Here is a 54,922-nt window from a genome sequence, read left to right as displayed (position 1 = left end):
CCATGAGCTCAACCAGACCCGTGACCGCGGCCTGTACCAGGAAGTCGGCAAGCTGACCCGTGAGCTGCATAGCGCGATCGTCAATTTTCAGATCGACCCGCACATGCCGCAGGCCGAGGAAGTGTCGCAGATCACGGATGCCACCGAGCGCCTGTCCTATGTGGTCAAGCTGACCGAGGCCGCTGCCAACCGCACCATGGATCTGGTCGAGAGCAGCACACCGCTGGTCAATGCCCTCGGCACCGATGCCCAGGCCTTGAGCGCGGACTGGGGGCGCTTCATGCGTCGCGAAATCGGGGCCGAAGAGTTCCGCGAACTGGCCCGGCGCGTCGACGGTTTCCTGACGCGCAGCGCCGAGCAGACCCAGGTCGTATCAGGCCACCTCAATGACATTCTGCTGGCCCAGGATTACCAGGACCTCACCGGTCAGGTGATCAAGCGTGTGACGCAACTGGTCACGGAAGTCGAAAGCAATCTGCTCAAGCTCGTGCTGATGGCCAGTCAGGTCGACCGCTTTGCGGGCATCGAACATGACCGCGAATCGATCCTGGCTGAAAAAGATCCGAAAAAACATCTGGCTAAGGGTGAAGGTCCGCAGATTCATGCCGATAAACGTGATGACGTGATGTCCGGTCAGGACGATGTGGACGATTTGCTTTCCAGTCTTGGTTTTTAGGTCACAGGTCGTGAAGACGGTGAATGCCGGTCCGGCATTGACCGTCATCAGGACTTACCATTAGGAGCACCCATTAATGAGCTTCGGCGCCGATGAAGAGATCCTTCAGGATTTCCTGGTTGAGGCCGGCGAGATTCTAGAGCAACTGTCCGAGCAACTGGTCGAGCTGGAAAGCCGACCGGATGATGCGGATTTGCTCAATGCAATTTTTCGCGGTTTTCACACTGTAAAAGGGGGCGCCGGCTTCCTCCAGCTCAACGAGCTGGTGGAATGCTGTCACATCGCCGAGAACGTGTTCGACATCCTGCGCAAGGGTGAGCGTCGCGTCGACTCAGAGCTGATGGACGTGGTTCTCGAAGCGCTGGACGCCGTCAATGGCATGTTCGGCGAAGTCCGTGAGCGGGCGCCGATCACGGCGGCCACCCCGCAACTGCTGGCGGCATTGGCGCGCCTGGCCGAACCGCAGTCGGCCGATGAAGTCGCGCCATTGGTAGAAGCGGTGGCCGAGCCTGAAGCGCAAAGCGACTCGGGCGACATTACCGACAATGAATTCGAACAGTTGCTCGACTCGCTGAACGCCGTCAAGGCGCAAGCCGAGGCACCCGTTGCGCCAGCGCCAGTGGTGGCTGCCGGCAACGATGAGATAACCGATGCCGAGTTCGAGTCGTTGCTCGATCAGTTGCACGGTAAAGGCCAGTTCGCCGTCGATGCACTCGCGGCGCCGGCCGAGCCTGTTGCGCCTGTCGCAGCGGCCGAGAACACCGATATTACCGATGACGAATTCGAAGCACTGCTCGATCAGTTGCACGGCAAGGGCAACTTTGCCGTCGAAGCGCTGGAGTCGGCCATTGCCTCTGTTCCGGCAGCGGCCGTGCCCGCCGCAGTGGCTGTTGGCAGCGATCTGATCTCCGATCACGAGTTCGAATCCTTGCTCGATGAGTTGCACGGCAAGGGCAAGTTCAGCCAAGACGTCGGCAGTGCCGGGTCTACGGTTACTCCCGCGGCTCCGGTTGCCGTGCCTGTGGCACAGCCGGTTGTCAAGCCAGCGCCAGCGCCCGCCAAGGCTCAAGCGTCCAAGCCAGTCGCCGCGCCGACCCGTGCACCAACGCCAGCGCCTGCCGAGAAGCCGGTCAGTGAAGCCGAGACCACGGTCCGTGTGGACACCGCGCGCCTGGACGAAATCATGAACATGGTCGGCGAACTGGTGCTGGTGCGTAACCGTCTGGTTCGCCTGGGGCTCAACAGTGGCGACGAAGCCATGTCCAAGGCTGTGTCGAACCTCGATGTGGTGACGGCTGACTTGCAGACGGCCGTCATGAAGACCCGGATGCAGCCGATCAAGAAAGTCTTCGGGCGCTTCCCGCGCCTGGTTCGCGACCTGGCGCGTCAGCTCAAGAAAGAGATCAACCTGGAACTGGTCGGTGAAGAAACCGACCTGGACAAGAACCTCGTCGAGGCGCTGGCCGATCCGTTGGTCCACTTGGTGCGCAACGCGGTCGACCACGGTATCGAATCGCCGGAAGAACGCGAGGCCTCGGGCAAGGCCCGTGGTGGCAAGGTGGTGCTGGCGGCCGAGCAGGAGGGTGATCACATCCTGCTGTCGATCTCCGATGACGGCAAAGGCATGGACCCGAACGTCCTGCGCGCGATCGCGGTAAAACGCGGCGTGATGGACAAGGATGCCGCCGACCGACTGAGCGACACCGAATGCTACAACCTGATTTTTGCCCCGGGGTTCTCGACCAAGACCGAGATCTCCGATGTGTCCGGGCGCGGCGTGGGCATGGACGTGGTGAAAACCAAGATTTCCCAGCTCAACGGTTCGATCAACATCTACTCGACCAAGGGCCAGGGTTCGAAGATCGTCATCAAGGTCCCGCTGACCCTGGCGATCATGCCCACGCTGATGGTCATGCTCGGCAACCAGGCGTTCGCCTTCCCGCTGGTCAACGTCAACGAGATCTTCCACCTCGACCTGTCGCGCACCAACGTGGTCGATGGTCAGGAGGTGGTGATCGTGCGCGACAAGGCGCTGCCACTGTTCTACCTCAAGCGCTGGCTGGTCAGTTCCGCCGCTCATGAAGAGCAGCGCGAAGGCCATGTGGTGATCCTTTCGGTGGGCACCCAGCGAATCGGCTTTGTCGTCGATCAACTGGTGGGCCAGGAAGAAGTGGTCATCAAGCCATTGGGCAAAATGCTCCAGGGAACCCCGGGGATGTCCGGCGCCACCATTACCGGTGACGGCCGCATTGCCCTGATTCTCGATGTTCCGAGCATGCTCAAGCGTTACGCCGCACGGCGTATTTGATTCTGATGGGGCGGGGCGACTGAGCCTCGCTCCGTCTAATGGAGTGTTTATGGCAGTCAAGGTCCTGGTGGTGGATGATTCGGGTTTTTTCCGCCGCCGCGTCTCGGAAATTCTTTCGGCCGATCCGAATATCCAGGTGGTCGGGACGGCCACCAACGGTAAAGAGGCGATCGATCAGGCCCTGGCCCTCAAGCCGGACGTGATCACCATGGACTACGAGATGCCGATGATGGATGGCATCACGGCAGTGCGGCACATCATGCAGCGCTGTCCGACCCCGGTGTTGATGTTCTCCTCGCTGACCCATGAAGGCGCCCGGGTGACCCTCGATGCGCTGGACGCCGGCGCGGTGGATTTCCTGCCGAAGAATTTCGAAGACATCTCGCGCAACCCCGAGAAGGTCAAGCAACTGTTGTGCGAGAAGGTTCACAGCCTTTCACGCAGCAACCGTCGCATGAGCGGCTACAGTGCTCCGGCACCGGTTGCCGCGCCGACAGCGCCGGCACCTGCCAGTGTCAGCAGCTACGGCAGCAGCGCGTCAGTACGCCCGGCCCCGCTGCCCGTGCCGAGCCGTGCTGCGGTCGCCAGCCCGTCGTCGCCGGCCCCCAAGCGCAAATCCTACAAGCTGGTGGCCATCGGTACGTCCACTGGCGGGCCCGTGGCCTTGCAGCGTGTGCTGACGCAGTTGCCCGCCCACTTCCCGGCCCCGATCGTGCTGGTTCAGCACATGCCGGCGGCCTTCACCAAGGCTTTCGCCGAGCGTCTGGACAAGCTGTGCCGGATCAGCGTCAAGGAAGCCGAGGACGGTGACATCCTGCGTCCGGGCCTGGCCCTGCTCGCACCGGGCGGCAAACAAATGATGGTCGATGGCCGTGGCGCGGTGAAAATCCTCCCGGGCGATGAGCGTTTGAACTACAAGCCGTGCGTGGACATCACCTTCGGCTCGGCGGCCAAGTCCTATGGCGACAAAGTTCTGGCGGTGGTGCTCACCGGTATGGGCGCCGACGGTCGCGAAGGTGCGCGCCTGCTCAAGCAGGGCGGCAGTTCGATCTGGGCCCAGGATGAAGCCAGCTGCGTGATCTACGGCATGCCGATGGCGATCGTCAAAGCCAACCTGGCGGACGCGATCTACGACCTGGACGCGATCGGCAAGCACCTGGTCGAGGCGTGCCTCTGATGGATGTGTTAAGCCTCATCGGGATCATCATGGCGTTTGTCGCCATCATTGGCGGCAACTACCTGGAAGGTGGGCACCTGGGGGCCCTGGCCAACGGCCCGGCGGCGCTGATTGTGCTGGGCGGCACCATTGGCGCGGCGTTGTTGCAATCGCCGATGAGTGCCTTCAAGCGGGCCATGCAGATCCTCGCGTGGATCCTGTTCCCGCCCCGTATCGATCTGGCCGGCGGCATCGACCGTGTCGTCAACTGGAGCCTCACCGCGCGCAAGGAGGGCCTGCTCGGCCTGGAAGGCGTGGCGGACACCGAACCGGACAGCTATTCGCGCAAGGGCCTGCAATTGCTGGTCGATGGCGTCGAGCCGGAAGCGATCCGCAGCATCCTGGAGGTGGATTTCTATACCCAGGAAAGCCGCGATATCGAAGCGGCCAAGGTGTTTGAAAGCATGGGCGGCTATGCGCCGACCATCGGCATCATTGGTGCGGTGATGGGCCTGATTCATGTCATGGGCAACCTGGCCGATCCGTCGCAACTGGGCAGCGGCATTGCCGTGGCGTTCGTCGCGACTATCTACGGGGTGGCCAGTGCCAACCTGGTGCTGCTGCCGATTGCCGCCAAGCTCAAGGCGATTGCCTTGCGCCAGTCCCGGTACCGGGAGATGTTGCTCGAAGGCCTGCTGTCGATCGCCGAAGGTGAAAACCCTCGTTCCATTGAGTTGAAGCTTCAGGGCTTCATGGACTAAGGGATTGACCATGGCACGTCGTCGCCACACTGAAGAGCATGTCAACCATGAGCGCTGGCTGGTTTCCTATGCTGACTTCATTACGTTGCTGTTCGCCTTTTTCGTGGTGATGTATTCCATCTCTTCGATCAACGAAGGCAAGTACAAGGTGATCTCCGAAGCCTTGATCGGCGTCTTCACCGATTCGGATCGCGCCCTCAAGCCGATCCCCATTGGTGACGAGCGCCCGCGCACCGTGACCCCAGCCCAGCCGCTGGTCAAGGATGCCGAGCAGATCGACGCGGGGCTCGCCCAGGCCAGCAACGACCCGCTCAAGAGCATTGCCGACGACATCAGCGCGGCGTTTGGTGACTTGATCAGCTCCAACCAGATGACCGTGCGCGGTAACGAGTTGTGGGTCGAGATCGAACTGAACTCCAGCTTGCTGTTCGGCAGCGGCGACGCCATGCCCAGCGATATCGCGTTCAGTATCATCGACAAGGTCGCGGCGATTCTGAAACCGTTCGACAACCCGATTCACGTTGAAGGGTTCACGGACGATCAACCGATCCGCACCGCGCAGTACCCGACCAACTGGGAACTGTCCTCGGCCCGTTCGGCGAGCATCGTGCGCATGCTGGCCATGCAGGGAGTCAACCCTGGGAGGCTGGCCTCGGTGGGTTACGGTGAGTTTCAGCCGGTGGCCAACAACGCCACCGCCGAAGGCCGCGCACGCAACCGTCGGGTGGTGCTGGTGGTGTCGCGCAATCTCGATGTGCGGCGCAGCCTGACCGCCACCGGAGCCGCCCATGCGCAACCGGACGCCGCCTTGAAGCGTGCTGGCACACAAACTGCACCGACGCCTGTCAAGTCGCCGGGCAACGCGAGTGCCGTCAATTCTCCGTCACCCGGCTTAACACGTTGAGCTATTTCTCGGTTGCCCCTGTACGACCGGGAGGAACGAACTGAATGAGAGTCTGGGCAGTTGCCAATCAAAAGGGTGGTGTTGGTAAAACCACGTCCTCCATCGCTTTAGCCGGATTACTGGCCGAGGCGGGCAAGCGTGTGGTCGTGGTCGACCTGGACCCCCACGGCTCCATGACCAGCTACTTCGGCTACGACCCCGATAGCCTGGAGCACAGCAGCTACGACCTGTTCTTGCACAAGGGCAGCGTGCCCCAGGGGTTGCCCGGGCAGTTGCTGTTGCCGACCAGCGATGAACACATTTCCCTGTTGCCCTCCAGCACCGCGCTGGCCACCCTTGAGCGCCAGTCGCCGGGGCAGAGTGGCCTGGGCCTGGTCATCGCCAAGAGTCTGGCGCAGCTGTGGCAAGACTTCGATTACGCACTGATCGACAGCCCGCCGTTGCTCGGTGTGCTGATGGTCAATGCCTTGGCGGCCAGCCAGCAACTGGTGATCCCGGTTCAGACCGAGCACTTGGCGGTCAAAGGGCTGGAGCGCATGGTCAATACCCTGGCGATGATCAACCGCTCACGCAAGCAGGCGTTGCCGTTTACCATCGTGCCGACCCTGTTCGACCGTCGCACCCAGGCCTCGCTTGGCACCTTGAGGGTGTTGCGCGACCTGTACCCGGATGACATCTGGCAAGGCTATATCCCGGTCGATACCCGGCTGCGCGACGCCAGCCGGGCGGGGCTGACACCTTCGCAGTTCGACGGCAAGAGCCGTGGCGTGCTGGCCTATCGTTCGTTGCTCAAGCACTTGCTGGCCCAGCAACTTGTCGCGCAGGTGGCTTGAGATGAATCGGCCGGTACAGATCGCATCTCGCCCGCAATTGGCATTGCAGTCCTATCTGGATGGGTTGCTGCAAGAGGCGACCGAAGAGCTGGCACCCGAAGTGGTCCAGGTCATTGAAGTCCTCGAGGTGATCGAGGTTGAAGACGCGCTGGACGAGTTCCAGGCCGCGGTACTCGAAGAACAGGCGCGTGACGCGCAGGCCCCCGTGGTGGTGGCCGAGCCGCTCACCCCGGCGATGACCAGTGAACCTGTCGTGGTGCCGGTGCTGGAGGCCCCTGCACTGGAAGCCCCTGCACCGATTCTGGCACCTGTGTCTTTGGTTGCTCCTTTACAGCAGGCACTGGTTGAGCCCGTGGCTGAAGTGCACTTGCCGCCCAGCCAGACACCACCTCCGCTCAAGGGCGATGGCCGGCCGAGCTGGGCCGCGGAGCCGTTCGAATGCCTGCTGTTCGACGTCGCCGGTTTGACCCTGGCCGTGCCGCTGGTGTGCCTGGGTTCGATCTATCCGCTGGCCGGGCACGAGCTGACACCGTTGTTCGGGCAGCCGGAGTGGTTCCTCGGGATTTTGCCGAGCCAGGCCGGCAACCTGAAGGTGCTGGATACCGCGCGCTGGGTCATGCCCGATCGCTATCGCGACGATTTTCGCCAGGGCCTGCAATACGTGATCTCGGTTCAGGGTTATGAGTGGGGGCTGGCGGTGCATCAGGTCAGCCGCTCGTTGCGCCTGGATCCGAACGAAATCAAATGGCGCAGCCACCGTGGTCAACGACCCTGGTTGGCAGGCACCGTGATTGAACACATGTGTGCGTTGCTGGACGTCTCGGAACTGGCGGAGTTGATCGCCAGTGGTGGCGCCAGGCACATGGGCAATTTGAAACCGGTCAATTGACCGACATAACAGACAGCGGGTCGCATGCACCGTGCGGCCAGGCAGAACACACACCGCCATGGGCGGTTTTTCGAGGGGTCAGGGTATGAATGATAAGGCGTCGTCTGCAAAGGGTTCCGAAGATCCGATCCTGCAATGGGTAACCTTCAAGCTGGACAATGAAACCTACGGCATCAATGTGATGCGCGTTCAGGAAGTCCTGCGTTACACCGAGATCGCTCCGGTTCCGGGTGCGCCAAGCTATGTGCTGGGCATCATCAACCTGCGCGGCAACGTGGTCACGGTGATCGACACTCGCCAGCGCTTCGGCCTGGGGACGGTGGAAGTCAGCGACAACACCCGGATCGTGATCATCGAGGCCGACAAGCAAGTGGTCGGGATCATGGTCGACAGCGTGGCTGAAGTGGTTTACCTGCGTCAGTCGGAAATCGAGACCGCGCCGAATGTCGGTAACGACGAGTCGGCCAAGTTCATTCAGGGCGTGTGCAACAAGAACAACGAATTGCTGATCCTGGTCGAGCTGGACAAGATGATGAGCGAAGAAGAGTGGTCGGAACTGGAGAGTATCTGATTGATTCTCGAGGTTGCTGTCATTGTGCTGGGGTTGCTCTGGATCGGCACCCTGGCGATGTGTCTGGCCTACACCCGCAAGCAGCGCGAGCTGGCGGTGGAGCAGGCCAAGGCGGATGCGTTGCGCGATCAACGCCTCAAGGACCTGGCCAGACGCGTCGACAACTACCAGGACGGTAACGTGCGCATGGGCGAAGACCTGCATGAGTTGCGTGCGGTGGTCGGGCCCTTGCCGGACAAACTGGCGCAGCTCGAGCAGCGCGACCCGACGAGCCTGTCGTTCGCCCAGGCGGCGCGGCTGGTGGGGATGGGCGCCAGCGTCGATGAACTCACTCAGTCCTGCGGCCTGACCCAGGCCGAGGCGGAGTTGATGCGCAAGATGCATAAGGGCAGCTAGAGGTTTCTAGCCGCAAGCTGCAAGTGAAAGCAACGTGCTATGGCTTGCAGCTTAAAGCTCACAACTGCCCCTAACAGTCACATCCCTCTCTTCCATCGCTGTCTGTGAATGCTGCTCGGCGGGAAACTTGCCCTTGAGTTTCCAGGCGAACGCAATGATCTCGGCAATCGTTCGATACAACTCCTCCGGAATGCTGTCCCCCAATTCCATCCGCGCCAGCAGTCTCACCAGTTCGGCGCTTTCATAGATCGGCACTTCACAGTCGCGGGCGATTTTCAGGATGGCTTCGGCCAGCGCTTCGTCACCCTTGGCGGTCAGAGTGGGGGCGTGGCTGCCGTCGTACTTGAGGGCGATGGCCTGGCGGGGCGGGTTGGGGTTTTTCATGCGGTATCGTCGACCCAGCGTTGTTCGAGACGGGTTTGCGAGCCCTGGGGTGGTTTGCCGAGGTGGCAATCCAGCTCGCCGACGTTCAGCCCAGCGGCCAGCAGTTGCGCACGCAGGCTGCCCAGGTGCTGTTCGATCAGGCTCGCGGTGTAGGGCTGCTCGGCCCAGAGCTGGCTGGACAGGCTGCCGCGTACCAGTTGCGCCTGGACTTGCAGCGGCCCCAGCGGCTCCAGGTCGAAGGCCAGGTCAACCCGCCACAGCGGTTGCCGGATTTCGCGTTCGGCGGGTTGATCCTTGTGCTCCCGGGGTGGGGGATCTTCACGCTGGAGTTTGACCTGCAACGGCATAATGTCTTGCCCATTGCGCATGGGGATTTCCAATTGCCAGGTGGTTTGCAGCCGACCCTCCTCGGTCATGCCGGTTTGCTCCAGACCCGCCAGCTGATGGCTTTGCAGGCGAGAGATGGCAGCTGCCGCCAGGCGCAACAAGTGCTCCAGGTCGCCTTCGCCGTCCTGGCTCTGCAGTAAGCGCGAGGGCAAGGGAAAGCTGCCGGGGTGCGGTTTGGCACTGACCTGGCCCAGGGTCCCGAGGGCGTTGCGCACGAAGCTTGGCAGGGCCTGGGCCAAGGTGTTGGCCGCAATGGCGGCATTGAAACTGGTATTGGCCGGCAACCCCGGTGCCAGCTGTGCCACCAGGCGCAGCAGGTTGCCTTTCAGGTCTTGAGCCAGCTCGGGAGGTGCTCCGGCGAGCAGCTTGTTTTCCAGAAACAGACCGCTATTGGCCAACGCCTGCGCCAGCCCTTTGCTGGAGCTCAATTGTTGCGCGTCGGGCAGGCTTGCCAGCAGTTGCTCGACGGTGGCGCGCACCTGCGCAGGCTGGGTGCCGGCGGGCAGGTTTTGCAAGGCCTTGAGCAAGCCTTCCAGCGAGCCTTGACGGTGTTGCTGGTGGATCAGCTGTTGGGCAATCGCCAGTTGATCCTGGCGGTTGGCGAGCGGCACGAAACTCAGGGTCTGCGAATCCTGGACCAGGGCGCTGAGCAGGGTGCCGATGCGCAGCGGTTGCGTGCTGTCGATACTCAGGGTACTGCCGCTGAGCGCGGTGTTGAGCAGGCTCACCATGGAGCGGTACACCGCCGGTTGCCCCGGGGGTTGGGGTAACGCCTGCTGGGTCAGTACTTTACCCTGCAACAGTGTGCCGACCGGCAGTTGCGAGGTGTCCAGGCGGGTGAGGGCGGCAATGTTCGCGGCCTGGGCCTGTTGCACCGTGATTGCCAGGTTGCTGGCCGAGGGTTGAGTGAGGGTCAGGTTTGTACCCTGGGTCAGCGGAAGATTGCTGGTGGCCTGCACCGTGGTCTGGCGGCCGCTGTCGAGCGTGACCTTGAGCAGGAGCTGGAAGGTCTGGTCGTTCTGCTTGAGCGACAGGACTTGCGCGTCGGCACTTTTGCCGGCCGCGATCAGACCGTCCATGGGCGTGAGCAGCTTGAGCAACTCGCCACTGACCTGCTGGCGCGACGGAACCGCCGCGGTGGGGGGCAGTGGAAGAATGTTGATCTCACCGGTCATCAGGTCACACCCTGTCGAAATTGCCCTCTTTAGAGTAGGACATCGCATGTATAATGCGGCCCGTCTTCGGAGACCTTGCGAAAACATCGCAATTGTTTGACCCAGCTCTCTGGAACAGGCCGTCAATGCCTCTATGCTGCACCACTTTAACGGCCGATCCACTGCCGACTTGAACCGTAAAGGCCCGCGATCTTTTGACCATCCCTCGACTACAAGCCGTAGCGCTCGCCTGCGAGCGAGACTTGCGAATGCTCTTCGAGCACCTCGAATTGCAGCTGGGCAGCGGTGACATGTTGCAGATCAGCGGCCCCAACGGCAGTGGCAAGACCAGCCTGCTGCGCCTGCTCGCCGGGTTGATGCAGCCCACCAGCGGCCAGGTGTTGCTCAATGGCCAGCCACTCAATCAGCAGCGCACGGAGCTGGCCCACAACCTGCTGTGGATCGGCCATGCCGCCGGCATCAAGGACTTGCTGACCCCTGAGGAGAACCTCAGCTGGTTGTGCGCCTTGCATCGACCGGCCACCCATGAGGCCATCTGGCGGGCGCTGGAAGCGGTAGGACTGCGTGGTTTTGAAGATGTTCCCTGCCACACCCTGTCCGCCGGGCAGCAACGCCGGGTCGCCCTGGCGCGGTTGTACCTGGACAGCCCGAAGCTGTGGATTCTCGACGAGCCGTTTACCGCGCTCGACAAACAAGGTGTCGCCCAGCTGGAAGAACACCTGGCCGCACACTGCGAGCAGGGTGGCATGGTGGTCTTGACCACTCACCACACCCTGACCCGGATGCCGGCCGGTTACCGCGACATTGATCTGGGGCGGTGGGCCGTATGAGTGTCTTTGCGCTGTTGGTCGCCCGTGAGGCGCGCTTGTTGTGTCGTCGTCCGGCAGAGCTGGCCAACCCTCTCGTATTCTTCGCCATCGTCGTTGCATTGTTCCCGCTGGCGGTCGGACCTGAGACACAATTGTTGCAAACCTTGTCACCGGGCCTGGTCTGGGTAGCGGCCCTTTTGTCGGTTTTGCTCTCGCTGGACGGGCTTTTCCGCAGTGATTTCGAGGACGGATCCCTTGAGCAGTGGGTCCTTTCGTCGCACCCCCTGCCTCTTCTGGTTTTGGCAAAAGTACTGGCACACTGGGTGTTTTCCGGCCTGGCACTGGTATTGCTTGCGCCGTTACTGGCGTTGATGCTCGGTTTGCCTGCCGCCTGTCTGCCGGTTTTGCTCTTGTCGCTGTTGCTGGGTACACCGGTACTGAGCTTGCTCGGTGCGGTCGGCGCGGCACTGACAGTGGGTCTCAAGCGTGGTGGCTTGCTGCTGGCGCTGTTGATTTTGCCGTTGTATATCCCGGTGTTGATCCTGGGCAGTGGTGCCTTGCAGGCGGCGCTCCAGGGTATGCCGACAACCGGTTATCTGCTGTGGCTGGGTAGCCTGGCCGCCCTGGCGATAACCCTGACACCCTTTGCAATAGCCGCTGGCCTGAAGATCAGCGTCGGCGAATAATGAGGCCTGGTTATTTTTTAATCAGTAAAGGCCCTGGCTTTTCGTGACAACGAAAAACAACCGTGATGGAAACAGTAATGAACTGGACCTGGTTTCATAAACTCGGCTCACCCAAGTGGTTTTACGGCATCAGCGGTAGAATGCTGCCCTGGCTGAGTATCGCCGCGTTGCTGCTGATCGGCATCGGTGCCGTCTGGGGCCTGGCCTTCGCGCCGCAGGACTACCAGCAAGGCAACAGCTTCCGGATCATCTACATTCATGTGCCGGCCGCCATGCTGGCCCAGTCCATCTATGTGATGCTGGCGGTCTGCGGCATTGTGGGACTGGTGTGGAAGATGAAACTGGCGGACGTGGCCCTGCAATGCGCCGCGCCGATCGGTGCCTGGATGACTGCCGTGGCGCTGGTGACCGGGGCGATCTGGGGCAAGCCGACCTGGGGCTCGTGGTGGGTCTGGGATGCCCGGCTGACGTCGATGCTGATCCTGCTGTTCCTGTACTTCGGTCTCATTGCCTTGGGCAACGCCATCAGCAATCGCGACAGCGCGGCCAAGGCCTGCGCGGTGCTGGCGATTGTCGGCGTGATCAACATCCCGATCATCAAGTACTCGGTGGAGTGGTGGAACACCCTGCACCAGGGCGCCACCTTCACCCTTACCGAAAAACCGGCGATGCCGGCGGAAATGTGGCTGCCGTTGTTGCTCACGGTGCTGGGCTTCTACTGTTTCTTCGGCGCCGTGCTATTGCTGCGCATGCGCCTTGAAGTGCTCAAGCGCGAAGCGCGTGCCAGCTGGGTGAAAGCCGAAGTGCAAAACAGCCTGGAGGCCGCGTCATGAGTTTCGCTTCATTTGGCGACTTCCTCGCCATGGGCCATCACGGTCTTTATGTCTGGTCGGCCTATGGCATCTGCCTGGCGGTACTGGCCCTCAACGTGGCCGCGCCGATCCTGGCCCGCAAGCGTTATCTGCAACAAGAGGCGCGTCGTCTGCGCCGGGAGAACAGCCAGTGAATCCGCTGCGTAAAAAGCGTCTTGTCATCATTCTCGCGATCCTGGTCGGTGTCGGCGCTGCCGTCGGCCTGGCCTTGAGCGCCCTGCAGCAGAACATCAACCTGTTCTACACGCCGACCCAGATCGCCAACGGCGAAGCCCCGCAAGACACGCGCATCCGCGCGGGCGGCATGGTGGAAGCCGGGTCCCTGCAACGTTCCGGCGATTCGCTGGACGTGAGGTTCGTGGTGACTGACTTCAACAAGTCGGTGACCATCACCTACCGCGGCATCCTTCCAGACCTGTTCCGCGAAGGACAGGGCATCGTTGCGCTGGGCAAGCTGAACGCCGATGGCGTGGTAGTGGCGGACGAAGTGTTGGCCAAGCACGACGAGAAGTACATGCCGCCCGAAGTGACCAAGGCGCTCAAAGACAGTGGTCAATCCGCTCCCACACCCGCGAAGGAGGGTTGATCCATGACTTCCGGTCTCTTTATGCCCGAGCTTGGCCACCTGGCGATGATTCTCGCCCTGTGCTTTGCCGTCGTGCAGGCCATTGTGCCGTTGCTCGGCGCCTGGCGCGGCGATCGCCTGTGGATGGGCCTGGCCCAGCCAGCGGCGTGGGGGCAGTTCACCTTTCTGGCGTTCGCCTTCGGGTGCCTGACCTATGCCTTCATGGCCGATGACTTCTCGGTCGCCTATGTGGCCAACAACTCCAACAGTGCCTTGCCCTGGTACTACAAGTTCAGCGCCGTGTGGGGCGCCCACGAAGGTTCCCTGTTGTTGTGGGCGCTGATTCTCGGTGGCTGGACCTTCGCGGTGTCGGTGTTCTCCCGGCAACTGCCGCAGGTCATGCTGGCCCGGGTACTGGCGGTGATGGGCATGATCAGCACCGGTTTCCTGCTGTTCCTGATCGCTACCTCGAACCCCTTCGAGCGCATCCTGCCGCAAATGCCGACGGATGGCGCCGACCTCAATCCGTTGCTGCAAGACATCGGCCTGATCGTTCACCCGCCGATGCTCTACATGGGCTACGTCGGCTTCTCGGTGGCCTTCGCCTTCGCCATTGCCGCGCTGATGGGCGGTCGCCTGGATGCGGCGTGGGCCCGCTGGTCCCGTCCCTGGACCATTGTTGCCTGGGCTTTCCTGGGTATCGGCATCACCCTCGGCTCGTGGTGGGCCTACTACGAACTCGGCTGGGGTGGCTGGTGGTTCTGGGACCCGGTGGAAAACGCCTCGTTCATGCCATGGCTGGTCGGTACTGCGCTGATCCACTCGCTGGCGGTGACTGAAAAGCGGGGTGTGTTCAAGAGCTGGACCGTGTTGCTGGCCATCGCCGCATTTTCCCTGAGCCTGCTGGGCACCTTCCTGGTCCGTTCCGGCGTCCTGACGTCGGTGCACGCATTCGCCTCGGACCCTGAGCGTGGCGTGTTCATCCTGATCTTCCTGCTGTTCGTGGTGGGCGGTTCACTGACGCTGTTTGCCTTGCGCGCGCCGGTGGTCAAGAGTCACGTGGGCTTCAACCTGTGGTCCCGGGAAACCCTGCTGCTGGGCAATAACCTGGTGCTGGTGGTGGCGGCCTCGATGATTCTGCTGGGCACCCTGTACCCGCTGGTGCTGGACGCCCTGACCGGCGCCAAGCTGTCGGTGGGCCCGCCGTACTTCAATGCCCTGTTCATTCCCTTGATGGCATTGCTGATGGTGGTGATGGCGGTGGGCGTGCTGGTGCGCTGGAAAGACACCCCGGTGAAATGGTTGCTGGGCATGCTGACCCCGGTGCTCCTGGGCAGCGCCGCGCTGGCGGTGGTGGCCGGGATCGCTTACGGCGATTTCAACTGGGCGGTGCTGGCGACCTTCATGCTCGCGGCCTGGGTGTTGCTGGCCGGTGTGCGTGACATCTTCGACAAAACCCGTCACAAGGGCCTGATCAAGGGCCTGCCGACCCTGACCCGCAGCTACTGGGGCATGCAGATTGCGCATTTGGGCATTGCCGTGTGCGCGCTGGGCGTGGTGCTGTCGAGCCAGAACAGTGCCGAGCGCGATTTGCGCCTGGACCCGGGCGAGTCGATGGAGCTGGCCGGTTATCACTTCGTGTTCGAAGGGGCCAAGCACTTCGAAGGCCCGAACTTCACCTCCGACAAGGGCACCGTGCGGGTGATCCGCGATGGCAAGGAAGTCAGTGTCCTGCACCCGGAAAAACGCCTGTATACCGTGCAGAACTCGGTCATGACCGAGGCCGGGATCGATGCCGGTTTCACCCGTGACATCTATGTGGCCCTGGGTGAATCCCTGGGCGATGGCGCCTGGGCCGTGCGCGTGCACGTCAAGCCGTTCGTGCGCTGGATCTGGTTCGGCGGCCTGCTCACCGGTTTTGGCGGTTTGCTGGCGGCAATGGACCGGCGTTATCGGGTCAAGGTGAAAAGCCGTGTGCGTGAAGCACTGGGCATGACGGGAGCGACTGCATGAAACGTTGGTTGATGGTGTTGCCACTGGCGCTGTTCCTGGTGGTCGCCGTGTTTCTTTATCGCGGGTTGTACCTGAACCCGGCCGAGTTGCCTTCGGCGATGATCGGCAAGCCGTTCCCGGAGTTCACCCTGCCCACGGTGCAGGGTGACAAGACCCTGACCCGCGCCGACCTGCTGGGCAAGCCGGCACTGGTCAACGTCTGGGGGACCTGGTGCATTTCCTGCCGGGTCGAACACCCGGTGCTGAACAAGCTGGCCGAGCAGGGCGTAGTGATCTACGGCGTCAACTACAAGGACGTCAATGCCGATGCCCTGAAGTGGCTGGCCGAGTTTCACAACCCGTACTTGCTGGACATCCGTGACGAGGAGGGCACCCTGGGCCTGAACCTGGGTGTCTACGGTGCCCCGGAAACCTTCTTCATCGACGCCAAGGGCATTATTCGCGACAAATACGTCGGGGTGATCGACGAAGTGGTCTGGCGTGAGCAACTGGCGCCCAAGTACCAGGCGCTGGTCGACGAGGCCAAGCCATGAAGCGCTGGATTGTTGCCGCCGTACTGGGCTTGAGCATCGCGGGTGTGGCCCACGCGGCCATCGACACCTACGAGTTCGCCAAGGAAGGCGATCGCGAGCGGTTTCGCGAGCTGACCAAAGAGCTGCGTTGCCCCAAGTGCCAGAACCAGGACATTGCCGACTCCAACGCGCCGATTGCCGCTGACCTGCGCAAAGAGATTTTCCGCATGCTCGGCGAGGGCAAGGACAACCAGCAGATCATCGACTTCATGGTCGATCGCTACGGCGACTTCGTGCGCTACAAGCCGGCCCTGACCGGCAAGACCGCGCTGCTGTGGTTTGGCCCGGCCGGGCTGTTGCTCGGGGGTGTGGTGGTGATTGCCCTGATCGTCCGTCGTCGGCGCGTCGAGCGTGCCGCTGGCAAGGACACGCTTACTGACGAGGAGCGCAAGCGCCTCGACCAACTGTTGGATAAAAACCAAGAATGATTGATTTCTGGCTCGCTGCAGGTCTGCTTCTACTGGTTGCCCTGAGTTTTCTGTTGATCCCGGTGCTGCGGGGCCGTCGCGCCCAGCGCGAAGAGGATCGTACCGCGCTGAACGTGGCGCTTTACCAAGAGCGCGTGGCCGAGTTGCAGTCGCAGCAGGCCGAAGGCGTGCTCGATGCGACGCAGATGAGCGCCGGTCGTGACGAAGCCGCCCGTGAGCTGTTGGCCGACACCGAAGGTGCCGATACCGGTCGGGTTTCCCGCCTGGGCAAGCCGCTGCCGTTGCTGGCCGCGATCCTGGTGCCGGTGTTGGGGCTGGGGTTGTACCTGCATTTTGGTGCCAGCGACAAGGTCGAATTGACCCGCGAGTTCGCCCAGGCGCCGCAGACCATGGAAGAGATGACCCTGCGCCTGGAGCGTGCCGTTGCCGCTCAGCCGGACTCTGCCGAAGGCCTGTACTTCCTGGGGCGTACCTATATGGCCCAGGACCGTCCGGCGGACGCCGCGAAGATGTTCGAACGCACCGTGGCCATTGCCGGCCGTCAGCCCGAGTTGCTCGGCCAGTGGGCCCAGGCCCAGTACTTTGCCGACAACAAGAAGTGGTCGGACAAGGTCCAGGCGTTGACCGACGAAGCGCTCAAGGCTGATCCGAAAGAAGTCACCAGCCTCGGCCTGCTGGGCATCGCGGCCTTCGAAGGCGAGCGTTACCAGGAGGCCATCGACTACTGGAATCGCCTGCTGGCGCAACTGCCCGCCGAGGACAATTCGCGCAGCGCCCTGCAAGGCGGCATTCAACGGGCGAGCGAAAAACTGCAGGAGAGCGGCGGTGCCGTGGCCAAGGCTCCGGTCGCCGCGGCCAAGCCCGCGGCGCTGTTGAAGGTGACCGTCGACCTGGCGGCTGACCTGAAGGCCAAGGTCCTGCCGGGTGACAGCGTGTTCATCTTTGCGCGCGCCACGTCCGGCCCGCCGGCCCCCCTGGCAGCCAAGCGCCTGACCGTTGCCGACCTGCCCGTGACCGTTGAGCTGGGTGATGCCGACGCAATGATGCCGCAGTTGAAACTGTCCAACTTTCCTGAAGTCCAACTGGTTGCGCGCGTGTCCCGTGCCGGTCAACCGACTGCCGGCGAATGGATCGGTCGCAGCCAGCCTTTGGCCAGCAGCACCACCGCGCCGCAAAAACTGACCATCGACAGTCCGGACAAATAACCAGGAAACACCGCAATGACCGTATTCGCCCGTATCACTCTGCTCAGTCTGGTTTTGGGGTTGAGCGCCTGTGCGGTCCAGGAGCCATTACCGGATACCCGGCCATTGCCGCCGAGCCCGCCATCGGGCCCGACGACCAAGCCTGGACCCTCCACCGCGCCCAGCAAGCCGGTGACCCCGAACAAACCGGGCAAGCCCCTGCCGCGCACCTCGGCAAGCTTCGCCCCGCCTCCTGGCGGTAACAGCCACTGGGACGCCAAGTTGGGCGTCTATGTTCTCGACGACCAGACCAACGTCTTCTACCGCCAGCGCACCTATTACCGCTGGAACAACGGTTGGAGCCGCAGCATCAGCCCGCAGGGGCCATGGGAGGATACCGATATCCATGGCGTGCCGTCGGGGTTGGGCCGGCAGTACGGGCAGTAATGAAAACGGCGCCTTGGGGCGCCGTTTCAGCATTCAGAGAATGGCTCGGTAGTGGGTGAGTTCCTTGACAGATTGGACGAGTCCTTGTCGCTGCAGCAGCGCCAGATAACTGTCGACATCCATTGATGGCAGTTTCAGATGAGCACGCTGGCGCTGGGCTGCTGCAATGACTGCTGCGGGGTCGAGATCGAACAGGTTGTCTATGAACTCATCGGGATGCTGTGCCTCGACACCCAGAGGCCCCAATGTGCTGGCAGGAAAGTCCTTTTGATTGAAGGTCACGATGACACCGGCACCGCAGCGCAGGGCGGCCGCCAGGACATGACGATCATCGGCATCTGGTAGCGACAGCCCTTCGATCAGGTTTTCATAGCGGGTGACGCAGGCATCAGGAACGGCCTGGTCCATCAGAGTGGAGGTGCGATCCAGTTGTTCTACTGTGAGGTCGGGCCGATTTTTCAGAAGGTTTCTTTTCCACTCATTGTGTATCTGCTGTGTCCATCTGGCGCGGAATCGCCCGGAAAGGGCAAGCCACATCAGGAAGTCGCGTAATGGGGCGGGATAGAGCACGCAGGCGTCATACACAACGGTGAAAGAGGAGTGCCTCACTCGTATCCGAACCTCAGCGTCTGAGCCTGTTCTGCGAGCAATGCCATGGCGTGTTCGCTGGCTGCATCGCGCTTGTGCTTATAGTCCATCAGTTCGGCAAAGCGCACACGACGGTGCTTGCCTGTTTTGTGGTAGGACAGTTCCCCGCATTCCAGCAGCTTGATCAGATGTGGGCGCGAGACATTGAGCAAGTCGGCGGCCTCCTGAGTGGTCAGCTCCGCATGTACCGGCACGACCTTGACCGCATTGCCTGCTGCCAGCTCCGCCAGGATGTCGACCAGCAACCGCAGTGCCGAGGTGGGAAGCTCGACGTTGTGGGCTTCATTTTGCTCATCGATTATTTGAATCTGTTGAGTTTCAAAGTGAGTCGAAAGATACGCCACCAATGCACGTTGGCCTTCAATGGCTGCTTTGATTTCACGCTCCATGGGTAGGCTGATGGGTGGGGGGATAACTGAAGGCATGACGGTGTTCCAGAATGCTTAATGGTGTGTTTTTTGAGGTTATTCGAAACAAACGAAAATCGCAATAAACGAAAATGCTGGATGGTGTTTCTCTGTGTTATTTCTCTCGAGCAGTCCACCTGAGTCTTCGCGGGTGCTGGTGAGTGATTCTTTCGCTGGCGCAATGGCGGGTTGAACTGGAGGTGATGCCTGCGTAGCACGAGATAAATACGCCCCATGAAAAAGGCGACCCGAAGGTCGCCTTTGTAAGGCCTCGCTCAGCGGTTACTGGCCGCTATAGATCTGGTCGAAAACACCGCCATCGTTGAAGTGGGTTTTCTGCACGGTGCGCCAGTCACCGAAGGTTTTCTCCACCGACAGGAAATCGACTGTCGGGAAGCGGTCGGTATATTTGGCGAGGATGGCCGGGTCACGCGGGCGCAGGTAGTTGGCGGCGGCAATTTCCTGGCCCTGTGGGGACCACAGGTATTTCAGGTACTCGTCGGCGGCGGCGCGGGTGCCTTTCTTGTCGACGACCTTGTCGACCACGCTCACCGGTGGCTCGGCTTCGGCGGAGACGCTCGGGTAGATCACTTCGAACTGGTCGCGGCCGAACTCGCGGGCGATCATTTCCGCTTCGTTTTCGAAAGTCACCAGCACGTCGCCAATCTGGTTGGTCATGAAGGTGGTGGTGGCGGCGCGGCCACCGGTGTCGAGCACCGGGGCTTGCTTGAACAGTTTGCCGACGAAGTCCTTGGCCTTGTTCTCGTCGCCACCATTCTTCAGCACGTAGCCCCAGGCCGACAGGTAGGTGTAGCGGCCGTTACCCGAGGTTTTCGGGTTTGGCACGATGACCTGGACGCCATCCTTGAGCAGGTCTGGCCAGTCTTTCAGGGCTTTGGGGTTGCCTTTGCGGACGATGAACACGGTGGCCGAGGTGAACGGTGCACTGTTGTTCGGCAGGCGGGTGACCCAGTTCTCAGGGACCAGTTTGCCGTTGTCGGCCAACGCGTTGATGTCGGTGGCCATGTTCATGGTGATGATGTCGGCTGGCAGGCCGTCGATCACCGAGCGCGCCTGTTTGCTGGAGCCGCCGAAGGACATCTGCACGGTGATGTTTTCGTTGTGCTCGGCTTGCCAGTGTTTCTGGAAGGCAGTGTTGTAGTCCTTGTAGAAATCGCGCATCACGTCGTAGGAAACGTTGAGCAGGGTCGGTGCGGCTTGAGCCATGCTAGCGAGGGTCAGGCCAGCGGCCAGAAGTGAAGCGCCAAAGATTTTTTTCACTGCACATTCCTTTTGTTCGAGAGAGTGAAGGCAATTTGCCGTCGACTATAGCGGGAGCTCTATAGCTCTTTAAATACTAAAAAGTGCTTTGCTTATTCGATTTTCTTGAATAGCGCGTTGCCGCAGCGTGAGCAGAATGACGCGCCGTGTTCATGGTTGTCTTTGCTGCACACCGGGCAGTCGTGCTGCAGCTTTTCCCCGCGCATGGCGTTGGCCAGCTCCGCGGTGAAGATCCCGGTGGGCACGGCAATGATCGAGTAACCGGTGATCATCACCATCGACGAAATGATCTGGCCCAATATGGTCTTGGGCACGATGTCGCCGTAACCGACGGTGGTCAGGGTCACGATTGCCCAATAGATGCCTTTGGGAATGCTGGTAAAGCCATGTTCCGGACCTTCGACCACGTACATCAGGGTGCCGAACACCGTCACCAGGGTGCAGACACTGAGCAGGAACACCAGGATTTTCTGTTTGCTGCCGCGCAAGGCGTCGAGCAGGTAATGGGCCTGCTTGAGGTAGGGGCCGAGCTTGAGCACGCGGAAGATCCGCAGCATCCGGATCACCCGGATGATCAACAGGTACTGGGCGTCGCTGTAATACAGCGCCAGGATTCCCGGCACGATCGCCAGCAGGTCCACCAAGCCATAGAAGCTGAAGGCATAACGCAGCGGTTTGGGGGAGCAGTACAGGCGCAGGCCGTACTCGAGCAGGAAAATCGCGGTGAAGCCCCACTCTATGGCGGCCAGCAGGCCGGCGTAGTTCTGATGGACGTCATCGATGCTGTCCAGGATCACCACCACCAGGCTGGCGAAGATGATCAGCAGCAAGCTGGTGTCGAAGCGCCGTCCCGCCGGTGTGTCGGTCTGGAAAATAATCACGTACAGGCGATTGCGCCACGTGTCCCTGCTGTCCATTCACATCGCCTTGGCTGTAAATCAGCGCAGCCTAGGTTGATTCTCCGGGGTTTGGCAAGGCGAACGGTCGCGGGGTGTGCGGCGCAGCAGGCGAATACCGGCACGCAGCAACCAGCAGGCGAGGATGAAGGGCGCGGTCAGCGTTGCCAGGCCCATGGCGGCGAAGGCCGGTGTGAGCAGGATCGCCAGCGCGATACCCAGCAGCGGCAGCCAGGGTTGGCGGCGTTGTTGGCTGAGGGCCAGGGCTGCCAGTGCCGGGTTGTAGCCCTGCAGGCCGAGCAAGGCGCCTGAGGTGTCGTTCATCCACAGGGCGCAGGTCAGGCCGGCGGCTGAGCCCACCAGCGCCCAGAGGGCGGCACGGCGATCGGCGAGCAATAGACCGGCGGCGATCAGGACACCCGCCAGCGGATGGTCGAGGAACATGACCTGGCCCAGGCCCTTGAGTCCGGCGCCCAGCAGGTTCAAGGCCGTGAGTTCGGCCACGGGGTCGGGCGTTGCAGGGGTGGGCGCGGCGAAGCTCAGGAGCAACCAGCCCAATAGCACGAAGGGCGCGGTATAGGCGGGTAGAAAGCGCTGCTTGCGGGTGCGTTTGAGCCATTGCTCGGTGAGCATGGCGCTCAACCCGCCGCAGGCGAGGATCAGGGGCGGCAGCATGGCCGACCAACTGAAGGCCAGGCTCAGCAACAGGCCGATCAATACGCCGTTGTAGCTGAACAGGCCGGCCTGGCGATCCGCCTTGGCATAACCACGACGTTGCGCGGTGAGCAAGCCGGCAACGCCACCCAGCAGGGCGCCGCCGAGCAAGGCCGGGGCCGTCAGGAGGATGGCCAGCAGGCACAGCAGGCCGCACAACGGGTTGCGCTGGAGGAAAATCTGGCTGAAGCCGTTGAGCAGGGCAGTGGCCCAATCGGGGCAATGGGTGTTGAAGTGGTTGGCAGGCATGAAGATCATTACCGGGGAGTTGCATAAAACCCTGTGGCGAGGGAGCGTGCTCCCGCTGGGCCGCAAGGCGGCCCTAAAATCGATGAGCGCGGTTTTTCTGTGGAAACTGTCATGCCGAAAGACGACTGCTCTGCAGTCGAGCGCAAGCTTGCTCCCTCGCCACAAGGGCAGTTCGTTAGATCAATGTCTCTATTCGCAGTGAGTTAGTCGACCCGGGTTGACCGAAAGGCACACCGGCGGTGATCAACAACGTGTCGCCACGCTGGGCCATGCCTTGCGCCTGGGCGATTTCCAGCGCGGTAGAGCACACTTCATCCACCTGGCGCAGGCGATCGTTGACCACTGAGTGCACGCCCCAGGCCACGCTCAGGCGCCGCGCGGTCGACAGGTTGGGGGTCAGGTTGAGGATCGGCACCGAAGGACGCTCGCGAGCGGCCCGCAAGCTCGAGGTGCCTGACTCGCTGTAGTTCACCAGCACCGCCACCGGCAAGATGTTGCTGATCCGGCGAATGGCGCAACTGATGGCGTCCGAGGTAGTGGCCTCGGCTTTCGGTCGGCTGACCTCCAGCTGTGCCTGATAATCCGGGCCGCTTTCGACCTGGCGGATGATCTTGCTCATCATCTGCACCGCTTCGAGCGGGTAGTCGCCGGAGGCGGTTTCCGCCGACAGCATCACCGCGTCAGTGCCTTCGGCCACGGCCGTGGCCACATCGGTGACCTCGGCACGGGTCGGTGCCGGAGAGAAACGCATCGACTCCAGCATCTGGGTCGCCACCACCACCGGCTTGCCGAGCTGGCGGCAGGTGCTGATGATGTCTTTCTGGATCTGCGGCACACTCTCGGCCGGGACTTCCACGCCCAGGTCACCACGGGCCACCATGATCGCGTCGCTCAGCTCGGCGATCTCGCGCAACTGTTCAACGGCCGATGGCTTCTCGATTTTCGCCATCAAGAAGGCTTTGTCGCCGATCAGCGAACGGGCTTCACGAATGTCGTCAGGACGCTGGACGAACGACAGGGCCACCCAGTCCACACCCAGCTCCAGGCCGAAACTCAGGTCGCTACGATCCTTTTCGGTCAGCGGGCTGAGGTCGAGTACCGCTTGCGGCACGTTGACGCCCTTGCGGTCCGACAGTTCACCGCCATTGAGCACTGTGGTGTCGATGGCGTCGGCGTACTTGGTCACCACCCGTAGGCGCAGCTTGCCGTCGTCCAGCAGCAGGTCCATGCCGGGTTCCAGGGCGGCGATGATTTCCGGGTGCGGCAGGTTGACCCGGCGTTCATCGCCCGGTGTGGTATCCAGGTCCAGGCGCAAGGCCTGTCCCCGGACCAGTTGCACCTTGCCCTGGGCGAACTTGCCGACCCGCAGTTTCGGGCCTTGCAGGTCCATCAGAATGCCGAGTGGGTAGTTGAGCTGGCGTTCGACTTCGCGGATCCACTGATAGCGCTGGGCGTGATCGGCGTGTTCGCCGTGGCTGAAGTTCAGGCGGAAGATGTTGACCCCGGCCTGCACCAGCTCGCGAATGGTGTCGATCCCGTCGGTGGCGGGACCCAGGGTGGCGAGGATTTTGACCTTTTTATCAGGCGTCATGTTTAGGGTTCTCGAGGATCAGGATGGCACGGAAGTCGTTGACGTTGGTGCGCGTTGGCTCGGTGACGATCAGGGCGTCGAGTGCCTCGAAGTAGCCGTAGCCATTGTTGTTGTCCAGTTCATCGTTGGCACTCAGGCCCAGCGCCGTGGCGCGAGCGTAGCTGTCCGGGGTCATGATGGCGCCGGCGTTGTCCTCGGAGCCGTCGATGCCGTCGGTATCACCGGCCAGGGCGTAGACACCCGGCAGGCCTTTGAGGCTATCGGTCAGGCTGAGCAGGAACTCGGCATTGCGTCCGCCACGGCCATTGCCGCGTACGGTGACGGTGGTCTCACCACCCGACAGGATTACGCAAGGAGCCGCCAGGGGCTGGCCGTGCAGCACCACTTGGCGCGCGATCCCGGCGTGGACTTTCGCCACTTCGCGGGACTCGCCTTCCAGGTCACCAAGGATCAACGGGCTGAAACCGGCTTGACGGGCTTTTACCGCGGCCGCTTCCAGGGATTGCTGGGGGCGGGCAATCAGTTGGAAATGGTTGCGTGCCAGGCATGGATCGCCAGGTTTCACGGTCTCGGATTCGGGGTTTTGCAGCCAGCTGCGTACCGATGCCGGGACATCGATGGCGTAGCGTTTGAGAATGGCCAGCGCGTCTGCCGAGGTGCTGGGGTCGGCCACGGTCGGGCCGGACGCGATCACCGTGGCGAGGTCGCCCGGGACATCGGAAATGGCATAGGTGTAGACCGTCGCGGGCCAGCAGGCTTTGCCCAGGCGTCCGCCCTTGATCGCCGAGAGATGCTTGCGCACGCAGTTCATCTCGCCAATGGTCGCACCGGACTTGAGCAGGGCTTTGTTGATCGCCTGTTTGTCGGCCAGGGTGATACCGGCAGCGGGCAGGGCCAGCAAGGCTGAACCACCCCCCGACAGCAGGAAGATCACGCGGTCGTCTTCGCTGAGATTGCTGACCCGTTCCAGGACTCGCTTGGCCACGGCCAGGCCGGCGGCGTCGGGCACCGGGTGGGCGGCTTCGACCACTTCGATTTTTTCGCACGGTGCGCCGTGACTGTAGCGGGTGACGACCAGGCCGGACACTTCACCCTGCCAGCAGCGCTCGACCACCAGCGCCATGGCCGCGGCAGCCTTGCCGGCACCGATGACGATCACCCGACCGCTGCGGTCTTTGGGTAAATGGGCTTCGAGGACCTGTTGCGGATGGGCCGCGTCGATGGCGGTGGCGAACAGGTCGCGCAGGAATTGTTGCGGATCGACCGACATGGCGGGCTCCCAATCTTATTGTTTTTGGAACAGAGCTAATGATCGTTCCTTTGCTGCGCGTGGGAACGATCAGTACCGGGCAGGGCTTACTTCTTGTCGCGAATCGAGAAGTTCGCCATGTGTTCCAGGCCCTTGATCAGCGCCGAGTGGTCCCAGTTGCTGCCACCGATGGCCGCGCAGGTGCTGAACACTTGCTGGGTGTTGGCGGTGTTCGGCAGGTTGATGCCCAGCTCGCGAGCACCGGCCAGCGCCAGGTTGAGGTCTTTCTGGTGCAGGCTGATGCGGAAGCCCGGATCGAAGGTGCCTTTGATCATGCGCTCGCCGTGGACTTCGAGAATCTTCGATGAAGCAAAGCCACCCATCAGGGCTTCACGTACCTTGGCCGGGTCGGCACCGTTTTTCGAGGCGAACAACAGCGCTTCGGCAACGGCCTGGATGTTCAGCGCGACGATGATCTGGTTGGCTACCTTGGCGGTTTGACCGTCGCCATTGCCACCAACCAGGGTGATGTTCTTGCCCATGGCCTGGAACAGCGGCAGGGCGCGTTCGAAGGCGTTGGCGTCGCCGCCGACCATGATGCTCAGGGTGGCCGCCTTGGCGCCGACTTCACCACCGGATACCGGGGCGTCGAGGTACTGCGCGCCTTTTTCATTGATTTTGGCGGCGAAGGTTTTGGTCGCGGTCGGCGAGATCGAGCTCATGTCGATCACGACTTTGCCAGGGCCAACACCAGCGGCGACGCCATCGGCGCGGAACAGTACGTCGTCAACCTGCGGGGTATCCGGCACCATGACGATGATGAATTCGGCTTCCTGGGCGACTTCTTTCGGGTTCGCCAGCGCCACCGCGCCAGCGGCGACCAAGTCTGCCGGGGCTGGGTCGTGGTGTGCCGACAGGAACAGGCTGTGACCGGCTTTCTGCAGGTTCAACGCCATTGGGTGGCCCATGATGCCGGTGCCGATAAATCCGATTTTAGCCATGAGAAAATCCTCTTGTTTTGTGCTTTCTGTAGGAGCGAGCTTGCTCGCGAAAAACCTCAACGAAAACGCGTGCTGCCTGAGTAAGCGCGGCGCCTGATCGTTCTTCGCGAGCAAGCTCGCTCCTACAGGTAATGGGTCAAATTGCGTTATGGGTTTTCAACCAGCCAAGACCAGCTTCAGTGGTGGTCAGCGGCTTGTATTCACAGCCCACCCAGCCTTGATAACCGATGCGGTCCAGGTGTTCGAACAGGAAGCGGTAGTTGATTTCTCCGGTGCCTGGTTCGTTGCGGCCGGGGTTGTCGGCCAGCTGGATGTGGTTGATCTCGCCCAGGTGCGTGGCCATGGTGCGGGCCAGGTCACCTTCCATGATTTGCATGTGGTAGATGTCGTATTGCAGGAACAGGTTGGCACTGCCCACTTGTTCGCGAATCGACAGGGCTTGCGCGGTGTTGTTCAGGTAGAAGCCCGGGATGTCGCGGGTGTTGATGGCTTCCATCACCAGCTTGATGCCGGCCGCTTGCAGCTTGTCGGCGGCGAACCTCAGGTTGGCGACAAAGGTTTTTTCTACCGTGGCATCGTCGACGCCTTGTGGGCGGATACCGGCCAGGCAGTTGACCTGGGTGTTGCCCAGCACTTGCGCATAGGCGATTGCCAGGTCCACGCCAGCGCGGAACTCTTCCACGCGGTCAGGGTGGCAGGCGATCCCGCGTTCACCTTTGGCCCAATCACCGGCCGGCAGGTTGAATAGCACTTGAGTCAGACCGTTGGCATCCAGTTGCGCCTTGATTTCGGCGGAGCTGAAATCGTACGGGAACAGGTATTCGACACCACTGAAGCCGGCCTTGGCGGCCGCTTCGAAGCGGGCAAGAAAATCCTGCTCGGTAAACAGCATGGACAGGTTGGCTGCGAAACGCGGCATGGTGGTCTCCCTTAAGAGTTATCGTTCCCACGCTCTGCGTGGGAATGCCTCATTGGACGCTTTGCGTCCGCTGTTGGGACGCGGAGCGTCCCGGACTGCATTCCCACGCCGGAGCGTGGGAACGATCATCTAAACGCAATCAATCGAGCATCGAAATCGCAGTCGGTGCGTCGTTGCCGACCAGCGCCAGGTCTTCGAACTCGTTGACGGCGTTGATCTCGGTGCCCATGGAAATGTTGGTCACGCGCTCCAGAATGATCTCGACGATCACCGGAACCTTGAACTCCTCGATCAGCTCCTCGGCCTTGCGCAGGGCAGGGGCGATGTCGGCCGGCTCGAACACGCGCAGTGCCTTGCAACCCAGGCCCTCGGCCACGGCGACATGGTCAACCCCGTAGCCGTTGAGCTCTGGTGCATTGAGGTTGTCGAAGGACAACTGCACGCAGTAGTCCATGTCGAAACCGCGCTGCGCCTGACGGATCAGGCCCAGGTACGAGTTGTTCACCACGACATGGATGTACGGCAGTTTGAACTGCGCGCCCACCGCCAGCTCTTCAATCATGAACTGGAAGTCGTAGTCGCCCGAGAGTGCCACAACCTTGCGGCTCGGGTCAGCCTTGACCACGCCCAGTGCTGCCGGAATGGTCCAGCCCAGCGGGCCCGCCTGGCCACAGTTGATCCAGTGGCGCGGCTTGTAGACGTGCAGGAACTGCGCGCCGGCAATCTGCGACAGACCGATGGTGCTGACGTAGCAGGTGTCCTTGCCGAACACCTGGTTCATTTCCTCGTACACGCGCTGCGGCTTGACCGGTACGTTGTCGAAGTGAGTCTTGCGCTGCAGGCTGGCTTTGCGTTGCTGGCAGTCTTGCAACCAGGCGCTGCGGTTTTTCAGTTTGCCGGCGGCCTGCCATTCACGAGCCACTTCGATGAACACGGTCAGCGCGGCGGCGGCGTCGGAGACGATGCCCAGGTCCGGGGTGAACACGCGGCCGATTTGGGTCGGCTCGATGTCGACGTGGATGAACTTGCGGCCTTCGGTGTACACGTCGACCGAACCGGTATGACGGTTGGCCCAACGGTTACCCACGCCCAGCACCACGTCGGACTTGAGCATGGTGGCGTTGCCGTAGCGGTGCGACGTCTGCAGGCCAACCATGCCGACCATCAACGGGTGATCGTCCGGGATCGTGCCCCAGCCCATCAGGGTCGGGATCACCGGGATGCCGGTCAGCTCGGCGAACTCCACCAGCAGGTCGCTGGCATCGGCATTGATGATGCCGCCACCGGCCACCAGCAACGGGCGTTCAGCCTGGTCGAGCATGGCCAGGGCTTTTTCCACCTGCACGCGGGTAGCGCTCGGCTTGGCCAATGGCAGCGGTTGATAGGCGTCGATGTCGAATTCGATTTCGGCCATCTGCACGTCGAACGGCAGGTCAATCAGCACTGGGCCTGGACGGCCGGAGCGCATTTCATAGAAGGCCTTCTGGAACGCGTAAGGCACCTGGCCTGGTTCCATGACGGTGGTCGACCACTTGGTCACTGGCTTGACGATGGTGGTGATATCGACAGCCTGGAAGTCTTCCTTGTGCATACGGGCGCGGGGTGCCTGGCCGGTGATGCAAAGGATTGGAATCGAGTCGGCCGAGGCGCTGTAGAGCCCGGTGACCATGTCGGTACCGGCAGGGCCGGACGTCCCGATGCACACGCCGATGTTGCCGGCTTTCGTGCGGGTGTAGCCCTCGGCCATGTGTGAGGCGCCTTCAACGTGGCGAGCGAGGACGTGATCGATGCCGCCGACCTTTTGCAGGGCGGAGTACAGCGGGTTGATGGCAGCACCCGGGATGCCAAAAGCGGTATCAACCCCTTCACGGCGCATCACCAGAACGGCGGCTTCGATTGCTCTCATTTTGCTCATTGTTTTGTGCCTCTTTACGTTTTGTAATTGTATACAAGTGGCTTTGCGCAGAGTGTATTCACGGCGGACGGCGCAGGTCAATCCATTTTCTCAAGCGCTTGTTTCATTCGTCGGAAGCCCATAAACACTGTGGCGTTTCGTCGCATGGAGTGCTTTTCGATAATTATTGTATACAAAAAAATAACTCATTGTGTTCTATTTGCCTCATCTGGTTTCTCGACAAAATGAACCCAACGGCTTTCCCATAACAAAATAAGGACGGCACCCATGAGCGCTTTAACCTTGAAAGTCGCAGTCAACCTGGTCAATGAGGCCATCACCGCCGGGCGAGCAATCAACGCGGCCCCGCTGACCATTGCGGTACTGGATGCCGGCGGGCATCTGATCGCTCTGCAGCGTGAAGATGGCGCGAGCCTGCTGCGTCCCGACATTGCGATCGGCAAAGCCTGGGGCGCGATTGCGCTGGGCAAGGGCTCGCGGCTATTGGCACTGGACGCGCAACAGCGTCCGGCGTTTATCGCGGCGTTGAACAGCCTGGGGCAGGGCAGCGTGGTCCCCGCACCGGGCGGGGTGCTGATTCGGGATCAGGAAGGCAATGTACTGGGCGCCGTGGGGATCAGCGGTGACCTGTCGGATGTCGATGAGCAGTGTGCGATCAATGCCGTCGAGGCGCTGGGGCTGCGGGCGGACGCGGGGGTGGTGGCTTGATCTTCAGCGATTGAGCCATTGCAATCGCGGGTAGGCCGGCCTGGGTGATGTTTGGCTTGAGAAGCCAAAGCCAAAATCCACGAAACTCCATGCTTGGGAGCTCAAGCATGGAGTTGCCCACAAGGAGTGGGGAGGCTGGTTCAATGCGCGGATCAATTGCGGGAGAGAGCCGGGCGGCGCTCGGCTGCTCCCGTCGTCGTTATTTAGGTCCGAGTATCTTCGCTAGTTTGTCAGGCGATGGTGCACCTTGTTGCTGTTGCAGGTCACCCTTGGCGTCCAGGTAGAAGATCGCCGGGGTGGCGGACAGTTCGAGTTCTTCCATCAATGCCATGTTGGCATTGAGTTTGTCCTGGACCTCTTTGGGAATGGTTGGCAGCGCCTTGAGTGCGCTTTGTTTGCCGGCCTTTTCATGGTCGTCCAGGGCCTTGCTCGGGTCTTTGCTGGCCAACAGGGCGGCGGATTTGCCCGGGCTGTCTTCACGGATGATGCCGACCATGATGTGCCGCAGTTGCACCTTGCCGGACTTCACCCAGGGCCTGGCTTGTTCCCAGAACAGGGTGCAGTACTGGCAGTTCGGGTCGCTGAACAGGTACACCACTCGAGGGGCGTCCTTGTTGCCGTCGGCGATCCAGGCGCTGGACTCCATCTTCGCCCAGACCTCCTTGGCCATCGGCGCGTACACCAGCTTTTGCAACGGCTCGGCGGTCAGGTCCTTGCCATTGGCGTCATACAGGTTGCCCAGCAACACGTGCTTGCCGTCGGGCGTCAGGTACAGGGCCATGCCTCGGTTCTGGTATTGCGCTGCATAGCCGCGCAAACCATCGGGTGCATCGAAGCTGCCAATGATCTTCGCGCCTTTTTCTTCGATCTTGCGGATTGCCGCAGGCAGTTCTTCGGCGTGGAGCAAGGGGCTTTGCAGCAGGGCTGCGCCCAGGGTCATCGTCAGCAGATGGCGGAAGCGGGGCATGGCAGTTTCCTTGGAGGTGTGGCCTGAATGGGGGTGGAGGGTGTATCGAAATTTTCCAGTGCGCGGGCCAGGCTGGCTTCGGAAAGCTCGCCCAGGTGGCTGCCGAGCAGGCGACCCTCGGCGCTGTAGAACAGCGTCGTCGGCAATGCCATGGAGCCGACGGCCTGGCCCAACCGGCCGCCGCGATCAAACAGGACGTTCGACAGGCTCAGGCCCTGGGTGGCGAGGAAGGTGCTGACGCTCTGCATGCTTTCAGCCTGGTTGACGAACAGGAAGGTCAGGTCGGGTCGTTGTTGCTGGGCACTCTCCAGCACCGGCATTTCCCGTCGGCAGGGGGGACACCAAGTGGCCCAGAGATTGATCACCAGGGGGCCGCCCTGATAGTCGGCCAGTTGCACGGTTTCGCCGGCGGCATTGTGCAAGGTGATTTCCGGCAGGCGGGTGCCTTGTTCATACAGATTCAGGGACAGGCTCGCCAGCAGCCAGAACAACAGACCGCTGGCCACGCCATACCCCAGTGGTTTGCGCAGGGGCGGACGACGCCAGCCCCACGCCACCGTTGCCAGCAGCAGCACGATCACCCCCGGCCAGGCGAGGAAACCGCCATCGCGCAGGTCGATGATTTGCCACAGGTCACCGCGGTAGTGAGGCCAGTAGGCGACCACGAATCCCGCTCTGGCGGCAAGCAGGCCCAGCATGAATAACCCGAACAGCACCGACTCGGGGTTCTCGCCTCCGCGCTTGGCCACACGCCAACCGACCAGGGTGGCCAGTCCCAGGGCGCTGATCAGCAGCAAATGATTGAGCGCAATGGCAAAGGTGCCGAGGGTAAAGGTCAGCATCAAAGAGCGTTCCGGACGATGTTCCAGTGTTGGAGGAAACCGGCGGCATCGACCTCTCCGGTCATGCGCTGGCTGCGGCGTTCTTCGCCGTCGGTGCCGATCCACAACAGGCTGGGCGGCCCGGGCACTTTGTAACGGTCGAGCAGTTCACGGCTGTCGGCATTGTCGGCGGTGACATCCAGGCGCAGCAAGCGCACATCCTTCAACGCCTCCAGCACCTGGGGTTTGCCGAACACCTGTTTCTCCATGATCTTGCACGACACGCACCAGTCGGCGTAGTAGTCCAGCAGCACCCACTGGCCCTGGGCGCGTGCCGTGTCCAGTTCACGTTGCAGCGCGGTGGAGTCCTTGACCGTGATGAAGGCGTCGTGGGCCGTAGGGCTGGCCACTCCAGTGGAGGCGTGTGCGCGATAGACCTGCAAGGGCTTGAACAGGTCGTCACTGCCGCCGGCAGCACCAATCATCAACATGCTGCCCCACAACCCGGACAGCAGTGCCAGGCCACCGAACACATGGGCGGCACGACCGAACCCGCCGGTCTGGCGCCAGGCGCTGTAGGCAATGATCAGCAACAGCGCGCCCCACAAGCCGACCCACAGCGACTCATCCAGCACCGGCCGGAGCATGATCAGCGCGGTGCCGAGGAACAGGAAACCGAAGATGCCCTTGAGCAGGTTCATCCAGGTGCCGGGCTTGGGCAGGAAACGGTTGCCGACGGTCACCAGCAGCAACAGTGGCAAACCGATGCCGATGCCCATCGTGAACAGGATCAACCCGCCATGCAGCGCATTGCCACTCTGGGCGATGTACAACAAGGCACCGGCCAGTGGCGCGGTCATGCACGGGCCTACCAGCAAACCGGATAACGCCCCCAGCGCACCAGCCCCGAGCAGGCTGCCCCCCCCCTGTTTGCGGCTGGCGTTTTCCAGACGGTCACGCACGGCCACCGGCAATTGCAGTTCAAAGAAGCCGAACATCGGCAGCGACAGCAGTACAAAGATCACCGCGAAACTGCCCAGCAGCCAGGGATTCTGCAGCCATGCCTGCAGATTGGCCCCCAGCAATGCCGCCAGCACACCCAGTGCCGCATACACCAGCGCCATGCTCACTACATAGCTGCCGGCCAGGGCGAAGCCGCGCTTGGCACTGGCACCACTGCCGACGATCAAGCCGGCGAGGATCGGCAGCATGGGCAACGAACAAGGGGCGAATGCGAGCAGCAGGCCCAAGCCGAAAAACACCAGCAAGCTCCAGCCCAGCGCCTGCTGTTGCAGACCACTAGCCAAGGCTTGATCCGGTGCTTCTACGGTGTTGACGGCAGGCACGATACCACCCAGGTCAACCACCTGGGTCTGGGGCGGGTAACACAGGCCGGCATCGGCGCAGCCCTGGAAACCCACTTTGATCCGGCCCGTGGCGTCGGCCGGGATCTTCAGCTCCAGGCCCTGGCGATAGACCTGCTGATCACCAAAGAATTCGTCGCTGTGGGCTTCACCCTCGGGCAGCGCAGGGGCTTGGGCCTCTGGCAGACCGTTGAAACTCAGGCGTTTCTGGTACAGGTAGTAGCCGTCGGCAATTTGCCAGAACAGCTGGGTTTCCCCGGATTCCAGGCGTTCGGAGGTCAAGGTGAAGGCCTTGCCCACCGGCAGGAAATCAGGTTTGGTTTCAAACGGGTTGGCGGCGGCCTGGGCCAGGCCTGCGAAAACAAACAGCATGAATAGAAACAGACGACGCATGGGTAGACCTTATACCGGTGCAAGTAGGGTGCACCATGAAGGGTCGCGATTAACCGATGATTAACCGCGTTATCCTTGTGGCGATGACAGCTGGGGCATAATGTCGGCTTAATCCGGTGCCTTCTTAATCAACACTTTTCTACAGGTCTCACCATGCACGTACTTGTCTGTGAAGACGATGAGCTGATCGCCAGCGGTATTGTTGCCGGCCTTACGGCTCAGGGCATGACCGTGGAACATGTGGCCACGGCGTCGGCTGCCCGGGCGATGCTCAAGGTCGCCGAGTTCGAGGTGATGGTGCTCGACCTGGGGCTGCCCGATGAAGACGGCTTGAAACTGCTTCAGCAACTGCGCCAGCAAGGCCTGGAGATTCCGGTGCTGATTCTCACCGCTCGCGACTCGGTTACTGACCGTGTCGATGGCCTGCAAGCCGGTGCCGATGACTACCTGCTCAAGCCCTTCGACTTGCGCGAGCTGGCCGCGCGCCTGCACACCCTGTTGCGTCGGGTCGCGGGTCGCAGCGTCAACTTGATCGAACACGGGGCCCTGACCTACGACCCCAGCAGCCGGGAAACCTTGCTGGCCGGCCAGCCGGTGGACCTGTCGCGCCGCGAGCAGTCGCTGCTGCAGGCCTTGCTGCACAATCGTGGTCGGGTGCTGTCCACCGAGCAACTCAAGGACAGCGTGTACGGCTTCAACGATGAACTGGAAAGCAACGCCCTCAACGTTCATATCCATCACCTGCGGCGCAAGCTCGGCAATGGCATTGTCGAGACCGTGCGGGGGCTGGGTTATCGCCTGGGGCCGGCGGACGCTGGAGAGCAATCGAAGTGATGAGTTTGCGCGTGCGCCTGAGCCTGACCCTCGGCGCGGCTTTCGCGATGATCTGGGCATTGGCCGCGGCCTGGATGCTCAGCGACTTGCGTAACCAGATGATGTTCTCCCTCGATCAGCGGCTGGTGGCGTCGGCGCGCATGGTGGCCGGGCTGCTGGAGCAGCTGCCGCCCTTGCCGAGCAAGGGCGAGGGCACCCACTTCAGTGCCGAACAGTTGAATGTTCCGGGGGGGATGGCCTGTCAGGTCAGCTCGTTGCGCGGCGAAATCCTGGCCCGCAGTCATGCGACACCCGAGCAAACCCTGGAAGCGGAAAAGCTGGGCTTCCACGATCAGATGATCGACGGCGCCCGTTGGCGCAGCTTCACCCTGGCCCGTGGCGACCTGCGCATCACCACGGCCGACCGGCAAGTGGAACGCGAAGCGTTGAACCTGTCGATACTGCTGGCCGCTTCGGTGCCGGTGGGTGTGGCCTTGCTCGGCTGCCTGTGCTTGCTGTGGCTGGGCATCGGCCAGGGGCTGGCGCCACTCAACCGCATGCGTGACGCCTTGATGCGCCGTAGCGCCGATTCCCTTGAACCCCTGCAGATCCAGCCGTTGCCCAGTGAACTGCAGCCGTTGCTAGAGACCCAGAACCAGCTGTTCCAGCGCATTGGCAAGACCATCGAGCGCGAGCGTCGGCTGACCGGCGACGCAGCCCATGAGCTGCGCAGCCCGCTGACGGCCATCAAGACTCACCTGCAAGTGGCCCGCATGACTGAAGGGGCTGCCCGTGACCAGTCCCTGGCCCGTGCCGAGGAGGGCGCCGATCGCTTGCACCGGACCCTGGAGCAACTGCTGTTGCTGGCCCGGGTCGAGGGCAGCCTGTCGTTCGACGATGGTGTGCAGTGCAGCGCCGAACAGGTCGCCCGCCTGGCGATTCAGGACGCGGCGAGTGGCGACCGTAGCCGGATCAAGCTGCACCTGCCGGCCAGTTATTCCCAGGCACCGGTGCAGATGCCCGCGGTGTTGTCGATTGCCGCGCTGCGCAATCTGCTCGACAACGCCTTGCGCCACACGCCGGCGGACGCGGCCGTGGAGCTGAGCCTGGAAACCACCGGCAATCGCGTGCGTTTCAAGGTGCGCGACCACGGCCCGGGAATAGCCGACGAGGACCTGCAACACCTGACTCAACGCTTCTGGCGTAACGGTTCAAGCACCGGTTGTGGCCTGGGCCTGGCGATTGTCCAGGCGATTGTCCAGCGCTGCGGTTGCGTGCTGCATTTCGAGAGTCGTGATGACGGTTTGCGGGTCGAACTGACCATGCCGTTGCAGTCCTGACATTGTTCAACGGAACAGGGATGCCGAGCGCATGCCCCGTTGTAGGAGCGAGCGTGCTCGCGATGGTCGCTAACGATAACGCGTGTTCCCTGACACCCCACGTCGCTCTCACGATTATCGCGAGCACTCGAGCGTCGACCGGCTGCTCCTACAAAGGCGGTCTTATCTCCTTAACTGAACAGCATGACCGTGGCGAGCTCGCCACGGGGTGGCGTTCGCGCTTGATTGGATGGCATGGGCGCCTACGCGCACGTTGTGGGACCGGGCCGGGCGGAGTTCTGTTTGCCAGCGAAAGCGATATTCGCCACCCCCTCGACCCAGCATCCTCACCGCATTTTTGTGCCCCGCGCATAGAAAACCAGCGACCGGTCTAAATCCTCATATCCCTGATGCGTTTCCAGAACAGGAAAACCGGTACGTGCGCGCCCGAGCCGGAATGCGCACCTGCCGGGTGTGCAGTTTTGGTCACTATCATCCGCGTATCGAGGGTCGAGAGATGTCAGTCGCTACCAGCCTTGTCAACGTGCAACCGGCGCCGGCCGAAGTGCTTTACCAGTTCAACGAGTCGCCGCTGCTGGCCCGTCAAAGCCGACAGGAATCCAATGCCCGCAGCTACCCACGGCGTATTCCGCTGGCGCTCAAACGCGCCAGGGGCCTTTATGTCGAGGACGTGGAAGGGCGGCGCTTTATCGACTGCCTGGCCGGTGCCGGCACGTTGGCGCTGGGGCACAACCACCCGGTGGTGATCGAGGCGATCCAGCAGGTCCTGGCCGATGAATTGCCGCTGCACACCCTGGACCTGACCACGCCGGTCAAGGATCAGTTTGTACAGGACCTGTTCGGTCTGCTGCCTGCGGCCCTGGCCGGCGAAGCGAAAATCCAGTTCTGTGGCCCGACCGGTACCGATGCGGTGGAGGCGGCCTTGAAACTGGTACGCACCGCCACCGGACGCAGTACGGTGTTGTCGTTCCAGGGCGGTTATCATGGCATGAGCCAGGGCGCGTTAAGCCTGATGGGCAGCCTGGGACCGAAGAAGCCTTTGGGGGCGTTGCTCGGCAATGGCGTGCAGTTCATGCCGTTCCCCTATGACTACCGTTGCCCATTTGGCCTGGGTGGCGAGCGCGGGGTGAAGGCCAACCTGCATTATCTGGAAAACCTGTTGAACGATCCGGAGGCCGGCGTGCAGTTGCCGGCGGCGGTGATCGTTGAAGCGGTGCAGGGCGAGGGCGGGGTGATTCCGGCCGATCTCGACTGGCTGCGGGGTTTGCGCCGGATCACCGAGCAGGCCGGGGTGGCCCTGATTGTCGATGAAATCCAGAGCGGCTTTGCCCGTACCGGCAAGATGTTTGCCTTCGAACATGCGGGGATCATCCCGGATGTCGTGGTGATGTCCAAAGCCATCGGCGGCAGCTTGCCGCTGGCGGTGGTGGTCTATCGCGACTGGCTCGACACCTGGCTGCCGGGCGCCCATGCCGGCACGTTCCGTGGCAACCAGATGGCCATGGCCGCAGGCTCCGCAGTGATGCGTTACCTGATCGAACACAAGGTCGCCGACCACGCGGCGGCCATGGGTGAGCGCCTGGCCGCGCACCTGCGTCTTCTGCAACAGGACTTCCCGCAATTGGGCGACATCCGTGGCCGTGGCCTGATGCTCGGTGTTGAGTTGGTCAACCCGGCCGGGGAAGCGGACGCGCAGGGTCATCCGCCAGCGTTCGGTCAGTTGGCGCCACGGGTTCAGCGTGAATGCCTCAAGCGCGGACTGATCCTGGAGTTGGGTGGGCGCCACGGGTGTGTGGTGCGCTTCCTGCCACCGCTGATCATCACTGCCACCGAGATTGACCGCGTGGCGGAGATTTTCGGGCGTGCGCTGGGTGCCGCGGTTGCCGACCTCTAATTTTTCCAGGGCTTGATACGTTTCTTCTACACAACGGCTGCACGTGCGGTGCAGCCCATCCTACAGCGATGGAGATTCACCATGACTTCAGTATTCGACCGCGAGGACATCCTCTTTCAGGTAGTGGTCAACCATGAAGAGCAGTACTCGATCTGGCCGGACTACAAGGCCGTGCCCCAAGGCTGGCGCACCGTGGGCAAAAGCGGCTTCAAGAAAGAGTGCCTGGCCTACATCGAAGAGGTCTGGACTGACATGCGACCCTTGAGCCTGCGCCAGAAAATGGCCGAGCAGGCCGCCGCCGGCAACTGACTGCGCGGTTGACAAAAAGCCCGTTGGACCTTGGGTTCAACGGGCTTTTTCGTCTGCGCCACCGGGCTTCAGGTACTGCGTTTGACGGCCTGCAAGGTGTAGGTCAACGGCAGGCGCCACGGAGCTTCCTTGAGGCGGTATTCACCGTTGGCGTCGCTGACCATCTGGCCCGGCAGGGCATCCCAGGGAATGCTTTGATGTTCGACCAGGCCGGTGATGTCCAGCCCGTGGGCCAGCAGTGCGCTGATGATTTCCCCCAGACCGTGGTTCCATTCATGGGTCACCGTCGCCTTGAGCGAGACGTCGGTTTGGACATAGGTGCGCTCGTCGTCCCACACTTGCGGCGCCTCACGCTCGAAATACGGCAGTTCTACAGACAGGGCGTGTTCGCAGTCTTCATTGAGCGCCCACAGCATCGGGTGGCCCTCGCGGATGAACAACCGTCCACCAGGCTTGAGCAATGTGCTGACGGTACGTGCCCAGGCGTCGATGCTCGGTAGCCAGCACAGGGCGCCAATGCCGGTGTACACCAGATCGAATGCCGCGTGGGGCAACGCCTCGGTGGCGTGATAAAGCTCGGACTCGACATAGGTGATGGGCACGCCGCATTGCTGCGCCAGGGCGCGGGCCTGAGCCAGGGCGGCCGGTGAGAAGTCCAGCCCGGTCATCTGTGCGCCCAGTCGGGCGAGTGAAAGGGTGTCGGTACCGATATGGCACTGCAGGTGCACGCCGCGCAGTCCGCAAATATCCCCCAGCAGTGGCAAGTCGAACCGCACGACATCGGATAGATGCCGGGGGTCGTCGATAAAGGCGGCGGTCGCGTATTCCGCTGAGGCGGCATGCAACGGTGCGCGCTCGTCCCAGTTGGCCTTGTTCAGTGCGATGGAGTCGCTCATGGTTTAGTCCCTTTCCCTGTCTGTTCGCGTCATGCGCAGGGCACGCTAGCACGGGGGGCGGCCTGGTTTCTTGAGGGACTTTGTAAGCGCGGCCCGGTAGGGCCGCGACTTCAGGTGGAAGGTTTCAGGACTGGCTTTTCAGCGCCTGGAGCACTTGATTGATGTTGCCGGACAGCTCGGCCACCGGATCGGCGCCGTCGGTCTGCAGCACCAGCAACCGGCTGCCCCCCGCGGTGATGGCAGCCTTCAGTACCTCCGATGGCGGGCGGTGATGCAGCACCACCGCTACATCGTTGTCCTTGAGGGTTGCGCTCAGCTGTTGCAGGGTTTCGGCTGTCCACTCGTTGTCGGCGCGGGTGTCGAGGCCGACCTGTTCCAGGTTGAGGCCGCTGACCAGGTAGGTGAAGTGATCGCTGAGGCTGAACGTGCTGAGGTTGTCGATATCGGCCAGTTGCGCTTCGCTGTCCGCGCTGAGTTTGAGCAGGCGTTGCTTGAGGGTTGCCAGGTTGCTCTCGATCCTCGGCTTGGCCTCGGGGGCCAGGCGCACCAGATCAGCGGCAATCACGTCGGCCATGCGTCCCATGTTGTTGCTGGCCATCCAGGGTTGGCTGTTCAGCCCGTCGACATTGCCCGGCTGCAAGGCAACGCCCGGCAAGGCACCGTCCACCGGGCGCGCGGCATCGATTTCAACGATACGGATATTGCTGCGTCGGGCGTTCGGGTACAGCGGGTCGTCTGGCCACAACGAGCGCAGGCCGATCACCGCGTCCGCTTGCTGCGACAAGGTGTGCAGGGCCACTGCACCCCGTCCGGAGAAGTACGCGGCTTGTCGCGAGCCCGGAAGATTGGCGGGAGCCGCACGTTCCAGCACGATGTCGGTGCCCTCGGTCAGGCTGGCGGCCAGGCCATGGGTGATCGGCAGCGAGGCCAGCACGTGTACTGTGTGGGCCGCGGTCGCGGCATGCTGCACGGTGTTGCCAATGCCATTATTGGCCGCCAGGCGCATCGGTTCGAAGCGGTCGGTGGCGAAGGTGCTGGTGTTTGCCAGGCCGCACAGGGCCATGGCCAAGGTCAGCTGACGCATGGAAAATGACATTTATCCAATATTCCCTTTGAGGATGGGGACCACGCCACGGGCGATGGCGGCGAGGGCGAAGGCGATGCCGGCCGTCAGAATGATCGCGGCCCCTGACGGAATCGGCAGGTCGAAGACAATCGGCGCCAGAATCCCGCACAGGGTACTGACGGTGGCGATGAGCACCGAACACCAGAAGAAGCCCTTGAGCGATTGACTCAGCAGGCGTGCCGCGGCCGCCGGAATCACCAGCAGCGCGCCCACCAGGATGGCGCCGATGACTTTCACGGCGGCCACGGTGATCAGCGTGACCAGGACCACGAACAGGTAGTCGAGGGTCTTGACCGCAACGCCGCGCACGGCCGCCAGTTGTGGGTTGAAACTGGCCAGCATGATGCGGTTGTACAGCGGCAGGCTCAGGCCCATCACCAGTGAACCGACGATGGCCAGTACCAGCAGGTCATTGCCGTTGACCGTGAGCACCGAGCCGAACAGCACGTTCTCCAGAATGTGCACGTTGATCTTGCCGGCCAGAATCAGCAGCAAGCTGGCGCCAAGGGCCAATGAAACCGAGAGGAAGACCCCGATCAGGGTGTCGGGCGCCAGGCCTGTACGGTTGCGCAGGTAGTTGAGCAGGATGCCGAACAGCAGGCAGTAGCCGAACAGGCTGCCATAAGGGCCGGTGTAGGGTTCGCCCAGCAGAATGCCGATGGCCACGCCGGTCAATGCCGCATGGCCGACCGCTTCGGAGAAAAACGCGAAGCGCTTGACCACCACCAGCGTGCCCAGGCCACCCAGCACCGGGCCGATCAACAACCCGGCGAGCAGTGCGTTGACCACAAACCCGTAGGCCAGCGCTTCGGGCAAGTAACCCGAAGAGGCCCAGCCCTGAACCATTAAACGAAAGGCTTCGTAACTCATCACGCGGCGCTCCCGGCGGTTCGTGGGTGGGTGGAGAACAGGCTCAGCAAGCGTTCCGGGGTCAGCGCCTGTTTCGGCGTGGCGTCAAACAGTACACGGCGATTGAGCCCGGTGACGCGATCGGCAAGGCGGCCTACGGCTTCCAGGTCGTGCTCGATCCACAGCACGGTGATCCCGGCCTGGCGCCAATCGTCCAGCAACCGTTCAAACACCTGGATCCCCGCTTCATCGAGGGCCGACATCGGCTCGTCGAGCACCAGCAGCTGCGGTGCCGGGATCAACCCCTGAGCCAACAGCACGCGCTGGCGCTCGCCACCGGACAGTGCCCCCATGCGGCGTTTGCGTTTGTCCTGCATGCCGACCCGTTCCAGCGCTTCGCCGATGGCTGCGCTGTAGTGCCGGCTGATGCCCAGGAACGCAGGACGGCGCTGGCACATGGCGGCCATGAAGTCGTCGACGGTGAGGGGCAAGCCGCGATCGAACTCCAGGGCTTGCGGCACGTAGCCGATGGTGCCCGGCTCGCCCGGCCATTCCAGGCTCAGAAGGCCCTGATGGGGCATTTGCCCGAGCAGGGTCTTGATCAGCGAGCTTTTGCCGCCGCCGTTAGGGCCGACCAGCGCATGCACGTTGCCGGGTTGCACCTCAAAGCTCACCTGGTCGAGGATCGTCGTGCGCCCGAGTGTCAGGCTGACATCGTTGAAGTTCAGGGCCGGACCGGCACGTTGTGCGGTCAGGGTTTGCTGGGCCGTCATGCGCCGGCCTCCTGAATGGCCCGGACCACGGTGTTGAGGTTGCCGGTCATTTCCTGTTCATATTTGTCGGCGCTGTAGTCGCCGTAGGAGATGTGCGACAGCGGGTAGAGCCTGACCCCGGACTCGCGCTGGATGGTGTCGACGTAAGCGGACGGAAAGTCCATCTCCGAGAAGATCACCTTCACGTCCAGCTCACGCAGTTGGTCGATGGTTTTCTTCAGTTGGCTCGGGCTGGGCTCAATGCCGTGGGCCGGCTCGACCACGGCGGTCACTTCCAGGCCGAACTCACGCAACAGGTAGTCGTAGGCGGCATGGACGGTGGCCACCCGCAGATCGGCGTTGGGCGCGGTGGTCAGCCTGGCCAGGGCGTCGGCGCGCATCTGCCGCAGGCGTTTGCCGTAGGCGCGGGCGTTCTGGGTGTAGGCCTTGGCATTGTCCGGGTCGATCTTGCCCAGCTCCCGGGCGATGTTGTTGACCTGGGCAATGGAGGCGCTGATCGACAGGAAGGTGTGAGGGTTCACCACCTTGCCCGCGCCGCGCGCCGCCACGCCGGTGGCAGCCAGCAACGGCACGTTTTCGTTGGCCTCGATCACCTTGACGTTCGGGGTTTCGCTGGCGGCGATCATGCGGTCGGCAAAATCGTCATGGCCGACACCGTTGAGTACGATCACGTCCAGGCCGGCGATGCGCTTGATGTCTTCGGCGCGAGGCTCGTAGGCATGGGGGTTGAAGCCCGCCGGAATCAGCGGCACCACGTCGGCCTTGTCGCCGACAATATTGGTCACGTAGCTGTAATACGGATGCAGCGTAATGCCGATGCGCAGGCGCTTGGCCTGATCGGCACTGGCCAGTGGCACGATCAAGACGGCCAGTAGGCCGATGAGCAGGCGCCGGGCAATGGACAGCAAAGGATAGCGTTGAGATGAACTAGGCATGGGCAAGCGGTCTTCTCTCGGGTGAATGCGCAAAATCAGTGCCGATGCTGGCGGGTGACGCCGGCATCGAATTGGGCGACGATCTGTTGCCAGCCCGCGCTGATGAGCGTGGCATCGGCCAGGTCGGAGGGGGCAGTGAGGCTGGCGCTACGGTTGAGCCAGATGTCCGGCTCGCCCTCATCGTCAGCGCTCAGGCGCATCAGAAACGAACCGGCCACGCTCGGCGCCTGGCTGTGACCGAAGTAGGCGCTGGTTACCAGCATTTGCCAGGCATGAGCGCCGCGGCTGAGCGAACTGGCGTCCTGGGCGAAGGGGGCAAAACCTTCATCGGCGAGGGTTTGCGGGGAGGGCGGGACGTGCTGTTCTTCGCGCAGCAGGTGGATTTCGTCGAGGGTTACCCGCAGGTCGGCGTAAATGCCTTGTTCGGAGGCACTGAGGTCGCGTCGGGCGTCCAGTTGATGGCGTTCGATGCTGCTGACCGCCTGCGCCTCGCCGCGCCACAGCACCACCGACGCGGCAACCGTCAGGATCGCCAGGCACAAGAGCAGTACATAAAGGGTTTCATGGCCGGCACCGGCCGGACGGACTACTTGTGTCGTCGGGTTGCTCATGGGGCCTCGATATCCGCTTGGTCGATCTCGACCACGTGGCCTGGGCCGGCGTCGAACAGTACGTAGAACTCGGTCCCCGGCTTTTTGAAGGTCAGGGTCGAGTCGGTACCGAGCTTGCCCGGTACCAGGATGGTTTCGTCGTAGCCGATCACATCCAGGGTGACACCGGGGGCGCCGCTGCCATCGGAGAAGCCACCGGTGCAGCGAATCTGTTCGGCATCGATGGCCTTGCACTCGCACATCGGGTTGTGAGCCAGCGCCTGGGCGCTGAAGCCTGCACTGAGTGCCAGGGCGAGGGCGCTGCCGATCAGGCGGATAGTGGTCATGGGTTGGGCGCTCTTCATGGTTTGCCTCCTTGTTTATTCAGCCAGGCGAGGGTTGCCGGGGATGCCTTGCTCAGCGGCACGGCCGCCTGATGCAGGCTGCCGTCCCAGCCTTCCATGGTGATCCAGATTTCAGCGTCGGCGCGGGTCTTCTCCGGGACCGGCAGCATGGCGCCCATGCGGTAGGGCGTGCCGAAGAAGATCACCCCGGCGGCGCGCAGGCTGCGGGGTTTGCCGATGCGCAGGTAGGTGGCCTTGACCTGCTCGGCGCAGGTTTTGCACAGTGCCGCGTTGAAGCTCTTCATGTAGCCGGCCGGGCCGGACATTTCCGGCCCGGCATTGCGCAACTCGGCCAGGTGCAGGCTCCAGGGCCCGACCTGGACCTCACCGATTTCACGCTCGCCCAACCCGTTGTCGCCGCGAAACAGCGCGGCGTCGGCGAAGTACTTGGGCATGAACCCCAGTGGAATCAGGATCAGCAGGACATTGATGTGAAAGCGCCACTTGTGCCAGAGCTGGCTCAGGCGCGACGGTGCTGCTGCGGTGACGTTGCTCACAGGTTGCCCTCCGGCGTGTCGATGTTCATGGCGGGAGCCGGCTGTTCAGCCCTGGCGGGGCGCGCGGTCTTGTTACTGCGCTTGAGGGCATTGGCGGTGGCCAGGGCCGTGCGTTTGGTCCAGATCAGCAGGCCGCTGAGGACCATCATGCTCAACACCAGGCCGAAGAAGAACCAGATCAGCTTGATCCACAGCCCGCCGAAATCACCGGTGTGCAAGGGCCGCATGGATTCGGTGACGAACTCCAGGCCAGTGCGGTCCGACAACAGGCGCGAGGCGTCGATGTCGCCGTTGTAGGGATTGATCGTTGCGGTCTGGAACATCAACGGGTACCAGCCACGGCCACCGATAGTCAGGTGGCTGTAGGCGTTGGACGGCAGGCTGACGAAGCTGGCTTCCAACCCCGGGATTTTCTCCTGGGCAATCAGGATGGCGTTGTCCAGGTCGATCATTTTCGCTGGCGTACCGCTCGGTGACAGCGGCACGCTCTCACGGGCCACCACTGGGATCACCGGCTCGCTGGAAATGGAAATGTGGAAGTCGGACAGCAGCGCCTGGATCAGGAACCAGATGCCGGTGATGGAAATCACCGCGATGAACCAGATCGACCAGATACCACTGAGGCGGTGGAAGTCTCCCCAGAAAATCCGCGCGCCGTGGCGAACCCGTAGCGTGGGCTTGAAAAAGCCTTTCCAGAATTTCTTGTACACCACCAGCCCGGTGATCAGGGACACCAGCAACGGAATGCCCAGGAACGACACCAAGTACCAGCCCCAACTGAAGCCGTTGGTAAAAGGCACCAGCCACCAGCCATGCAATGCGCGGGTGAAGGCCTGGAAGTTGAACTCTGGGCTGATCCCTTGAATCACCCCGGTATAAGGGTTGACGTAGACCGTGACCGATCGCCCGTCGGGGTAGCTGACGTCGGCCGACAGGGCGAAGTGTGATTCATCGGGGCGGCTGATGGACTCCACAAGGGTGTCCGGTTCGGCCTTCTTGATGGCGGCGATGACCTGGTCATAGCTGAGCAGTTCGGCGTCGTCGGACGGCTGGCTGGCACGGATGTCCGGATTGGCCAGCCAGACAATCTCCTGGCTGACCACCGCCAGGGTGCCAGTGACGCAGACGATCAGGACAAAGAACCAGATGGGCAACGCGAGCCAGCTGTGTACCAGGAACCAGAGTTTGGAACGGGACTTCTTCGACATGAATGGGGGTCTTTAATCGATGAGAGGAGCGGTGCCCAAGCACCGTGATTCCCGAAAAAGCTGGCCGTGGCTTTTGCCTACGCGGCCCGCTGCATCTAATTAAGACGAATGAGAATCATAAATCCCGAAGGGCAATATGAAAGCAAATGTTTCAGTGGGGCGATGCGGTGGGTGCGCAGACCTGCGGGAGCCGGCTGGCCGCCGAGGCGATGAGGGTCGATACGCCGTCTACGCGGGCCAGCCGGATCCTGCAGGGGAGGGGATTATTGCGGGGTGAACATTTCCTTGGCTCGCTGCTCAATCTGTTCCTGGGTCAAGTCCTCCTTGTGGGTCGCCAGAAACCACAGGTGGCCGTAGGGGTCTTTCAAGGTCCCCGAGCGGTCGCCGTAGAACTGGTCCTTCACTTCTGAAACCACAATACCGCCGGCCTTGATCGCCTGGGCATAGCGGGCATCAACATCCTCGACATACAAATGCAGGCCAACGGAAGGCGAATTGTCGGGGTTGCTCAACGGGCCTTGATCACACGGCGTGCCGAGCATGATCGCGCAGTCGCCAATACGCAGTTCGGCATGGCCGATACTGCCGTCGGGCATCGCCAGGCGCATGATTTCCGTGGCGCCGAAGGCTTTCTTGTAGAACTCGATGGCTTCAGCGGCTTTCTGGATGCCCAGATAGGGGGTGATGCTTCGATAACCCTCGGGAATGGGTTTGACACTCATGACCGTTCTCCCTGTTTTCGTTGATGGGGTGGTGCAAGTCCTTCGCCGGTTTCCGGTCGGATAACTATAGGCCAGCCTGTTCAACCTCTCCGAGAGGCCGACGGACTGCAGCATGGCTATTAGAGGGCCATCAGTCATGCCGTTGCGGGTCAGCCGTTCCCGGCGCCAGCAATTGTGCCCCCGCGCCTTGTTCGCCGAGCACATCCCCGTAGTTGCGTAGCGGGCAGGCCTCCATCGACAGGCAGCCGCAACCGATGCACCCGTTGAGCTTGTCGCGCAGCAAGGTCAGTTGAGTGATTCGCTCATTCAAGTCCTTGCTCCATTGCGCGGACAGCTGTTTCCAGTCCGCGGCCGTCGGAGCCCGGTGATCCGGGAGGGACTTGAGTGCCTGGCCGATCTCCGCCAAGGGGATGCCCAAGCGCTGGGCAACCTTGATCAGTGCCACCCGTCGCAATACTTCGCGAGGAAAGCGCCGTTGATTGCCCTGGTTGCGGTTGCTTTTGATCAACCCCTTGGACTCGTAGAAGTGCAGGGCCGTGACCGCCACGCCACTGCGTTCGGCCAATTGGCCGACGCTCAACTCTTTGTGCAGGTTTTCCTTGATCGTCATTTCAATTGCCGCTTGACCTTTACTTAGGTAGAGGTTTTATCCTGCCGGCCTTTCATTCGCAAGTCGCGACTTACGTGCCAGGGGGAATCCTCATGCAGCCAGTAGAGAGAAATTGCAGTTTTACCCAACTGATCGAGTTCGAGATCGAACCCCATCAACAGCCAGGACTGGTCTCGGCGCTGTCTGTACAGACCGAGCACCTGGCCCAGCACTACCAGGGTTTTCTCAGTGCCAGCGTGCAGGTCAGCGATGACGGTCGGCGAGTGCTCAATTACCTGCAATGGCAATCGCGCGAAGCGGGTGAGGCGGCGTTCCGCGGTTTCGAGAGCGGTGAACAGGATTTCTGGCAACTGATCCGCGCCCATCAGGCCAAGGGCGTCACCTTTGGCTCCTTCCAGGTGCTGCGCAGCATCGAACGCAGCGCAGACAATGCGTTGCAGTGCAGCCTGGTGAACTGAATCGTGGGAAGACGGCAGTGCGTTCAATAATGACTATCGAACATGATGATTTTTCTCGCGAAAGGGGCGGGGGTAGCCTGTGTCCATTGTTTCAGGCCAGCTCCCGGGAATCGCCCTTATGCACGTTTTGCTCGCGACTTCGTTGTTGTTGATGACCTCGGTGCTCACCGGTTGTGCCAGTCATCCCGCGCCCGAGTTGCGCCCGTATACCGCCGAGGAGAGCCGGGAGCTGGCATTGGAAGCCCTGAATCGTCGCGGATTGTCGTTTGATGAATACCAGGCCAAAAAAGCCGAGTTGCTTGGCCAGCCGCAAAAGGCCTTCGGTTTCGACCGGCACGGTGAGATGAACGCCGAGCGGGGCGTGACGCTTCACGGTCGTTCCAGTTGAGGCACTGTACTGCTCGAAGTTTTGCCCAACTGTCCATGGGCGGCAAACCGGGGCTGCGATAGGGTCGGTATCTGACTGACACCGATGGAATGCCCCCATGACGCTCTCACTGGATTTACTGCTGGGCTTTGCCCTGTTCGCCCTGGTAACGTCGATCACCCCTGGCCCGAATAACACGATGCTGCTGGCCTCGGGGGTCAATTTCGGGTTTAACCGCTCGATTCCGCACATGCTTGGCATTACCTGCGGCTTCTTCAGCCTGGTGCTGGCGGTCGGGTTTGGCCTGGGCGCGGTGTTCCAGACGTACCCTGTGCTTTACAGCGTGTTGCGTTTTATCGGCGCGGCCTATTTGCTGTACCTGGCGTGGAAGATCGCTCACTCGGGACCGGTGTCCGACACCGGGCACGATCAGGCTCGGCCGATCAGTTACCTGGGGGCCGCGGCGTTTCAGTGGGTCAATCCCAAGGCCTGGATCATGGCCATTGGTGCCATCAGCACCTACACCCCCTTGCAGGGCTACTTCACCAACGTGATCGTCATCGCCGCCGTGTTTGCCTTGATCAACCTGCCCAGTGTCAGTCTCTGGGTGGTGTGCGGCAGTCTGTTACGCAATGTCCTGCGTGACCGACGCTGGTTGCGGATGTTCAACTGGGGCATGGCACTGTTGCTGGTGGCTTCCTTGTACCCGATGCTGCAGGAGAGCTTCAGCTGACGGGTGCTTCGACCGAATGTCCGATGCCTGTTAAGCTCGACTTTAGGAGCGTTCCTACGCACTTTTAAATGAAGTCGTCTTTCTTTAACGGCATCCGATCAGGTATTGCTGAGCGCCTGTCATTCGCGCGCTACCCTGAGCGTGGCGCGGCAATGAGCCCATGTACCTGATCCCGGAACCAGCTCTGCGAGTCTTTTATGAATAAGCGTCCTTTGTATTTTGATTACGCCGCCACCACGCCGGTGGATGAGCGGGTCATCCAGGTGATGATCGACTGTCTGGGGTTCAGTGGTAACTTCGGCAACCCGGCGTCCAGCTCCCACGCGTTTGGCCAGCAGGCCCGCCGCTCGGTCGAGCAGGCCCGCCAGCAAGTTGCCGATCTGGTGGGGGCGCAGGCGCAACAAATCGTCTGGACCTCCGGCGCCACCGAATCGAACAATCTCGCCCTCAAGGGCGTGGCCCAGGCCCGGGGACAGACCGGTGGGCACATCATTACCAGCCAGATCGAGCACAAAGCGATCCTCGACACTGCACGGCAGTTGCAGGATGCCGGCGTTGAAGTCACCTACCTGCTGCCGGATGCCGAAGGCCTGATCACCGCTCAAGCGGTCAGCGAAGCGCTGCGCGACGATACCTTCCTGGTGTCGCTGATGCTGGTCAACAACGAACTGGGCACCGTCAACGACATCCCGGCTATTGGCCAGCGGGTGCGCGAGCACGGTGCGTTGTTCCACGTCGATGCGGCGCAGGGCGCGGGCAAAGTAGCGATTGACCTGGCCCAGTGGCCGGTCGACCTGATGTCGTTTTCCGCGCACAAGGTCTATGGCCCCAAGGGCATCGGTGCACTCTACGTCGGCCCGCGCGCCGAACAGCGCTTACAGGCACAGATCCATGGTGGAGGACATGAAGGGGGCTTGCGTTCCGGAACCCTGGCCACCCATCAGATCGCGGCCATGGGCGCCGCCTTCGCCCTGGCGGCCGAGCACTTTGCCGAGGAGGGGGCCACCATCAGTCGGCTGCGCGAGCGCTTGCTTGAACAACTCGACGGCATTGCTGGCCTGCGCTTGAACGGCAGCCCGACGCAACGCATTCCCCATACCCTGAGCCTGACCTTCAACGAGGGCGAGTTCAATTCCCAGGCCTTGAGTGCTTCGATTGCCTTCTCGGCCACTTCGGCCTGCAACTCGGCAAACAATGCGCCGTCCCATGTGCTCTTGGCACTGGGCCACGACGCACGGGCGGCCGGGCGGACGATTCGCTTGAGCCTGGGACGTTTCACCACCGAGCAGGACATTGATCAGGTGGCACAATTGATCAAGGCAGCAAGCGCCAGTGCACCGGCGTTCTGGGCTACCGCCCAACCCTGATGCGCCGACCAGAAGTCAGCGCCCTATAACAATACCCAGTGGTTAGCAGGAGACATGATGAGTACGCAGCCTTTGACCCAAGGAACGGTTCCCCAGCGCCTGGCGCTCACCCGCGAGCTGATGAGCCGGGAGGGCATTCACGCCCTGCTGGTGCCGTCGGCCGATCCGCACCTGTCGGAGTACCTGCCGGGTTACTGGCAGGGGCGTCAGTGGTTGTCGGGCTTTCATGGCTCGGTCGGTACGCTGATCGTCACTCAGGAATTCGCCGGCGTCTGGGCCGACAGCCGTTACTGGGAGCAGGCGACCAAGGAACTCAAGGGCAGCGGTATCGAGCTGGTCAAGCTGCAACCGGGACAACCCGGCCCGCTGGAGTGGCTGGCTGAGCAAACCCCTGAGGGTGGCGTGGTCGCGGTGGATGGTGCGGTCATGGCCGTGGCTTCGGCGCGCACCCTGGGCAGCAAGCTTGAAGAGCGTGGTGCCCGGCTGCGTACCGATATCGACCTGTTGAATGAGGTCTGGAGCGATCGCCCGCGCCTGCCGGATCAACCGATCTACCCGCACTTGCCGCCACAGGCCACTGTGAGTCGCGGCGAAAAGCTCGCCAAACTGCGTGAAGCCCTGAAAGCGCGCGGTGCCGATTGGCACTTCATCGCCACCCTCGACGACATCGCCTGGCTATTCAACCTGCGTGGCGGCGACGTGTCGTTCAACCCGGTGTTCGTGTCCTTTGCACTGATCAACCAGGAGCAGGCCACGCTGTTTGTCGCACTGAGCAAAGTGGATGCATCCTTGCGCGCGGTCCTTGAAGAAGACGGCGTCACCTTGCGTGACTACGACGAAGTGGCCCAGGCCTTGGCGGCGGTGCCCAACGGTGCAAGCCTGCAAGTCGACCCGGCGCGGGTGACGGCCGGTCTGCTGGGTAACCTGGACAGTGGGGTGAAGCTGATTGAAGGCCTGAACCCGACCACCCTGGCCAAGTCGCAGAAAAGCCTCGCCGATGCCGAGCACATTCGCCGGGCCATGGAGCAGGACGGCGCAGCACTGTGCGAATTTTTCACCTGGCTGGACGACGCCCTGGGGCGTGAGCGCATCACCGAACTGACCATTGACGAGCATCTGACGGCTGCCCGTACCCGTCGTCCGGGTTATGTGTCGCTGAGTTTCAACACCATTGCGGCCTACAATGCCAATGGTGCGATGCCGCACTATCACGCCACCGAAGAAGAACATGCGGTGATCGAGGGCGACGGCCTGTTGCTGATCGACTCCGGTGGTCAGTACTTGGGTGGCACCACCGACATTACGCGCATGGTACCGGTGGGCACGCCTACCGCAGAGCAGAAGCGTGACTGCACGCGGGTCCTCAAAGGCGTGATTGCCTTGTCCCGCGCCCAGTTCCCGCGCGGCATTCTCTCGCCGTTGCTCGATTCGATTGCACGGGCACCGATCTGGGCCGAAAGCGTTGATTACGGCCATGGCACCGGGCATGGCGTCGGTTACTTCCTGAACGTTCACGAAGGCCCCCAAGTCATTGCCTATCAAGCCGCGCCAGCGCCGCAAACCGCGATGCAGCCGGGGATGATCACCTCGATCGAGCCGGGTACTTATCGTCCGGGGCGCTGGGGGGTGAGGATCGAGAACCTGGTGTTGAACCGTGAGGCGGGCAGCAGTGAGTTCGGTGAGTTCCTCAGGTTCGAAACCCTGACCCTGTGCCCGATCGACACCCGCTGCCTGGACACTTCATTGCTGACCCAGGATGAGCGCGAGTGGTTCAACGACTATCACGCACAAGTCCGCGAGCGCCTGAGCCCTCTGCTCGATGGTGCTGCCCTGGCCTGGCTGAACACCCGCACTGCCGCTATCTGACTCAAGCGTGCGCCGTCAGCCAGGGCTGACGGCGCACGGCTTGACCCGGATTCAGCTCAACGCCTCGCGCACGAAGTCCAGTCGGTCCTGACCGAAGAACAACTGGTCATCGACGAACATGCTTGGCGCACCAAACACTCCCCGCCTGATCGCTTGCTCGGTGTTGTCCTTGAGCACGGTCTTGACGTCTTCGTCCGCCGTTAACGCCAGCACGGTATCGGGATCAAAGCCGTGTTCGCTGAGCACGGCGGCGACGGTTGCCGGATCATTGAGGTTGCGGCCATCCACCCAGATCGCCTGAAACAGGCAATCGATGAAGTCGAGGAAGCGTTCGGGCTGTTGCTGCTGGATGCCGGTGACGGCCCGCATGAGTAGCAAGGTGTTGATGGGGAAGTGTGGGTTGAGTTTGAACGGTACGCCGTAGCGCTTGGCGTACCGCGTCAGGTCCTGGAACATGTAGCGTCCCTTGGCCGGGATCGTCGCCGGCGAGGAGTTGCCGGTGGCTTTGAACACGCCCCCCAGCAACATCGGCTGGTAGATCAGTTGGCAGCCGGTTTGTTCGCAGAGGCGCGGCAGCTGGGTATAGGCCAGGTAAGTGGCGGGGCTGCCGAGGTCGAAGTAGAACTCCAGGGTTTTGCTCATGTTCGCTACGCTCTGATTATTGTTCTGGGGCAGTGTTTACCAGCGTTCATTCCAGGGGCGCAGGTCCAGTTCGAAGGTCCAGGCATCCCGTGGTTGACTGTGCAGGTACCAGTAGTTTTCGGCAATGTGCGCGGGGTCAAGAATGCCGTCCTGGTCCTTGAGCGCATATTTGTCCGGGAAGCTCTCGCGGATAAAGTCAGTGTCGATGGCGCCATCGACCACCACATGGGCGACATGGATGTTCATGGGCCCCAGTTCCCGCGCCATGCTTTGGGCCAGGGCACGGATGCCATGCTTGGCGCCGGCGAACGCGGCAAACCCGGCGGCGCCCCGCAGACCGGCAGTGGCCCCGGTGAACAGAATCGTGCCGCGTTGGCGGGTCACCATGCGCTTGGCCACTTCACGGGCGTTCAGAAAGCCCGAGAAGCAGGCCATTTCCCAGATCTTGAAATATTTGCGGGCCGTCTCCTCAAGGATGCTGCAAGGCACGTTGGCACCAATGTTAAAGACGAAGGCCTCGATCGGGCCTATCTGGCTTTCGATCTGTTCCACCAGCGCGATCACGTCTTCTTCCTTGCGGGCATCGCACGCAAAACCGTGGGCCTCGCCACCGTTGGCCTTGATGGCATCGACCAATGGCTGCAACTTGTCGGCGCTGCGACGGGTGACACAGGCAATCAGGCCTTCCTGCGCAAAACGCTTGGCAATGGCGCCGCCGGTGGCATCGCCAGCCCCGACAACCAGTACGACTTTCTTGTTGTTGATAGCGGTGGTCATAGTGATCGCTCTTTGGTAAACGGTCGTTAACTAAACGAACGTTATGCTACGATTGCGGATACGTCAAGCTGATGGATGTTCGGGGAAAAGCATGCGCTACTCAGCCAGTCACAAACTGGAAACCAGGCAGAAACTGCTGGAAAGCAGCTCGGAATCGGCCAAGACCGAAGGTTTCAGCGCCGTGGGTGTCGATGGATTGATGAAAGCCATTGGGCTCAGCGGCGGGGCGTTCTACAGCCACTTCGCCTCCAAGGACGAGCTTTTCGTATCGATCGTCGAGCGCGAGTTGCGTCACAGCCTTGAGCGATTGAGTGGCGAGGGGGACTTGAGTCGAGACAGGCTGGAGCGTTGTCTCAAGCTCTACCTGAGCATGGCTCATGTCGAGCACCCCGGGACCGGGTGTGCACTGCCCGCATTGGGGGCCGAGATTGCACGCTCCGATGTCCGCGTTCGCCAGGAAGCGGAGCAGTGGATATGTCGATTGCACAAAAGCTGGGCAGCTATTCTGGAGAGTGACAGTCTGGCCTGGGCCATCCTGTCGCAATGTGTCGGGGCGCTGGTGGTTGCGCGGATGCTGGTGAGTCCTGAGGTCCAGCGCAGCGTATTGCAGTCAGGCTACGAGGAAATCGGACTGCAGATAGCCACTCGAAAAGTCTGACAGGAACGCACGGATTACTTGCAGATGATAATCATGCTGCGGCTGGTATACCCGGCAGGGTTCAAGCCAAACGGATAGTCGCCCGGGTCTTCGACGCTGTCACCGGACTTGGCGATCACCTTGTAGCCTTTTGGTCCGCACGCGTGGACGGCGGTTGCGTCGCACTTGTTCCAAGAGGACGAAAGGCCGGAGCAGTTGATGTGAAGGCCTTTTTTCCCACGCTTAACTTCGGTGTTAGAGGTCGCGGCACATCCGGCAATAGCCAGTACTGCAATAAGTACCAAAAATCGTTTCATTCCTTTCCCTAATACGGTCTCGGGTCTGGCGCCCAAGCCTGACAGCGTGCGCTTTCATTTCTTGTCGATGACATCCCTACCCGAGCTGTCGATATCCTATGTCGAGTCGGGGCTAAAATGGCCTAATTGAGCGCTAAATACCAGACCTTCGTCAGAATGAAACTCAGTCTGCCGCTATCAGGGGCTTGGATTCGCTGCGCATGGTCATGGTTGCGCCCACGGAGGCAAGGATGATGCAGGTAATGGCCATCCACTGCGCCAGGGACAGGTACTCGTGCAGGAACAGCAGTCCGGACAAGGCCCCGACAGCGGGCTCGATGCTCATCAGCGTGCCAAAGGTGCGTGCGGGCATGCGGGTGAGGGCGACCATTTCGAGGGTATAAGGAAGGGCGGTGGACAGAATCGCCACGCCAAGCGCAATGGGGATCAGCGACGGCGTCAGCAACGCAGCGCCAGCATGGGCGATTCCGAAAGGCGCAACGAAGAGGGCGGCAATCATCACCCCGAGCGCGGCAGTCTGCACGCCATTGTCTGCCCCGGCCTTCTGGCCGAAGAGAATGTACAGCGCCCAGCAGACGCCGGCTGCGAGTGCGTAACCGGCACCCACGAGGTCAATGCTCGCGCTTGCCGCGTCCGTCGGGATAAGCAGCAGCAAGCCGACCACGGCAAGGCCGATCCACATGAAATCGATGGCCCTGCGCGAGGCGTAGATCGCCACTGCCAGCGGGCCGGTGAACTCCAATGCAACGGCGATGCCCAGGGGCACGGTTTGCAGCGACATATAGAAGAGGAGGTTCATGCCGCCCAGCGCCACGCCATAGACAATCACGGTACGCAATGACTTGGCAGTGAGCCTGGCTTTCCAGGGGCGCAGCAACAGGACCATGATTACGCTGGCGAAGATCAGTCGCAGGGTCGTCGTTCCTTCGGCGCCCACGACCGGGAACATGCTTTTGGCCAGGGACGCGCCGGACTGAATCGAGGCCATGGCTATTAATAGCAGGCCGACCGGGAGCAGAGTCGAAGCCAGACTGCGGGGGTGGTCATTCATTGCGTGGAGTCTTCCGGAATCAGGAGGCGAGAGAGCGCACATCATGCTTAACTAATATGAAATGAGCAATATACTGCGCAGTCTTTGTGCGAGTAGCGCCTTTTCAGGCAGGTTTTTGGGGCTTTGACGGCTTTCTGATAGAAACCCTGAATTAGCAGTTGACGGCGAATTTTATCTGTCTATAATCCGCCCACTTCCGGCGCAGTCGAAACGGAAAACTCCTTGGTAAACAACGAGTTACGCAGTTTTCGGCAGCAGGTTGCTTCAGGTCATCGAAGCCAAAGGGAAGTTGAAAAAGAGGTGTTGACAGCGGTGTGTAACGCTGTAGAATCCGCCGTCCCGCTGACGAGAGATCGAAAGCGCAAGTGGTTGAAGTTGCAAAGGATTCTTTGAAAGCTTCTGAAAATAACCACTTGACAGCAATAGAGGCTGCTGTAGAATGCGCCGCTCGGTTGAGATGAAAGATCTTAACCAACCGCTCTTTAACAACTGAATCAAGCAATTCGTGTGGGTGCTTGTGCAGTCAGACTGATAGTCAACAAGATTATCAGCATCACAAGTTACTCCGCGAGAAATCAAAGATGTAACCAACGATTGCTGAG

General features: G+C 61.8%; 61 protein-coding genes (1 of these 61 cut by a window edge). 30 read left to right on the top strand and 31 right to left on the bottom strand.

From position 1 onward, the window contains the following. The 9 genes from CKW29_RS12040 to CKW29_RS12000 all read left to right on the top strand — a co-directional run. A protein-coding gene (locus tag CKW29_RS12040; RefSeq protein WP_095145701.1) for a protein phosphatase CheZ crosses the window boundary here: on the top strand, positions 1-676 show its 3' portion. 113 nt of this gene lie to the left of the window's left edge; the window shows 676 of its 789 coding nt (coding positions 114-789); the start codon falls outside the window, past its left edge; its stop codon occupies positions 674-676. 76 nt (positions 677-752) lie between these two features. After that, positions 753-2,984 (top strand): chemotaxis protein CheA, encoded by a 2,232-nt coding sequence (locus CKW29_RS12035; RefSeq protein WP_095145703.1) that lies wholly within the window; start codon positions 753-755, stop codon positions 2,982-2,984. 49 nt (positions 2,985-3,033) lie between these two features. Further along, positions 3,034-4,161: a chemotaxis response regulator protein-glutamate methylesterase gene (locus tag CKW29_RS12030; RefSeq protein WP_095148568.1), complete on the top strand. Its 1,128-nt coding sequence runs from the start codon at positions 3,034-3,036 to the stop codon at positions 4,159-4,161. Then, the gene (locus tag CKW29_RS12025; protein ID WP_095080127.1) at positions 4,161-4,901 is read left to right on the top strand and encodes a flagellar motor protein; all 741 of its coding nucleotides are present in this window, start codon (positions 4,161-4,163) and stop codon (positions 4,899-4,901) included. The genes CKW29_RS12030 and CKW29_RS12025 overlap by 1 nt, the downstream gene beginning before the upstream one ends. A 10-nt stretch (positions 4,902-4,911) precedes the next feature. Continuing rightward, positions 4,912-5,805, top strand: coding sequence for a flagellar motor protein MotD (gene motD, locus CKW29_RS12020; RefSeq protein ID WP_095145798.1), 894 nt, complete (start codon positions 4,912-4,914; stop codon positions 5,803-5,805). Positions 5,806-5,849: 44 nt separating this feature from the next. Continuing rightward, positions 5,850-6,638, top strand: a complete 789-nt coding sequence (locus CKW29_RS12015) for a ParA family protein (protein WP_095148567.1) — start codon at positions 5,850-5,852, stop codon at positions 6,636-6,638. 1 nt (position 6,639) lies between these two features. Further along, the gene (locus tag CKW29_RS12010) at positions 6,640-7,527 is read left to right on the top strand and encodes a CheW domain-containing protein (RefSeq protein WP_095148566.1); all 888 of its coding nucleotides are present in this window, start codon (positions 6,640-6,642) and stop codon (positions 7,525-7,527) included. A gap of 85 nt (positions 7,528-7,612) precedes the next feature. Continuing rightward, complete coding sequence (locus CKW29_RS12005) at positions 7,613-8,098, top strand: chemotaxis protein CheW (protein WP_095080123.1); 486 nt, start codon at positions 7,613-7,615, stop codon at positions 8,096-8,098. Then, positions 8,099-8,494, top strand: a complete 396-nt coding sequence (locus tag CKW29_RS12000) for a DUF2802 domain-containing protein (RefSeq protein ID WP_095145711.1) — start codon at positions 8,099-8,101, stop codon at positions 8,492-8,494. Between the two features lie 51 nt (positions 8,495-8,545). Here the strand turns inward: CKW29_RS12000 and CKW29_RS11995 are convergent, their stop codons facing one another. Together CKW29_RS11995 and CKW29_RS11990 are read right to left on the bottom strand one after the other, a co-directional pair. Further along, positions 8,546-8,878, bottom strand: coding sequence for an EscU/YscU/HrcU family type III secretion system export apparatus switch protein (locus CKW29_RS11995; protein ID WP_095148565.1), 333 nt, complete (start codon positions 8,876-8,878; stop codon positions 8,546-8,548). Further along, on the bottom strand, positions 8,875-10,440 hold the full coding sequence (locus CKW29_RS11990) for a flagellar hook-length control protein FliK (protein ID WP_095148564.1): 1,566 nt from the start codon (positions 10,438-10,440) through the stop codon (positions 8,875-8,877). Before CKW29_RS11990 ends, CKW29_RS11995 begins: the two co-directional genes overlap by 4 nt. 194 nt (positions 10,441-10,634) lie before the next feature. Between CKW29_RS11990 and ccmA the strand changes: the two genes are divergently transcribed. From ccmA to CKW29_RS11940, 10 genes are all read left to right on the top strand, one after another. Next, complete coding sequence (ccmA, locus tag CKW29_RS11985; protein WP_095148563.1) at positions 10,635-11,270, top strand: cytochrome c biogenesis heme-transporting ATPase CcmA; 636 nt, start codon at positions 10,635-10,637, stop codon at positions 11,268-11,270. Further along, complete coding sequence (gene ccmB, locus CKW29_RS11980) at positions 11,267-11,935, top strand: heme exporter protein CcmB (RefSeq protein ID WP_095145718.1); 669 nt, start codon at positions 11,267-11,269, stop codon at positions 11,933-11,935. The genes ccmA and ccmB overlap by 4 nt, the downstream gene beginning before the upstream one ends. A gap of 77 nt (positions 11,936-12,012) precedes the next feature. Next, positions 12,013-12,768: a heme ABC transporter permease gene (locus CKW29_RS11975; RefSeq protein WP_095148562.1), complete on the top strand. Its 756-nt coding sequence runs from the start codon at positions 12,013-12,015 to the stop codon at positions 12,766-12,768. Beyond that, complete coding sequence (ccmD, locus tag CKW29_RS11970; protein ID WP_095080104.1) at positions 12,765-12,941, top strand: heme exporter protein CcmD; 177 nt, start codon at positions 12,765-12,767, stop codon at positions 12,939-12,941. Before CKW29_RS11975 ends, ccmD begins: the two co-directional genes overlap by 4 nt. Then, positions 12,938-13,393 carry a cytochrome c maturation protein CcmE gene (ccmE, locus tag CKW29_RS11965; protein WP_095080103.1) on the top strand — a complete coding sequence of 152 codons (456 nt, stop codon included), beginning with the start codon at positions 12,938-12,940 and terminating at the stop codon, positions 13,391-13,393. The genes ccmD and ccmE overlap by 4 nt, the downstream gene beginning before the upstream one ends. A 3-nt stretch (positions 13,394-13,396) precedes the next feature. Continuing rightward, the gene (locus CKW29_RS11960) at positions 13,397-15,385 is read left to right on the top strand and encodes a heme lyase CcmF/NrfE family subunit (protein ID WP_095148561.1); all 1,989 of its coding nucleotides are present in this window, start codon (positions 13,397-13,399) and stop codon (positions 15,383-15,385) included. Next, on the top strand, positions 15,382-15,918 hold the full coding sequence (locus CKW29_RS11955) for a DsbE family thiol:disulfide interchange protein (RefSeq protein ID WP_095148560.1): 537 nt from the start codon (positions 15,382-15,384) through the stop codon (positions 15,916-15,918). Before CKW29_RS11960 ends, CKW29_RS11955 begins: the two co-directional genes overlap by 4 nt. Beyond that, positions 15,915-16,385, top strand: a complete 471-nt coding sequence (locus CKW29_RS11950; protein WP_095148559.1) for a cytochrome c-type biogenesis protein — start codon at positions 15,915-15,917, stop codon at positions 16,383-16,385. The genes CKW29_RS11955 and CKW29_RS11950 overlap by 4 nt, the downstream gene beginning before the upstream one ends. Then, a complete protein-coding gene (gene ccmI, locus CKW29_RS11945) occupies positions 16,382-17,590 on the top strand; it encodes a c-type cytochrome biogenesis protein CcmI (RefSeq protein WP_095145728.1) in 1,209 nt (402 codons plus the stop codon). The genes CKW29_RS11950 and ccmI overlap by 4 nt, the downstream gene beginning before the upstream one ends. Positions 17,591-17,605: 15 nt before the next feature. Then, on the top strand, positions 17,606-18,016 hold the full coding sequence (locus CKW29_RS11940; protein ID WP_095145729.1) for a hypothetical protein: 411 nt from the start codon (positions 17,606-17,608) through the stop codon (positions 18,014-18,016). Between the two features lie 33 nt (positions 18,017-18,049). Here CKW29_RS11940 and CKW29_RS11935 read toward each other — a convergent pair whose 3' ends face one another. The 10 genes from CKW29_RS11935 to gcl all read right to left on the bottom strand — a co-directional run bounded on the left by CKW29_RS11935 (position 18,050) and on the right by gcl (position 28,886). Further along, positions 18,050-18,625 (bottom strand): PIN domain-containing protein, encoded by a 576-nt coding sequence (locus CKW29_RS11935; protein WP_095145731.1) that lies wholly within the window; start codon positions 18,623-18,625, stop codon positions 18,050-18,052. Further along, the gene (locus tag CKW29_RS11930) at positions 18,622-19,089 is read right to left on the bottom strand and encodes a helix-turn-helix domain-containing protein (protein WP_095145732.1); all 468 of its coding nucleotides are present in this window, start codon (positions 19,087-19,089) and stop codon (positions 18,622-18,624) included. Before CKW29_RS11930 ends, CKW29_RS11935 begins: the two co-directional genes overlap by 4 nt. Before the next feature lie 264 nt (positions 19,090-19,353). Continuing rightward, the gene (locus tag CKW29_RS11925) at positions 19,354-20,352 is read right to left on the bottom strand and encodes a sulfate ABC transporter substrate-binding protein (protein ID WP_095145734.1); all 999 of its coding nucleotides are present in this window, start codon (positions 20,350-20,352) and stop codon (positions 19,354-19,356) included. 92 nt (positions 20,353-20,444) lie between these two features. Beyond that, on the bottom strand, positions 20,445-21,269 hold the full coding sequence (locus CKW29_RS11920) for an ion transporter (RefSeq protein ID WP_095145736.1): 825 nt from the start codon (positions 21,267-21,269) through the stop codon (positions 20,445-20,447). 21 nt (positions 21,270-21,290) lie between these two features. Beyond that, complete coding sequence (locus CKW29_RS11915) at positions 21,291-22,211, bottom strand: urea transporter (RefSeq protein ID WP_095148628.1); 921 nt, start codon at positions 22,209-22,211, stop codon at positions 21,291-21,293. A 175-nt stretch (positions 22,212-22,386) separates the two neighbouring features. Then, positions 22,387-23,802: a pyruvate kinase gene (gene pyk, locus CKW29_RS11910; protein WP_095148558.1), complete on the bottom strand. Its 1,416-nt coding sequence runs from the start codon at positions 23,800-23,802 to the stop codon at positions 22,387-22,389. After that, positions 23,792-25,072, bottom strand: a complete 1,281-nt coding sequence (locus tag CKW29_RS11905) for a glycerate kinase (RefSeq protein WP_095148557.1) — start codon at positions 25,070-25,072, stop codon at positions 23,792-23,794. The genes pyk and CKW29_RS11905 overlap by 11 nt, the downstream gene beginning before the upstream one ends. A gap of 86 nt (positions 25,073-25,158) precedes the next feature. After that, on the bottom strand, positions 25,159-26,052 hold the full coding sequence (locus CKW29_RS11900) for a 2-hydroxy-3-oxopropionate reductase (protein ID WP_095148556.1): 894 nt from the start codon (positions 26,050-26,052) through the stop codon (positions 25,159-25,161). A gap of 136 nt (positions 26,053-26,188) precedes the next feature. Continuing rightward, complete coding sequence (gene hyi / locus CKW29_RS11895; protein WP_095148555.1) at positions 26,189-26,971, bottom strand: hydroxypyruvate isomerase; 783 nt, start codon at positions 26,969-26,971, stop codon at positions 26,189-26,191. A gap of 139 nt (positions 26,972-27,110) precedes the next feature. Next, on the bottom strand, positions 27,111-28,886 hold the full coding sequence (gene gcl, locus CKW29_RS11890; RefSeq protein ID WP_095145748.1) for a glyoxylate carboligase: 1,776 nt from the start codon (positions 28,884-28,886) through the stop codon (positions 27,111-27,113). A 267-nt stretch (positions 28,887-29,153) separates the two neighbouring features. On the opposite strand from gcl, the gene CKW29_RS11885 reads away from it, so the two are divergent. Beyond that, positions 29,154-29,594 carry a heme-binding protein gene (locus CKW29_RS11885; RefSeq protein ID WP_095148554.1) on the top strand — a complete coding sequence of 147 codons (441 nt, stop codon included), beginning with the start codon at positions 29,154-29,156 and terminating at the stop codon, positions 29,592-29,594. Positions 29,595-29,793: 199 nt separating this feature from the next. On the opposite strand, the gene dsbG is transcribed toward CKW29_RS11885, so the two are convergent. The 3 genes from dsbG to dsbD are packed head-to-tail and all read right to left on the bottom strand — an operon-like array spanning position 29,794 to position 33,139. Beyond that, positions 29,794-30,561, bottom strand: a complete 768-nt coding sequence (gene dsbG, locus CKW29_RS11880; RefSeq protein WP_095145752.1) for a thiol:disulfide interchange protein DsbG — start codon at positions 30,559-30,561, stop codon at positions 29,794-29,796. After that, the gene (locus CKW29_RS11875) at positions 30,537-31,403 is read right to left on the bottom strand and encodes a TlpA disulfide reductase family protein (protein WP_095145754.1); all 867 of its coding nucleotides are present in this window, start codon (positions 31,401-31,403) and stop codon (positions 30,537-30,539) included. The genes dsbG and CKW29_RS11875 overlap by 25 nt, the downstream gene beginning before the upstream one ends. Next, complete coding sequence (dsbD, locus tag CKW29_RS11870) at positions 31,403-33,139, bottom strand: protein-disulfide reductase DsbD (protein ID WP_095148553.1); 1,737 nt, start codon at positions 33,137-33,139, stop codon at positions 31,403-31,405. Before dsbD ends, CKW29_RS11875 begins: the two co-directional genes overlap by 1 nt. A gap of 153 nt (positions 33,140-33,292) precedes the next feature. Between dsbD and CKW29_RS11865 the strand changes: the two genes are divergently transcribed. From CKW29_RS11865 to CKW29_RS11850, 4 genes are all read left to right on the top strand, one after another. Further along, positions 33,293-33,973 carry a response regulator gene (locus CKW29_RS11865; protein WP_095145757.1) on the top strand — a complete coding sequence of 227 codons (681 nt, stop codon included), beginning with the start codon at positions 33,293-33,295 and terminating at the stop codon, positions 33,971-33,973. Continuing rightward, positions 33,970-35,292, top strand: coding sequence for an ATP-binding protein (locus CKW29_RS11860; protein ID WP_095148552.1), 1,323 nt, complete (start codon positions 33,970-33,972; stop codon positions 35,290-35,292). Before CKW29_RS11865 ends, CKW29_RS11860 begins: the two co-directional genes overlap by 4 nt. A 496-nt stretch (positions 35,293-35,788) precedes the next feature. Continuing rightward, positions 35,789-37,186, top strand: coding sequence for an aspartate aminotransferase family protein (locus CKW29_RS11855; protein WP_095148627.1), 1,398 nt, complete (start codon positions 35,789-35,791; stop codon positions 37,184-37,186). 81 nt (positions 37,187-37,267) lie between these two features. Further along, positions 37,268-37,495 carry an MbtH family protein gene (locus CKW29_RS11850; protein WP_095148551.1) on the top strand — a complete coding sequence of 76 codons (228 nt, stop codon included), beginning with the start codon at positions 37,268-37,270 and terminating at the stop codon, positions 37,493-37,495. A 68-nt stretch (positions 37,496-37,563) separates the two neighbouring features. Here the strand turns inward: CKW29_RS11850 and CKW29_RS11845 are convergent, their stop codons facing one another. The 11 genes from CKW29_RS11845 to soxR form a co-directional block, all read right to left on the bottom strand. Beyond that, complete coding sequence (locus tag CKW29_RS11845) at positions 37,564-38,391, bottom strand: bifunctional 2-polyprenyl-6-hydroxyphenol methylase/3-demethylubiquinol 3-O-methyltransferase UbiG (protein ID WP_095148550.1); 828 nt, start codon at positions 38,389-38,391, stop codon at positions 37,564-37,566. Positions 38,392-38,515: 124 nt separating this feature from the next. After that, complete coding sequence (locus CKW29_RS11840; RefSeq protein ID WP_095145766.1) at positions 38,516-39,487, bottom strand: metal ABC transporter solute-binding protein, Zn/Mn family; 972 nt, start codon at positions 39,485-39,487, stop codon at positions 38,516-38,518. Next, positions 39,488-40,387: a metal ABC transporter permease gene (locus tag CKW29_RS11835; RefSeq protein WP_095148549.1), complete on the bottom strand. Its 900-nt coding sequence runs from the start codon at positions 40,385-40,387 to the stop codon at positions 39,488-39,490. Further along, complete coding sequence (locus tag CKW29_RS11830; RefSeq protein ID WP_095148548.1) at positions 40,387-41,139, bottom strand: metal ABC transporter ATP-binding protein; 753 nt, start codon at positions 41,137-41,139, stop codon at positions 40,387-40,389. The genes CKW29_RS11835 and CKW29_RS11830 overlap by 1 nt, the downstream gene beginning before the upstream one ends. Continuing rightward, entirely contained in the window at positions 41,136-42,074 is a 939-nt protein-coding gene (locus CKW29_RS11825) for a metal ABC transporter substrate-binding protein (protein ID WP_095148547.1), read from the bottom strand. Before CKW29_RS11825 ends, CKW29_RS11830 begins: the two co-directional genes overlap by 4 nt. A gap of 35 nt (positions 42,075-42,109) precedes the next feature. Beyond that, a complete protein-coding gene (locus tag CKW29_RS11820; protein ID WP_095148546.1) occupies positions 42,110-42,685 on the bottom strand; it encodes a DUF6162 family protein in 576 nt (191 codons plus the stop codon). Beyond that, positions 42,682-43,011, bottom strand: coding sequence for a hypothetical protein (locus tag CKW29_RS11815; protein WP_095148626.1), 330 nt, complete (start codon positions 43,009-43,011; stop codon positions 42,682-42,684). Before CKW29_RS11815 ends, CKW29_RS11820 begins: the two co-directional genes overlap by 4 nt. 14 nt (positions 43,012-43,025) lie before the next feature. Beyond that, positions 43,026-43,565 carry a thiamine pyrophosphate-binding protein gene (locus CKW29_RS11810; RefSeq protein WP_095148545.1) on the bottom strand — a complete coding sequence of 180 codons (540 nt, stop codon included), beginning with the start codon at positions 43,563-43,565 and terminating at the stop codon, positions 43,026-43,028. Beyond that, positions 43,562-44,773: a PepSY domain-containing protein gene (locus CKW29_RS11805; protein ID WP_095148544.1), complete on the bottom strand. Its 1,212-nt coding sequence runs from the start codon at positions 44,771-44,773 to the stop codon at positions 43,562-43,564. Before CKW29_RS11805 ends, CKW29_RS11810 begins: the two co-directional genes overlap by 4 nt. Before the next feature lie 263 nt (positions 44,774-45,036). After that, positions 45,037-45,495, bottom strand: a complete 459-nt coding sequence (locus tag CKW29_RS11800) for a VOC family protein (protein WP_095148543.1) — start codon at positions 45,493-45,495, stop codon at positions 45,037-45,039. A 130-nt stretch (positions 45,496-45,625) separates the two neighbouring features. Then, entirely contained in the window at positions 45,626-46,105 is a 480-nt protein-coding gene (gene soxR, locus CKW29_RS11795) for a redox-sensitive transcriptional activator SoxR (RefSeq protein ID WP_095148542.1), read from the bottom strand. A 92-nt stretch (positions 46,106-46,197) separates the two neighbouring features. On the opposite strand from soxR, the gene CKW29_RS11790 reads away from it, so the two are divergent. The 5 genes from CKW29_RS11790 to CKW29_RS11770 all read left to right on the top strand — a co-directional run bounded on the left by CKW29_RS11790 (position 46,198) and on the right by CKW29_RS11770 (position 50,896). Continuing rightward, positions 46,198-46,563 carry an antibiotic biosynthesis monooxygenase gene (locus CKW29_RS11790; RefSeq protein WP_095148541.1) on the top strand — a complete coding sequence of 122 codons (366 nt, stop codon included), beginning with the start codon at positions 46,198-46,200 and terminating at the stop codon, positions 46,561-46,563. Positions 46,564-46,681: 118 nt separating this feature from the next. After that, positions 46,682-46,951 carry a hypothetical protein gene (locus CKW29_RS11785; protein ID WP_095148540.1) on the top strand — a complete coding sequence of 90 codons (270 nt, stop codon included), beginning with the start codon at positions 46,682-46,684 and terminating at the stop codon, positions 46,949-46,951. A 97-nt stretch (positions 46,952-47,048) separates the two neighbouring features. After that, entirely contained in the window at positions 47,049-47,663 is a 615-nt protein-coding gene (locus tag CKW29_RS11780; protein WP_095148539.1) for a LysE family translocator, read from the top strand. A 197-nt stretch (positions 47,664-47,860) separates the two neighbouring features. Beyond that, complete coding sequence (locus CKW29_RS11775) at positions 47,861-49,030, top strand: cysteine desulfurase family protein (RefSeq protein ID WP_095148538.1); 1,170 nt, start codon at positions 47,861-47,863, stop codon at positions 49,028-49,030. 57 nt (positions 49,031-49,087) lie between these two features. Further along, positions 49,088-50,896, top strand: a complete 1,809-nt coding sequence (locus tag CKW29_RS11770; protein WP_095148537.1) for an aminopeptidase P family protein — start codon at positions 49,088-49,090, stop codon at positions 50,894-50,896. Between the two features lie 51 nt (positions 50,897-50,947). On the opposite strand, the gene CKW29_RS11765 is transcribed toward CKW29_RS11770, so the two are convergent. Both CKW29_RS11765 and CKW29_RS11760 read right to left on the bottom strand, forming a co-directional pair. Next, positions 50,948-51,538 (bottom strand): 2-hydroxychromene-2-carboxylate isomerase, encoded by a 591-nt coding sequence (locus tag CKW29_RS11765; protein WP_095145788.1) that lies wholly within the window; start codon positions 51,536-51,538, stop codon positions 50,948-50,950. Between the two features lie 36 nt (positions 51,539-51,574). Further along, complete coding sequence (locus CKW29_RS11760; protein WP_095145790.1) at positions 51,575-52,315, bottom strand: SDR family oxidoreductase; 741 nt, start codon at positions 52,313-52,315, stop codon at positions 51,575-51,577. Positions 52,316-52,406: 91 nt separating this feature from the next. On the opposite strand from CKW29_RS11760, the gene CKW29_RS11755 reads away from it, so the two are divergent. Then, positions 52,407-52,973: a TetR/AcrR family transcriptional regulator gene (locus CKW29_RS11755; RefSeq protein ID WP_095145791.1), complete on the top strand. Its 567-nt coding sequence runs from the start codon at positions 52,407-52,409 to the stop codon at positions 52,971-52,973. A 14-nt stretch (positions 52,974-52,987) separates the two neighbouring features. Here the strand turns inward: CKW29_RS11755 and CKW29_RS11750 are convergent, their stop codons facing one another. The 3 genes from CKW29_RS11750 to CKW29_RS25845 all read right to left on the bottom strand — a co-directional run. Continuing rightward, entirely contained in the window at positions 52,988-53,269 is a 282-nt protein-coding gene (locus CKW29_RS11750; protein WP_095145792.1) for a hypothetical protein, read from the bottom strand. A 163-nt stretch (positions 53,270-53,432) separates the two neighbouring features. Further along, the gene (rhtA, locus tag CKW29_RS11745) at positions 53,433-54,320 is read right to left on the bottom strand and encodes a threonine/homoserine exporter RhtA (protein WP_095148536.1); all 888 of its coding nucleotides are present in this window, start codon (positions 54,318-54,320) and stop codon (positions 53,433-53,435) included. A gap of 264 nt (positions 54,321-54,584) precedes the next feature. Continuing rightward, positions 54,585-54,922, bottom strand: a 338-nt coding sequence (locus CKW29_RS25845) for a hypothetical protein (protein WP_256584889.1), incomplete at its 5' end; no start/stop codon positions are given.

Source organism: Pseudomonas sp. Irchel s3a18 (assembly GCF_900187535.1).
GTDB lineage: Bacteria > Pseudomonadota > Gammaproteobacteria > Pseudomonadales > Pseudomonadaceae > Aquipseudomonas.
This window is presented reverse-complemented; position numbering and strand designations above follow the sequence as displayed.

Coding starts and splice junctions, on each gene's coding strand:
- rhtA (WP_095148536.1), bottom strand. CDS start 54,320: ATGAATGACCACCCCCGCAGTCTGGCTTCGACTCTGCTCCCGGTCGGC.
- CKW29_RS11845 (WP_095148550.1), bottom strand. CDS start 38,391: ATGAGCGACTCCATCGCACTGAACAAGGCCAACTGGGACGAGCGCGCA.
- CKW29_RS11960 (WP_095148561.1), top strand. CDS start 13,397: ATGACTTCCGGTCTCTTTATGCCCGAGCTTGGCCACCTGGCGATGATT.
- CKW29_RS11830 (WP_095148548.1), bottom strand. CDS start 41,139: ATGACGGCCCAGCAAACCCTGACCGCACAACGTGCCGGTCCGGCCCTG.
- CKW29_RS11930 (WP_095145732.1), bottom strand. CDS start 19,089: ATGCCTTCAGTTATCCCCCCACCCATCAGCCTACCCATGGAGCGTGAA.
- ccmB (WP_095145718.1), top strand. CDS start 11,267: ATGAGTGTCTTTGCGCTGTTGGTCGCCCGTGAGGCGCGCTTGTTGTGT.
- CKW29_RS11990 (WP_095148564.1), bottom strand. CDS start 10,440: ATGACCGGTGAGATCAACATTCTTCCACTGCCCCCCACCGCGGCGGTT.
- CKW29_RS11975 (WP_095148562.1), top strand. CDS start 12,013: ATGAACTGGACCTGGTTTCATAAACTCGGCTCACCCAAGTGGTTTTAC.
- CKW29_RS11875 (WP_095145754.1), bottom strand. CDS start 31,403: ATGCTGACCTTTACCCTCGGCACCTTTGCCATTGCGCTCAATCATTTG.
- pyk (WP_095148558.1), bottom strand. CDS start 23,802: ATGACGCCTGATAAAAAGGTCAAAATCCTCGCCACCCTGGGTCCCGCC.
- CKW29_RS11775 (WP_095148538.1), top strand. CDS start 47,861: ATGAATAAGCGTCCTTTGTATTTTGATTACGCCGCCACCACGCCGGTG.
- CKW29_RS11885 (WP_095148554.1), top strand. CDS start 29,154: ATGAGCGCTTTAACCTTGAAAGTCGCAGTCAACCTGGTCAATGAGGCC.
- CKW29_RS11905 (WP_095148557.1), bottom strand. CDS start 25,072: ATGTCGGTCGATCCGCAACAATTCCTGCGCGACCTGTTCGCCACCGCC.
- hyi (WP_095148555.1), bottom strand. CDS start 26,971: ATGCCGCGTTTCGCAGCCAACCTGTCCATGCTGTTTACCGAGCAGGAT.
- CKW29_RS12030 (WP_095148568.1), top strand. CDS start 3,034: ATGGCAGTCAAGGTCCTGGTGGTGGATGATTCGGGTTTTTTCCGCCGC.
- motD (WP_095145798.1), top strand. CDS start 4,912: ATGGCACGTCGTCGCCACACTGAAGAGCATGTCAACCATGAGCGCTGG.
- dsbD (WP_095148553.1), bottom strand. CDS start 33,139: ATGCGTCGTCTGTTTCTATTCATGCTGTTTGTTTTCGCAGGCCTGGCC.
- CKW29_RS11790 (WP_095148541.1), top strand. CDS start 46,198: ATGCAGCCAGTAGAGAGAAATTGCAGTTTTACCCAACTGATCGAGTTC.
- CKW29_RS11900 (WP_095148556.1), bottom strand. CDS start 26,052: ATGGCTAAAATCGGATTTATCGGCACCGGCATCATGGGCCACCCAATG.
- CKW29_RS12005 (WP_095080123.1), top strand. CDS start 7,613: ATGAATGATAAGGCGTCGTCTGCAAAGGGTTCCGAAGATCCGATCCTG.
- CKW29_RS11825 (WP_095148547.1), bottom strand. CDS start 42,074: ATGCCTAGTTCATCTCAACGCTATCCTTTGCTGTCCATTGCCCGGCGC.
- CKW29_RS11950 (WP_095148559.1), top strand. CDS start 15,915: ATGAAGCGCTGGATTGTTGCCGCCGTACTGGGCTTGAGCATCGCGGGT.
- CKW29_RS11820 (WP_095148546.1), bottom strand. CDS start 42,685: ATGAGCAACCCGACGACACAAGTAGTCCGTCCGGCCGGTGCCGGCCAT.
- CKW29_RS11835 (WP_095148549.1), bottom strand. CDS start 40,387: ATGAGTTACGAAGCCTTTCGTTTAATGGTTCAGGGCTGGGCCTCTTCG.
- CKW29_RS11840 (WP_095145766.1), bottom strand. CDS start 39,487: ATGTCATTTTCCATGCGTCAGCTGACCTTGGCCATGGCCCTGTGCGGC.
- soxR (WP_095148542.1), bottom strand. CDS start 46,105: ATGACGATCAAGGAAAACCTGCACAAAGAGTTGAGCGTCGGCCAATTG.
- CKW29_RS11915 (WP_095148628.1), bottom strand. CDS start 22,211: ATGCCTGCCAACCACTTCAACACCCATTGCCCCGATTGGGCCACTGCC.
- CKW29_RS11780 (WP_095148539.1), top strand. CDS start 47,049: ATGACGCTCTCACTGGATTTACTGCTGGGCTTTGCCCTGTTCGCCCTG.
- CKW29_RS11800 (WP_095148543.1), bottom strand. CDS start 45,495: ATGAGTGTCAAACCCATTCCCGAGGGTTATCGAAGCATCACCCCCTAT.
- CKW29_RS12015 (WP_095148567.1), top strand. CDS start 5,850: ATGAGAGTCTGGGCAGTTGCCAATCAAAAGGGTGGTGTTGGTAAAACC.
- CKW29_RS11785 (WP_095148540.1), top strand. CDS start 46,682: ATGCACGTTTTGCTCGCGACTTCGTTGTTGTTGATGACCTCGGTGCTC.
- CKW29_RS11865 (WP_095145757.1), top strand. CDS start 33,293: ATGCACGTACTTGTCTGTGAAGACGATGAGCTGATCGCCAGCGGTATT.
- CKW29_RS11955 (WP_095148560.1), top strand. CDS start 15,382: ATGAAACGTTGGTTGATGGTGTTGCCACTGGCGCTGTTCCTGGTGGTC.
- CKW29_RS11850 (WP_095148551.1), top strand. CDS start 37,268: ATGACTTCAGTATTCGACCGCGAGGACATCCTCTTTCAGGTAGTGGTC.
- ccmD (WP_095080104.1), top strand. CDS start 12,765: ATGAGTTTCGCTTCATTTGGCGACTTCCTCGCCATGGGCCATCACGGT.
- ccmI (WP_095145728.1), top strand. CDS start 16,382: ATGATTGATTTCTGGCTCGCTGCAGGTCTGCTTCTACTGGTTGCCCTG.
- CKW29_RS12010 (WP_095148566.1), top strand. CDS start 6,640: ATGAATCGGCCGGTACAGATCGCATCTCGCCCGCAATTGGCATTGCAG.
- gcl (WP_095145748.1), bottom strand. CDS start 28,886: ATGAGCAAAATGAGAGCAATCGAAGCCGCCGTTCTGGTGATGCGCCGT.
- CKW29_RS11805 (WP_095148544.1), bottom strand. CDS start 44,773: ATGTCGAAGAAGTCCCGTTCCAAACTCTGGTTCCTGGTACACAGCTGG.
- CKW29_RS11755 (WP_095145791.1), top strand. CDS start 52,407: ATGCGCTACTCAGCCAGTCACAAACTGGAAACCAGGCAGAAACTGCTG.
- CKW29_RS11940 (WP_095145729.1), top strand. CDS start 17,606: ATGACCGTATTCGCCCGTATCACTCTGCTCAGTCTGGTTTTGGGGTTG.
- CKW29_RS11760 (WP_095145790.1), bottom strand. CDS start 52,315: ATGACCACCGCTATCAACAACAAGAAAGTCGTACTGGTTGTCGGGGCT.
- dsbG (WP_095145752.1), bottom strand. CDS start 30,561: ATGCCCCGCTTCCGCCATCTGCTGACGATGACCCTGGGCGCAGCCCTG.
- CKW29_RS12035 (WP_095145703.1), top strand. CDS start 753: ATGAGCTTCGGCGCCGATGAAGAGATCCTTCAGGATTTCCTGGTTGAG.
- CKW29_RS11855 (WP_095148627.1), top strand. CDS start 35,789: ATGTCAGTCGCTACCAGCCTTGTCAACGTGCAACCGGCGCCGGCCGAA.
- CKW29_RS11920 (WP_095145736.1), bottom strand. CDS start 21,269: ATGGACAGCAGGGACACGTGGCGCAATCGCCTGTACGTGATTATTTTC.
- CKW29_RS11770 (WP_095148537.1), top strand. CDS start 49,088: ATGAGTACGCAGCCTTTGACCCAAGGAACGGTTCCCCAGCGCCTGGCG.
- CKW29_RS11750 (WP_095145792.1), bottom strand. CDS start 53,269: ATGAAACGATTTTTGGTACTTATTGCAGTACTGGCTATTGCCGGATGT.
- CKW29_RS11815 (WP_095148626.1), bottom strand. CDS start 43,011: ATGACCACTATCCGCCTGATCGGCAGCGCCCTCGCCCTGGCACTCAGT.
- CKW29_RS12025 (WP_095080127.1), top strand. CDS start 4,161: ATGGATGTGTTAAGCCTCATCGGGATCATCATGGCGTTTGTCGCCATC.
- CKW29_RS11995 (WP_095148565.1), bottom strand. CDS start 8,878: ATGAAAAACCCCAACCCGCCCCGCCAGGCCATCGCCCTCAAGTACGAC.
- CKW29_RS11765 (WP_095145788.1), bottom strand. CDS start 51,538: ATGAGCAAAACCCTGGAGTTCTACTTCGACCTCGGCAGCCCCGCCACT.